This window comes from Romboutsia sp. 1001713B170131_170501_G6 (assembly GCF_015668195.1).
Lineage (GTDB): Bacteria > Bacillota > Clostridia > Peptostreptococcales > Peptostreptococcaceae > Romboutsia_C.
In genome coordinates this window covers 383,129-440,799 of sequence record NZ_JADPFC010000002.1, presented here as the reverse complement: position 1 = coordinate 440,799, position 57,671 = coordinate 383,129, and the positions used below count along the sequence as shown (strand labels likewise).

Here is a 57,671-nt window from a genome sequence, read left to right as displayed (position 1 = left end):
AATACTTTCTTGTATAGGTAAGTTTGGGGGATTCTTACAAAGTATACCTCAAGCAGTAATGGGTGGAATAAGTATATTATTATTCTCTATGATAACTTTTGTAGGATTTAAAACTATAAAAGATGGAGAGTGTACTAAAAATAAAAATAATATAATAATAATAGCAACAATAATGATAATAGGACTTGGAACTACTTATTTAGGAAATAAAGGTATAGTAATAGGTATACCTATTACTGAAACTGTATCTATAACGGGTCTTAGTTTATCAGCTATAGTTGGAGTTATATTAAATAGAATATTAAATAATAGTGAATTTAAAGTAAAAGAGGATACTAAAAATGTATCTCCACAAGCTACAATAGTATAATATATATAAGTAAAAAGCTATAAAGTTTGAAATTATCCAAACTTTATAGCTTTTATTTTTTTATAAGAATTTAAACTTTTTTATACTTAATAATAAGTACTAAAAAATGAATGATATACAAATAATGATTGTATGTATATGAAAAAACTATAAAAAATAGAAAATAAAAGCAAAAGTATAGACAAATTATAATCTGTATTGTAAAATAAAAACCTATTGTCGAACGAAAAACTAAAATTTAAGATTAAAGTTCAATAATTTTTAGGAGGAGTTTATGAAGTTTAAAAAGTTAATATCAATAACATCATCAGTAGTATTGTCAGCAACATTGCTAACTGGATGTTCATCAAAAAACGAAAAGACAAATTCGAATCTTTCAGTAGGGATAGTGTTAGGAGAAGGAAGTATAACTGATCAATCATTTAATCAGGCTACATGGGAAGGATTACAAAAAGCTAAAGAAGATTTTAACATAGATATAAAATACTTAGAATCACCACAAGAATCTGATTATATACAAAATATAGAAACATTGGTAGACCAAGACACTGATTTAATAATAGGTGTTGGATACCAATTAAAAGATGCGATAAAAGAATCAGCAGAAAGTTACCCAGAACAAAAATTTGCATTAATGGATGAAACATATGATAAAATTCTAGAAAATGTTGTGCCTGTAATATTTAAAGAAGAAGAAGCAGCATACTTAACAGGAATAATAGCTGCTAAGATGACTAAGACTAATAATGTAGGATTTATAGGAGGAATGCCAACTCCAGCTATAAGTAAATATCAATATGGATACAAGTATGGAGTAGAAACTACTAACAAAGAGGTAAAAGTAGCACAGCAATATGCAAACTCATTTAGTGATCAAGCAAAGGGTAAATCAATAGCTAAGCAAATGTATGCTTCAAATGTAGATACAATTTTATCAGCAGCAGGGGATACAGGAACAGGTGCTATAGAAGCAGCTAGAGAAAATAATAAATATGCTATAGGTGTTGATAGAGACCAAAGTTATTTAGCTCCAGATAATGTAATAACATCTGCACTAAAGAAATTAAACGTAGCATCTTATGATTTAGCTAAATCATTAGTTGAAGGAAACTACAAAGGTGGAGAAGCTCAAGTTTATGGATTAAAAGAAGGTGCAGTAGGTATACCAGAAAACACTAATAAGCTTGTACCTCAAGAAATAATAGATTATGTAAATAAACAAGCTAAAAAAGTTATAGATGGAGAAATAAGCGTTCCAAGAACAGAAAAAGAATATAATGATATGATGAAATAAATAAAAAAGCCTTATGTAAATTCATAAGGCTTTTAATATTTTTAATAAAAAGTTTAGGCGCAAAGATTTAAAACTTATTTTAATTTTCTTTTATTCTAAGCTTTGCAACAAGCTCATCTGTAGGAGTTACATACATTGTGTTATTAGTTTCATATATTACCATACCAGGTTTTGCTCCATTAGGTTTTTTGACATTTTTCTTTTTTGTATAATCAACAGGAACTTGTGCAGACAATTTTGATTTACTAAAGTATGCAGCAAGCATAGCACCTTCGTATAAAGTTGTTTCAGGTATATCTTTAGAATCAGATTTTATAATAACATGAGAACCAGGTATATTTTTAGTATGCATCCAGATATCATCATTACTTGCAATTTTTAAAGTAAGGTGGTCATTTTGTTTATTATTTTTACCTACTAATATTTTAAATCCATCACTACTTAAAAATTCATGAGGCTTAGTTGTAAGCTTAGTTTCTTTTTTATTTTTACTAGATGATTTTAGATAACCAACTCTACCTAGCTCTTCTCTTATATCAAGTAGCTCTGCAAGATTTTCACAGTTTTCTATACTAAGCATTATATTTTCTAAATACTCTATTTCATCTTTAGTTATATCTATTTGATGAGTTATTTCTATTTTAGCAGTTTTCATCTTAGTATATTTTTTAAAGTATTTCTGAGCATTCTCAGAAGGCGTTAGATTTTTATTAAGTTTTATTTTTATAGTTTTATATTCTGGGTCGTAGAAGTTTTGAACCTCAATACTTTCCATACCTTTTTCTATCATATAGATATATGAAGTTATAAGCTCTCCATAAATCTTGTATATATCAGCATTTTCAGATGCTATTAATTCTTCATTTTGTTTTTTTAGTTTATTGTAAAGTCTATCTAACTTTATAGAAATACTTTTTCTTAAATCAGAAGACCTTTGATGAATTCTGTCTTTTATATCTTTAGTTTTATAGTAATATTCGATTATATAAGACATACTATCATTTTTAATAAAAGATAAATCATTAAATATCGTTAAATCTACGCAACTAAAATCTATAATTTTATCGATATTTTCATCTACTACAACACATGGAGAGTAGATATTATTTTTCATATCTTTAAATAAACTTTTAAATTCCTTATATAAAGATGTTAAGTCATCAAAAGAATACTCAGATGTACTTAAATTTTCATTTATGTTTGCTCTATGACAAATTTCCTTGGAAATAACAGGGCTTATTCCTAAAAATCTAGAGTAAATAGACTTGTATAGGTTGCCATTAAAAGATTTTAATTCTTTTATAAATTCATCTTCAGATATATCATCTAAAGGATTTAATTTGTCCTGAGCGGGAGGTAGGTTGTAAGTCATACCTGGAAGTATTTGTCTAACTCTACTTATGCTAGGAGGTATTCTCTTTGCTGAGTCTATTATTTTATTATCACTTGAATGAGTAAGTATTATATTACTGTGTCTACCCATTATTTCTATATATATATCCTTTGTAGTTTTTTCCTTCAACTCATCAAGAGACTCTACACTTATTCTTATTATTCTTTCAAAACCTACCTGAGATATATTTACTATATTACCTCCTTGTATATGTTTTCTAAAAAGCATACAAAACATAGGGGCATTTATAGGATTTTCTTTTTTATAATCTTTAGCTAAATATACCCTTGGATTTGAGGCACTAGCACTTAATACTAACTTAAAGTTCTCCTTATTATTTCTTATATGTAAAATAACTTCATCGTTTTCAGGTTGGTATACTTTATCTATTTTACCTCCTAAAATCTTTGATTGTAACTCGTTTACTATAGAATGTATAACTAAACCATCTAAAGCCATAATAATCGCTCCTTTCTTAGATGAACAATATATAATAATTATTACATAATATAAGTATATTGTGAATATTTATCAAAATTAATTAAAGAAAGTATATAATTAATTATAAGAGGATAAAAACAAATTTTATATCTATATAATTTCCCTTTCTTATTAATATATTGTATAATATTAAGTTAGGGATTAAATTAGAGGGGGATAGTATGAAATTTTGGAAATTACATGGTATAGGGAATGATTTTATAGTTATAGACCAAAGGTTTAATCAATATGATGAATGTGAAAAAATAGCTAAAAAAGTATGTAATAGAAAGTTTTCAGTAGGTGCTGATGGGCTTTTAATTGTTAAGGAATCCAATATAGCAGATGTTAAGATGTTATATTATAATTCTGATGGATCAATAGCATCTATGTGTGGAAATGGGCTTAGATGTTTTGCTAAATATGTTTATGATAATGAGATAGTAGTAAAAGAAAATTTAAAAATAGAAACCCTTGATGGGATAAAAGAAGTAAATATAAACAAAGAGGATAATATAACAAGCTTAGTAAAGGTTAATATGGGAAGTGGAAGCTTCTTGTGTAAAAATATATCTATGATTCATACTATGGAAACTTTCTTAGAACAAAAGGTAAAAGTAAAAGATAAAGAATTTATAGTAAGTTCTATGTTAATGGGAGTTCCTCACACTGTTGTTTTTGTAGATGATATAGATCTAAATGATGTACATAAATATGGAAATGAAATAGAAAAAAATAAAATGTTTTTAAAAGGCACTAATGTAAACTTTGTAAAAATTGAAGATAATAATAATATAAAAGTAGCTACTTGGGAAAGAGGATGTGGTTATACTTTAGGATGTGGTACAGGAATGACAGCATCTGCAGTCATAGGAAATTTTTTAAGAAAATTAGATAAAAATGTATATGTAACATCACAAGGTGGATGTGTAAAAATAGATATAAATGAGGACTGTATATATATGACAGGACCTGCAGTTAAAATATGTGAAGGTATTTTGGAGGTATAATATGGCAATAAGTATGACTGGCTTTGGTAGAGGAGAATATAAAGATGATAACTATTATTTTTTAATAGAATGTAAGACTATAAACCATAAATATGCAGATATAAATATAAGATTACCAAGAAAGATATCATTTTTAGAAGAAAAGGCAAGAAACTTAATAAAAAATTATGTAAAAAGAGGTAGAGTTGATTTATATATAAAGCTTGACGTATTAGGTAGTGAAGATGTAAACTTAAAATTCGATGAAGTATTAGCTAGTCAATATGTAGGAATATTAAATCAAATAAAAAATAAGTTTGATTTAATAGATGATATAAGCGTTATGAATATAGCTAAATTTCCTGATATAATAAAAGCTGAAGAAAAAGAAGAAGATGAAGAGTTTTTATGGGAAATGCTTAAAAAATCTTTAGAAGAAGCTTTAAGTAATTTAAAAGAAATGAGAATAGAAGAAGGTAAAAAATTAGCAGAAGATGTTATAATGAGATGTGACCTTCTTAAAAATTATATTGAAGAAATTGAAAAGTATTCATATAATGTTGTTATTGATTATAAAGAAAAATTAAATACTAGAATATCTGAGATACTAGAAAATCCTAGCATAATAGATGAAAATAGATTAGCACAAGAAGTTGCAATATATGCAGATAAAAGTAGTATAACAGAAGAAATAGTAAGATTTAAAAGTCATATAGAACAATTAAAAAAGACTATAGTAAAAGACGAATCAATAGGAAGAAAGATAGATTTCTTAATCCAAGAAATGAATAGAGAAACAAATACAATAGGATCAAAATCATCAGACTTAAGTATAACTAATTTAGTAGTAGAAATTAAATCTGAATTAGAAAAAATAAGAGAGCAAATACAAAATATAGAATAAATAATAATAAAATGTATAATAATGAAACTTATATATCAGAAAGGAAGATAGTAATGCTTAAGAAAAAAGGGCTATTATTAGTTGTATCTGGTCCATCGGGAGCTGGGAAAGGTACAATATGCAAAGAGTTACTAAACAAAAATCACGATATAAAATTATCTGTATCGGCAACAACTAGAAAACCAAGAAATGGTGAAGTCGATGGAGTTAATTACTTCTTTTTAGAAAAAGAAAAATTCCAAATGATGATAGATAATGGTGAATTTTTAGAGTATGCTCAAATTTATGACAATTTTTATGGTACACCAAAGGCTGCTATAATAGAATCTTTAGAAAATGGACAAGATGTCATACTAGAGATAGAAATGCAAGGAGCTAAGCAAATAAAAGATGTATATCCAGAGGGTGTATTTATATTTGTATTACCGCCATCTCTTGAAGAATTAAAAAATAGAATAGTTGGAAGAGGAACAGAAACAGAAGAAGAAATACACAAAAGATTTAGTTGTGCTTTTGAAGAAATAAACAAAATATCTGATTACGACTATTTTGTAGTGAATAAAGATGTAAATACATCAGTAAAAGAAGTAGAAAGTATAATACTAGCGGAAAAAAATAAAGTTAATAGATATAAAAATCATATAATAGCAAAATTCAAGGAGGAATTATAAAATGTTAAAACCATCAATAAATGAAGTATTAAACAAAATAGACAACAGATATTATTTAGTTGGAACAGTAGCAAAAAGAGCTAGAGAAATAATAGACGGTGCTGAAACTATAACAACTACAAAAACTAGAGATAACAAGCCTGTAACTATAGCTACTCAAGAAGTTGCTGATGGGAAAATAAGCTATAGATTATTAACTCAAGAAGAAATAGACTTAAACGAAGCTGAAAAGCACTTAGAACAAAAAACTACAGAAGAGGAGTAATTCTTATGCTAAAAGGTAAAACTGTTGTACTAGGAGTAAGTGGAGGAATAGCTGTATACAAGTCATTAGATGTAGTAAGTAGACTTAGAAAATTAGGTGTAAATGTTCATGTTATAATGACTAAAGCGGCTACTGAATTTGTAACTCCATTATCATTTCAATCATTAAGCCAAAATTATGTAGTTTGTGATATGTTTGAAGAACCAAAAACTTGGGATGTAGAGCATGTATCACTAGCTAAAAAAGCAGATGTATTTTTAATAGCACCAGCAACTGCGAACTTCATAGGTAAAATGGCTAATGGCATAGCTGATGACATGCTTACAACAACAGTTATGGCTACTAAGGCAAAAGTATTAATAGCACCTGCTATGAATACTAATATGTATGAAAATCCTGTGCTTCAAAGAAATATAGATATATTAAAGGAACTAGGTTGTAATTTTGTAGACCCAGAAAGTGGAAGACTTGCTTGTGGAGATACTGGAAAAGGTAAGCTAGCGTCACCAGAGATAATAGTAAATGAAGTTGTTAACTTACTTACACAAAAGCAAGATTTAATTGGTAAAAATATAATAGTTACTGCTGGACCTACAGTAGAAAGCATAGATCCAATGAGATTTATAAGTAATAGATCTACAGGTAAGATGGGATATGCAATTGCAACTCAAGCAGCAAATAGAGGTGCTAATGTAACTTTAATATCAGGACAAACTAATCTAGAAGCTCCTAAAAATATAAAAAAGCTTATAAAAATAGAAAGTGCTGAGGATATGTATAATGCAGTTTTAGAAAACTTAGATGATAATCAAGTTGTAATAAAAAGTGCAGCAGTAGCAGACTATAAGCCTAAAAACTATTCTAATAAGAAAATAAAAAAATCTGATGATGATTTATCTATAGAATTAGAAAGAAACAAAGATATAGCTTATGAAATAGGCAAGATAAAGAAAGATAAAATACTAGTTGGATTTGCAGCAGAAACTAACGACCTTATAGAAAATGCTAAAGGTAAAATAAAGAAGAAAAATCTAGATTTTATTGTAGCTAATGATTTAACTAAAAAAGGTGCCGGATTTGGTGTAGATACTAATATAGTTAAGATTATAGATAAAGATGGAAATATTACAGAATATCCAAAAATGAAAAAAGAAGAAGTGGCAGATGTTATATTAGATAATGTCAATAAGTTACTACAAAGATAAGCATCTATTAATTTAGATGCTTTTATTTTTAGCAATAGAAATAACTGAGTAAATAGATATTAAAAAGGACATAATCTAATTAATACGAGTAGGAGATAGATGTTTTATAATGAAAAAGTATGCAAAATTAGTAGTAAGAAGCAATACTATACATACAGACAATTTATTTACATACAAGTTTTCAAATCTTTTAATAGATGATTTAAAAATAGGTCATAGAGTTTTAGTTCCTTTTGGTCGAGGAAATAAACCTACAGAAGCCTTTGTCTTTGAAATAAATAATGAAGTGGAAGATAACATAAGATTAAAAGAAATTATAGATGTATTAGATAAAGAGCCTATATTTTCAAAAGAAGATTTAGAATTAGTAAGGTGGATGAAAAATAGATATCTGTGCACATATATAGATTGTATAAACTTAATATATCCAAAAGGATATAAACTAAATAATTATAAAGTTGCAGTTTTAAATAGTGATATAAGAAATTTAGACCAATTACAAATAAAAGATGTAATTAATTCATTAAATGAAGATGAACAGATAGTAGTAAATTCAATACTAGATAATAAAGGGAAGATAAAAATAGATAAACTAAAGTCTATAAAAAATATAAATAATATACTTTACAGACTTAATAAAAAAAATATAATAGATATTTTATGGGAATATAAAGACCATAAAAATGAAAAGAAAATATGCTATGTATCACTAGCTATTGATAGTGATTATATAGATGAATATATAAAAAATAATAAGATAACCCTAGGAAGTAAGCAAAAAGAAGTTATAAACTTTTTAAAGTACAATGATGATAGTGAAATAAATGATATAATGGAATTGTTAAATGTATCTAAAAAAAGCATAACATCATTATATGATAAGAATTTAATTAATTTAGAAATAAGAGATTATTATAGAAAGCCTAAAGATATATATAGTACGGATTACAAAGATATAAATTTAAATAAAGAGCAATTATATGCTGTTAACAAAATAACATCAGAGATGTTTGAAGAGAATAAAAAACCTTACATGATTCATGGAGTAACAGGTAGTGGTAAGACAGAAGTATATATGGAAGTTATAGATTATGCACTAAATCAAGGTCTAGACAGTATATTTTTAGTACCGGAGATATCTCTAACTCCGCAAACTATAGATAGATTAAAAAATAGGTTTGGAGATATAGTAGGAGTATTTCACAGTCAATTATCAGAAGGTCAAAAACATGATGTGTATAAAGCTATAAAAGCAGGCAAAATAAGAATATTAATAGGTGCAAGATCTGCATTATTTGCTCCATTTAAAAACTTAGGTGTAGTAATAATAGATGAGTTTCATGAGTCTTCATACAAATCAGAGAAAAATCCTAAATTTAGTACTATAGAAGTTGCTAGGTATATGTCACACAAGGAAAACATATCATTGATATTAGGTTCTGCAACTCCATCTGTTGAAGAATATTATAAAGCTTGCAATAAAGAGTATGAATTAATAGAAATAAAATCTAGAGCTAATAAAAGACCACTTCCTAAAATTGAAGTTGTAGATATGAAGATAGAGCTAAATAATGGAAACAAGAGCATATTTAGCATGAGACTACAACAAGAAATAGAAACTGCTATTAAAAATAATAATCAGGTAATATTATTTTTAAATAGAAGAGGTTATGCAAGTTTTGTATCATGCAGAAACTGTAGTTATGTATTTCAATGTGAAAATTGTGATATATCATTAACATATCACAAAAGAAATAACATAGGAAGGTGTCATTATTGTGGATATGAAAAAGAAATACCTCATGAGTGTCCAGAGTGTGGTAGTAACTATGTAAAACCTTTTGGAATAGGAACTCAAAAAATAGAAGAAGAGTTAAAAAATATATTCAAAGATGCAAAAATTCTTAGAATGGATAAAGATACTACTTCTAAAAAGGGTTCATTAGAAGAAATTCTTAATAAATTTAAAAATAAAGAAGCAGACATATTAATTGGGACGCAAATGCTAAGTAAAGGGCTAGACTTTGACAATGTAACTTTAGTAGGTATATTATCAGCAGATATGATATTAAATTTTCCGGATTTTAAAAGTTTTGAAACTACATTTCAGCTAGTAACTCAAGTTTCAGGACGAGCAGGAAGATCTGACAAAGAAGGTAAGGTTATTCTTCAAACTTATGATACAGACCACTATGCTATAAGAAGGGCCATAAATTATGACTATGAAGGATTTTATGAAGATGAGATAAAAATCAGAAAAGCATTTGGATATGCTCCTTTTAATAATATGGTCAGTGTTGTAATAAGCGGAGAAAATGAACATATAGTAAAGCAAAATGCTAAAAATATGTATGATTCAATTATTTATCTTCTTAAATCTAGGGGTATAAATAATTTTGATTTTATATTAGGTCCAAACCCATGTTCAATATCAAAAATTAATCAAAATTATAGATGGCAGATATTATTTAAGGATGAGGATATTGAAATAAATCTATTAAAAGGTATAATAAAATATATATGTATAACAAAACGAGACGTAGTGTTTAATAAAGAGGTTAATGTATCCATAGATATTAATCCCAACAACATATTATAAAATTTAGGAGGAGACAAAAATGGCGTTAAGAGAAATAGTTCAAATAGGAGACCCTATTTTAAGAAAAAAAGCAAAAAAGGTAGAAAAAATAGATGATAGATTAATACAATTATTAGATGATATGGCAGAAACAATGTATAATGCTGAGGGAGTAGGTCTTGCTGCACCTCAAGTAGGAGTATTAAAGAGAGTTGCTGTTGTAGATATTGGAGATGGTATAATAGAACTTATAAATCCAGAAATAATAGAAACTTCTGGAGAGCAATTAGGAGATGAAGGATGCCTAAGTGTTATAGGTGAATGTGGAGCTGTAAATAGACCATATTATGTAACAGTAAGAGCATTTAATAGACAAGGACAATATGTTGAAATAAAGGCTGAAGAATTTTTAGCAAGAGCATTTTGCCATGAAATAGACCATTTAGATGGTGTATTATTTGTAGACAAAGTACAAAAGTAGTAGGAGATGATTAAATGAGGATAGTATTTATGGGTACACCTGAGATTGCTCTTGGGTGTTTACAAAAAATAATAGATGAAAAACATGAAGTAATAGGTGTGGTAACCCAACCAGACAAACCTCAAAACAGAGGTAAAAAGCTTGGAATGCCTCCAGTTAAAGAGCTTGCACTTAAATATGATATACCAGTATATCAACCATTAAAGGCAAGAGATGAAGAGTTTGTAAATGTATTAAAAGAATTAAATCCAGATGTAATAGTAGTTGTAGCTTATGGACAAATACTTCCTAAATCTATATTAGATATTCCTAAATTTGGTTGTATAAATGTCCATGTTTCTTTACTTCCAAAATATAGAGGAGCGGCACCTATAAACTGGGTAATAATAAATGGTGAAGAAAAAACAGGAGTCACTACTATGTATATGGACGAAGGTCTAGATACTGGAGATATGATACTACAAAAAGAGTTTGCATTAGATAATGAAATAACAGCAGGAGAGCTTCATGATAAGATGATGGTTGTTGGAGCAGAAACTCTAAAAGAAACTTTAGATTTAATTGAAAAAGGATGTGCACCAAGAACTAAGCAAAATCATGATGAGTTTAGTTATGCACCTATGATGGATAAGTCTTTAGGAAATATAGATTTTAATAAAAAAGCTAAAGATATACATAATCTTGTAAGAGGGGTTAATCCATGGCCAAGTGCATATACAACTTATGATGGAAAGACTATGAAAATATGGAAGACGAAAGTGTTAAATGAGGAAAGTCAAAAAGCACCTGGAACTATATTAAGCGTTGATAAAGACGGTATAAAAGTAAGTACTCTAGATAAAGTGATATTACTTGAAGAAATACAAATGCCAGGAAAGAAAAGAGTTTTAGTTTCTGAATATATAAAAGGAAACAGCATAGATACTTCAAAAAAATTAGGCTAGGTAAATAAAATGGTAGAATCAAAAAAGTATATGACGGCCATAGTTATATTATTAGTAATTCTTTTGACTGTAGGGATACTTATTAACTTTTTTATATCTACTTTAGCAGGTGTATTTGCTATAATAACAGATATACTAATATTATTAGCATCAATAGTAATAATATTTTCTATAGTAGTTACAAATAATATTATAAGAGATAAAGATGTAGACTCATCTTTAATGAAGGTTAACTTTAAAATCGTATCATTTTTATTTCCTATAATAACTATTATTGCAGAATTTGTTAATATATCAAAAAATGAAATAAGAAAGGTATATATAAAGTTAAACAATAAATATATATATAGTAATAGATATAACTTTAAGCCAGAAGAAATATTAATATTAATACCTCATTGTGTTCAAAGAAATAGCTGTAAGTTAAAAGTTACTAATAAAATAGAAAACTGTGCAACTTGTGGTTTGTGTAATATAGGAGATTTAGTAAAATTAAAAGAAAAAACAAATGTAAATATATTTGTAGCTACAGGGGGAACACTAGCCAGAAAAATAATAATGGATAACAGACCAAAAGCTGTTATAGCAGTAGCTTGTGAAAGGGACTTAACAGCTGGAGTACAAGATATGAGACATGTACCCGTTTTAGGTGTATTTAATAAAAGACCTAATGGACCTTGTGTAGATACTAATATAGATATAAATGAAGTTGAAGAAGCTATAAAGTTTTTTACAGAGGGAATATATAGCTTATCTTTATAAGAATCTATATTAAATTAAGATAGGAGTGTTTTATATGTTTTATCCATATGGATATGGGTATGGTTTAGACCCTACAATTATGATATTAATTCCAGCGATACTTTTTACTATTTATGCTCAATTTAAAGTAAGTAGTACTACTAGTAAGTATCTAAGAGTGAATTCAAGTAAAGGTTATACTGGAGAACAAGTAGCAAGAACAATATTAAATTCTAATGGATTAAATAACGTATCTATAGAAATGGTTACAGGGCATTTAACTGACCATTATGATCCAAGAAGTAATACTGTTAGATTATCACAAGATATATATTACGGAACATCTATAACATCTATATCAGTTGCGGCACATGAATGTGGCCATGCAATACAGCATGCTAAAGGATATGTACCACTTAATTTTAGAAGTGCTTTAGTTCCTATAGTTAATTTTTCATCTAATATATCTTGGTTATTAATTGCTTTAGGATTTATAATGAGGGGACCATTTTTAGAAATAGGAATAATACTATTTGCAGCATCAGTCTTATTCCAAATAGTAACATTACCAGTTGAATTTAATGCATCAAGTAGAGCTATAGTTCAGCTTAATAATCTAGGAATAGTAGACAAAAGAGAATCTAATCAAAGTAGAAAGGTTCTTACAGCAGCAGCATTAACTTATGTAGCTGCAGCATTAACTTCAGTTTTACAACTACTTAGATTATTAGCAATAGCAAGCAGAGATAATGATTAAAGGAGATTGTCCTAGGGTTTCTAGGACTTTTTCTGTTTAAATTAAGGAGAAATAGCATGAAGGCAAGAGAAATAGCATATAAGGTACTTTTAGATATTGAAGAAAATAATAATTATTCTAACACATCAATAAATAAACATTTTAAGAAAATAGAAATGACTAATCAAGATAGAGGTCTTGCTACAGAATTAATATATGGCGTAATAGAAAATCAATATTATTTAGATTATATAATAGATAAACTTTCTAAGATAAAGACACAAAAGATGTCAACTTGTGTTAAAATATTGCTAAGATTAGGTGTATATCAGATAGCGTTTTTAGATAGTATATCTGATTATGCAGCAGTTAATGAGACTGTAAATTTGGTCAAGAAATATGATAAAAAATCATCTGGGTTTGTAAATGCAATACTTAGAAATATAATAAGAAAAAAAGAAGAGATTTTAAAAGTAGATATAGATGATAACATAATGTATTTATCTACTAAATACTCTTATAGTCCATGGATGATAAAAAATTGGATTAAAAACTTCGGAGAAGAATTTACAAAAGATTTATTAGACGCCAATAATGAAAAGCCAAATTTATACTTAAGAGTTAATACTTTAAAAATTAAAAGAGATGAACTTATAGAAAAATTAAATAATATAGGTGTAAAAGCTTATAAAGTAAACCTTATAGAAGAAGCTATAAGAGTAGAAAACTTTAAAAATATAGAAAATAATGAATTGTTTAAAGAAGGATTATTTACAGTTCAAGATATAAGTTCAATGTTAGTTGGAAAAGTACTTAATCCTAAAAAAAATTCATTAGTACTTGATATGTGTAGTGCACCAGGCGGAAAAACTACTCATTTAGCAACTCTTATGAACAATACTGGAGAAGTTTTGGCAAGAGATATATTTGAACATAAATTAAAACTTATAACATCAACAGTAAATAGATTAGGTCTTAAAAATGTAGTTGTAGAAAACTTTGACTCATCTAAAGTAGATGAAAAAAGTATAAATAAATTTGACTATGTATTGGCAGATGTACCATGTTCAGGGCTTGGAATAATAAAAAGAAAACCAGAAATAAAATATAAAACGAAGGCAGAACTAAAAGATTTACCTTTAATACAAAAAACTATATTAGAAAATGCTTCTAAGTATGTTAAGAAAGATGGAATACTTGTATATAGTACTTGTACTATAGAAGATACTGAGAATATAAATATAATAAATGAGTTTATAAAGACTAACAATAATTTTGAATTAGTACCTATAGATGAAGTGAATGTAGACTTAGATAATCAAGATAAAGGATATTTAAAAATATATCCTAACATACATGGAATGGATGGTTTCTTTATAGCAAAATTAAGAAAAGTAAGGTAGTGATAAAATATGAATCAAGATAAAGTTGCATTAAAAAACTTTACAGAAGAAGAACTAAAAGAGTTTATGAAAACTATAGGAGAGAAAGCCTTTAGAGGAAGTCAAGTTTACTCTTGGATATACAAAGGTGCTAAGACTTTTGATGATATGAATAATATTCCCAAAAGTCTAAGAGAAAAATTAGCTAAAGTATCCTATATAGGAAATATAGAAATAGAATTAAAATTGGAATCAAAGATTGATAAAACCAAAAAGTATTTATTTTTATTAAATGATGGTAATATAATAGAAACTGTAATGATGGATTATGATGATAGAGTTACAGTTTGTATATCAAATCAAGTTGGATGTAGAATGGGATGTAAGTTTTGTGCATCTACTATAGATGGGCTTTTAAGAAATTTAGAGCCTTGGGAAATATTAGATCAAATATTAAAAATACAAGAAGATACAGGTAAAAGGGTATCAAACCTTGTTTTAATGGGAAGTGGTGAGCCACTAGATAACTTTGAAAATACTAAGAAATTTTTAGAAATAGTAAATGATAAAAATGGTTTAAATATAGGTTATAGACATATAACTTTATCAACTTGTGGTATAGCACCAAAAATGAGAGAACTTGCAGATTTAGAGATACCTATAAACCTTGCTTTATCACTTCATTCTCCATATGATGAAAAAAGAAAAGAAATTATGCCAATAGCAAATGCATATCCTATAAAAGAGATATTAGATGCTTGTAAGTATTATATCAAAAAGACAAATAGAAGAGTTACACTAGAGTACTCTCTTATAAAAGGTGTAAATGATTCGCCAAATGAAGCAAATGAACTAATAAAGTTACTAAAGGGCATGTTATGTCATGTTAACTTAATACCTATAAACAATGTAGAAGAAAGAGACTTTAAACGTCCAGATAAGTCTCATATATACAAGTTTAAAGATATATTAGAAAAAAATAATATACCAGCTACAGTTAGAATATCTATGGGCTCTGATATTGGTGGAGCTTGTGGACAATTAAGAAGAAAGCATAAGTAGCTTTAGGGGGGAAGTCTAATGATTTATAGTTGTGACTCAGACATAGGCCTAGTTAGGAAAAATAACGAAGATTATTGTATGGGTGAGATTATAAAAACGGATTCTGCTGATATAGGCATATTTGCTCTAGCAGATGGAATGGGTGGACATAAAAAAGGAGAAGTTGCAAGTAAGCTAGCAGTAGATAATATAATGTTTTTCTTAAAGGAAAACTTATTACAAAATAATAACATCAAAATAGACTATATAGATGATATAATAAAACAAGCTTATAATGAAGTGAACTCTATAATATATAAAAAGTCTATAAGTGGCGAAGAGTATTCAGGCATGGGAACTACCTTAACAACAGCTATATTATATAAAAATAAATTATATGTAGCTAATGTTGGAGATAGCAGATGTTATTTATTAAGTAAAGGCGAATTTAAAAAAGTTACAATGGATCATTCTGTAGTTGAAGAGTTAATAAAGGCAAACATCATAACAGAAGAAGAAGCTAAAAATCATCCTAGAAGAAATCATATAACAAGAGCTATGGGAAGTGAAGAAATAGTTATTGTAGATATATTCAAGCATGAAATAGATAGAGGAGATAAAATTCTTTTATGTAGTGATGGTTTAACAGGATTTGTTGATAATGAAAGTATTGAAGAAATTATGATGAAAGATATTGAAGTAAAAGAGATAAGTGATGAGTTGATAAATAAAGCAAACAACATGTCTGGAAGGGACAATATATCTGTTATAGTAATAGAGGATAAATAGGATGGTGATAAAGTGGGAGAGACTGTTTTAGGTAATAGATATGAAATTATTAGGAAAATCGGCGATGGAGGAATGGCTTTTGTATATGAAGCTAAAGATAGACTTTTAAATAGAACTGTAGCTGTAAAAGTTTTAAGACCTGAATTTGTTGATGATGAGGAGTTTTTAGGCAAATTTAAACGAGAAGCAGAAGCGGTAGCTAGTTTATCGCACCCTAATATAGTAAATGTATATGACGTAGGAGAAGATGGAAAAGTTCATTACATAGTAATGGAATTTATAGATGGACAAAACTTAAAAGAAATAATAAAAAATGAAGGTGTTTTAGACGAATATACTGCACTTGATATAACAAAACAAATAGCTATGGCACTTAGTGCAGCACATAGAAAAGGTATTATACATAGGGATATAAAACCTCATAATATACTTATATCAAATGAAGGTAGAATAGTTAAAGTAGCAGACTTTGGTATAGCTAAGGCTGTATCTAATTCTACTATGACAAATATTGGGAGTATAATAGGTTCTGTACATTATTTTTCACCAGAACAAGCTAAAGGTAAGTTTGTAACTAGCAATGCAGATCTTTACTCTTTAGGAATAGTATTATATGAAATGCTAATAGGTAAGGTACCATTTAGAGGAGATAGTCCTATATCAATAGCACTTCAGCATATCAATGATAATTTAGATTTCACTCAAGAGGAGAAAGTTAGAATTCCTCAAAGTGTAAGAACTATTATAAAAAAGCTAACAGAAAAATCTAGTGCTGATAGATATCAAAGTGCAGAAGAATTGATAGAAGATATCGAGTACATAGAAAAGAACATAGATTTAGATTTTATAAAAGAATATGATAACTATGCTACTCAAAAGATAGAAGATAGAGAATTAAGAAACTCTATGGTTAATGCCAATGATAATCAAGAAGAAGCATATGATGATGAATATGATGATTATGAAGATGAAGACGAGTATGAAGACCCTAAGCAAAAAAGAAATGAAAAAAAGAAATCTAAGGCTTCAAATAGAAGAAAAAAAGAAGTAAAAGAAGATAGTCCTTTAATGAAGAAAATACTTGTAGTAGCAGCAGTAATATTGATAATAATATTAGGTGCTCAAGTTTATCTAGCAGGTAAATATTTATTAGGATCTAGTAGCAATCAAACAGGAGTAGAAACAGTAGTTACCCCAGATGTTAAAAATATGAGCTTAGATGAAGCACAAAGAAAGTTAGATGATTTAGGCTTAAATGTAACAATAAAAGAAGAATATGATTCAAATGTAGAAGCTAATCATGTAATATCTCAAATGCCAGAAGCTGGAACGAATGTAAAAGAAGGAGATTCTATAACTATAGTTTTAAGTAAAGGTAAAAAACAAGCACAAGTTCCAAATGTAGTTGGACTTAGCTTAATAGATGCAGAGAGTGTACTAAGAGAAAATAATTTAGTTTTAGGTAATGTTAAGCAAGAGTATAGCGAAAGCTTTAAAGAAGGAAATATAATTAGACAAACTCCTCAATCAGGAACATCTATTTCAGGAAATGGAGAAGCAGTTGATGTAGTGGTAAGTAAGGGACCTAAGCCAGTAGCACCACCTGAAGAAAATAAAAAAGAGGAAAGTGATAATACACAAACTCCTCCAGTAGTTACCCCAGAAGAAAAGCCAGATACTAAACCAGAGACAGGTAATGGTTCAAATAATTCTGGAAATGGTCAAGGTAACTCAGGAGAATCAGGTAATACTACTCCAGAAAAACCAGGAGAAAATACTGGTGGTAATAATGGAGGAAACACAGGTGGAAATTCATCTAGTGGAGAGAATTCAAATACTGGAGGAAATCACCCTTCTCAAGGTGGAGGAAATAATACAGGTACTGAAGGAAGTGAAAGTACTATACAAGCACAAGAATAAAGTAAATTAAAAAAGTCCAACTTTATAAGTTGGGCTTTTTTAATTTTGATGTTATTTTAGATAATAAAAAATAAATATAGATTAATTGTTAGCTTATTATGATATTATATAAAAATAGGAAAGAATAATTATGTTAGAAAATTTAGAGGAGGAAATAGATGTTAGATGGAAAAATTGTAAAAGGAATAGGGGGATTTTATTACATAGACACTGAAAGTGGGATATATGAATGTAAGGCTAGAGGAATATTTAGAAAGCAAAAGATAACGCCTTTAGTTGGAGATAGAGTAAAAATAAATATAGTAGATGAAGAGAATAAAAAAGGTGTAATAGAAGAAATAGATAAAAGAGATACAGAACTTATAAGACCACCTATAGCAAATGTAGACAAAGCACTTATAGTATTTGCTATAAAAAATCCTAAGCCAAATTTATCATTATTAGATAGATTTATAGTACTAGCTGAAAAGGAGAACCTAGATATAGTCATAGTTTTAACTAAGGTAGATTTAGATGAAGATGGAGATTTAGTAAAAGATTTAAAAAACATATACGAAATAAGTGGATATAAAGTAATACCAGTTAGTAATAAAACTAAATTAAATATAGATAAAATAAAAGAAGAGTTAAATGGAAATGTAGTAGTATTTGCAGGGCCATCTGGGGTAGGCAAATCAAGTTTATTAAATGAAATAGATAAAAACTTTGAGTTACAAACTGGTGAAGTAAGTGATAAAATAAAAAGAGGTAAGCATACAACAAGACATGCAGAACTTTTAAAACTAGAGTGTGGGGGAATGGTAGCAGATACACCTGGATTTAGTTCTCTAACTCTTGATGATATAGAAGAAAGTGAACTTAAAGAATACTTTATAGAATTTGATGAGTTTGATGACTGTAGGTTTGGATTTAGATGTATACATGAAAATGAACCAAGTTGTGCAGTTAAAGAAGCTGTTAGTGAAGGAAAAATATCTAAAAAAAGATATGATAGCTATATACAATTATTAAATGAAATAAGACAAGGGAAGAGGAGATATTAAAATGATTAAATTAGCACCATCAATATTATCAGCAGATTTTGCAAGACTATTAGAAGATGTAAAAAAAGTAGAAAGTGCAGGATGTGAATACCTTCATATAGATGTTATGGATGGACATTTTGTTCCAAATATAACTTTAGGGTCAGGTCTTGTTAAATCTCTTAGAAAAGATGTAAATATGGTATTTGATGCACATCTAATGATAGAAAATCCAGATAATTATATAAAGGATTTTGTAGATGCAGGTTGTGATTTAATAGTTGTTCATCAAGAAGCATGTAAACACTTACACAGAACTATACAAAATATAAAATCTTATAATGTAAAAGCTGGAGTTGCATTAAATCCAGCCACACCAATAGAAACTATAAAACATGTAATAGAAGATGTAGATATGGTACTTATAATGACAGTAAATCCTGGATTTGGGGGTCAATCATTTATAGAAGGTATGATACCTAAAATAGAAGAATTAAAAAAACTGATACATGATAGAAACTTAAATGTAGACATACAAGTTGATGGTGGGATAAAGCCTAGCAATGTAGATAAAGTTGTTAAGGCTGGGGCTAATATAATAGTTGCAGGTTCTGCAATATTTAATAGTGATGATATAGAAAGTACAGTAAATTTATTTAGAAAAAATGCTAGTTTATAGGGACAAAAATTGAAAAAAGCTTGTATTATACTAAATGGAAAATCAGAAAACTATAATAATGTTAAAAAAATATTAGCCAAAAACAAGTATGACTATATAATATGTGCAGATGGAGGAGCAAACCATACATATAATATGGATATAGTTCCAGATTATATAATAGGAGATTTAGATTCTGTAGATAGTAGTATAGTTAACTATTATAAGAACCTAAATGTAAAATTCGAAAAGTTTCCTTCAAAAAAGAATGAAACAGATACAGAGTTGTGTATTTATCTAGCCAAAAATCTAAACGTAAAGGAAATTGATTTTTACTTTGCTTTAGGAGGAAGAATAGATCATACTATTGCAAATATAAATTTATTATACTTTGTAAAAAGTATAGGGATGATACCTACTGTAATAGGTGAAAATGAAATAATACAGATAGCTATAAATGAAGAAATAGAAGTTAAAGGAAACATAGGAGATACCGTGTCAGTAATACCTTTAAGTGGTGATGCAAAAGGAGTTACTCTTACTAATTTTGAATATCCTTTGGATAAATATGATATGAAGTTTTATCTACCATTAGGAATATCTAATGTAATGTTAGAAAATAAATGTAGAGTAAAAGTAAATGAAGGTAGTTTACTTATAATTATAAACATATAAAAAAGATGACTTTCGTCATCTTTTTTATATGTTTATAAATTAATATATTTTTATTACTTATTATATAAAAAATCTAATTCCTCTTTTGTCCAGTCAGTAGGACCCTCACTAGGGTTTATAAATTTATTCCAATAAGTTCCGGTATGAGAGTCAAAGATAATTATATTTGAATCATTAGGACTGAAGAATTGATATCTATTATGATTTTCTTTAAGTGATATAAATAAGCTTATTGCAACTATGCAAAATCCTAGAATTATTGAGCCTCCAATAACAAAAATTGATTTATTATTAATAAAACTCACCTCACTTTTAATTTAATTGTAGTCTGATAAATAATATAAATCCATTAAAATTAAAATATTTAAATTATATAAAAGGAATGTAAAACATATAAGTCAAATATAGTAATATTATAATTTTGGAGGGGTTTTATGGATAATAAAATAGCTGTTATATATAAGTCTAAGTATGGAAGCACTAAAAAGTATGCAGGATGGATAGCACTTAGATTATATGCAGATTTATATGAAGTTAGTGATATAAGGAATAAGGATTTAAAAGAATACGACACTATAATATATGGTGGTGGAATATATGCAAGTAAAATAAATGGAATAAGTTTCATAGAGAAAAACTTTCATAATATAAAAGATAAAAGAGTGATAATATTTACTGTAGGCATGGAGTCAATCTCTGAAGAATTAAGAAAAATGATAATAGATAAAAATTTTAGTGATGAAATGGTAAGCAATATAAGTTTAGTTAATTTTAGAGGTTCAATATTTTATAATGAACTAAGTATAAAAGATAAAATCCTTATGAAGGGATTAAAGGTATATATAGATAAAAAAGATTTTAGAGACCTTACAGAAGATGATAAATTGATTTTAGATAGTTTCAATAAACAAATAGATATGTGTGATAAAAAAAGTATAGATAAATTAATAGAACTTTTATAAAAGATGTATTTTGAAATACGTCTTTTTATTTTGAAAAAATTTATTAATAAAAAGTAGGACAGGTCTAAATATGGACTATTTTGCATAAATTTAATATATACATAAATCTAAATAGTAAAATAACTCAAGGAGGTGTTTTAATGAAAAATAGCTCTAAGGTGTTATTGGGAATGTTATGTTTGTCAACAGGAGGAGCAGTACTTTTATCTATGATGCTTCCAGGATGGATTTGGACATTACTTACAGCAGTTATTTTAATTGGATGTGGGGTTTTACTATTTTTTTATTGATACTTGAATATACTTTATAAGTAAGCCAAATAAATAATATTATTGGGGGAATGTTAAATGAAAATGGTAACAATAAAAATGCCTAAATGGATAGCTGGAATTATATTAAAGTTTATGAAGGGAAGTAAGAAAAAGTAATTAATGTAATTACTATAATCATTAGATGAAATTATAAAAATACATATGAAATAAAAAAGCCTACTAATTAGTAGGCTTTAAAGAACAATTAAGCTCTTTCTATTTTTCCAGAACGTAAACATCTAGTACAAACTTTAACTCTCTTAGGAGTTCCATCTATTATAGCTCTAACGCTTCTTAAGTTAGCTGACCATGTTCTTCTGTTATGTCTATTTGAGTGTGATACTTGGTTTCCAGAAACCTTTCCTTTACCACATACGCTACATACCTTTGCCATTTACGTACACCTCCTTAAAATGATAACTATTTAAAGACTAAAAACATATTTATATTAACATAAATATTAAAAACGTGCAATAGAAATATATATTTGCTTAACAAATATTGAACAATGTCTTGTTATCATATAAAATTATATATATAATTTTGTATAAAGTAAATATTTAAAATAAAATATTTACTATTACAAAATAATTACGTAGGTTTAAATTATATCATATTTATAGTATTATAGGATATATAAATTTTTATAATAATATAAATAAAATATTTATTCCAAATAAAAATATGAACCTAAGGGGGTAAATCATGAGCTTAAAAGTAAGTAATCAATATGGAAATATAGAAATAGATAAACATGTTATAGCACAAATTGCATACAGAGCTGCTATGGAAAGTTATGGATTAGTAGGTTTAGCATATAAAACTAAGGGTATAGTAGAGCTATTAAAAGGTGAGAACGTATTAAAGGGTGTTTTAGTACAAGAATTAGAAGATAACACTATAGCTATAGAATTATATGTTATACTACAATACGGAATTAATATATCTACTGTTGCAAATAACATAATAGATAGAGTAAAATATACAGTTGAGAACACAACGGGTATAAAAGTAAGTAAAATAGATATCAATGTGCAAGGAATTAGAGTTAAGTAATTAGGAGGAAGAAAATGATTCAATATATAGATGGTAAATTATTAAGAGATATGTTTGTGTCAGGTGCAAATAATCTTCAAAATAATAAAGATTTAGTTGATAAACTAAATGTGTTTCCAGTTCCAGATGGAGATACAGGAACAAACATGTCTCTTACTATATCTTATGCAATGAAAGAATTGTCTAAGGTAGAGGGGGATAATATAACTGAAATAGGTAAAGCTCTATCTAAAGGTTCTTTAATGGGAGCTAGAGGAAATTCAGGCGTTATACTATCTCAAATAATAAGAGGATTTGCAAAATCAATAGAAGGAAAAGAAAAGATATCTACATCAGATTTAGCAGATGCATTTAAGAATGGTTCAGATACAGCTTACAAGGCGGTTATAAAGCCTATAGAAGGTACTATACTTACAGTAGTAAGAGAAAGTGGAGAATATGCACTTTCAGCTTGTAAGAAAGAAAAAGATTTAGTAGCATTCTTAGAAATGGTTATAAAGGAAGCTAATAATTCATTAAATAGAACACCAGAATTACTAAAAGCACTAAAAGAAGCTGGAGTTGTAGACTCTGGAGGTAAAGGTCTAGTACTAATATATGAAGGTATGTTAGAAGCGCTAAAAGGAAACTCTATAGAAGCTTTAGAAAAATCATCTAACACTACGACACAATCATCAGCTCAGGCACAAATAAATACTGATGATATAAAATTTGCTTATTGTACAGAGTTTATTCTAGAAAGTGATAAAGTAAGCGACTTACAAATAAGAGATATGATGATGAAGTATGGAGATAGTTTAGCGGTAGTTGGAGATGACGGTGTAATAAAAGTGCACGTTCATACTAACGATCCAGGATTAGTATTACAAGATGCTTTAAAATATGGGCAATTAATAACTATAAAAATAGAAAACATGAAAGTACAACATGAAAATATATTACTTGATACAAAGGATGAAACAGCATCATCGGTAGAAGAAAAAGAATATGGATTTATAGCAACTTCTATGGGTGAAGGATTAGCTCAAATATTTAAAGATTTTGGTGTTGATTACATAATAGAGGGTGGACAAACAATGAACCCTAGCACTGAAGACTTTATGAAAGCAATAGAAGAAATACATGCTAAAAATATATTTATATTCCCAAATAACAGCAATATAATAATGGCTGCTAATCAAGCAAAAGAATTAAGCGAAAAAAATATAATAGTAATTCCTACTAAAAACACTCCTCAAGGATTTACGGCATTAGTAAACTTCAATGCAGATTTATCTGTAGAAGAAAATGAAGAAACTATGATGGAGTCTTTAGGACTAGTTAAATCAGGTCAAGTTACATTTGCAGTTAGAGATACTGTTATGAATGATATAGAAGTTAAAGAAGGTAATATAATAGGTATAGCAGAAGGAAAATTACAATCTGCTGGAGATGGTGTTGATGAAATAACAACTAAACTTATAGAAAATATAGTAGATGAAGATAGTGCTATAATAACTTTATTCTATGGTGAAGATGTAAAAGAAGAAGATGCAAACAAACTTCGTTACGAGTTAGAAGAAAAGTTTGAAGACATAGATGTAGAATTATATTACGGAGGTCAACCTCTTTATTACTACTTAATTTCAGTTGAATAATATTAAAAAAATCCTGTAAAATCCTACTTAGTAAGGATTGTACAGGATTTTTATCTAATAGGTGATAATATGGATTTAAATAAAGATATACAGTATGTAAAAGGAATCGGACCTAAAAGAGCTCAAAAGCTAAATAAATTGAATATATTTACGTTAAAAGACCTATTATATTATTTTCCTAGACAGTTTGAAGATAGAAATAATATAAAAAAGATTGCTCAACTAGAAAATGAAGATAGAGCTACTATAAAAGCTATTATAGTAGGAAGTCATACGTCATCTCCTAGAAAAGGTCTTAATATAACTAAGCTAGATGTAAGAGATGAAACAGGTTATGCAAAATTAGTATTTTTTAATCAAGAATATATAAAAAATGCATTTAAAGTTGGAGATACTATACTAGCATTTGGTAAAGTTAAAAAAGAATTTAAAAATGTAGAATTAACTTCTTGTGAAGTGGAGCACCTTAGCAACTCACCAAAATCTACCTGTAAAATAATACCTGTATATCCTTTAACTTATGGAGTTACTAATAAAGAAGTAAGTAGCATAATAAAAGGAGTGCTTAATGATAAGGAAATAAATATAAAAGAGTATCTTCCAATTAACATAGTAGAAAAATATAAGTTATGTAGCATAGATTACGCTGTTAGAAATATTCATAATCCAAGTAGTAAAGAAGCCTTAAAAATTGCTTTATATAGAATCGTATTTGAAGAATTTTTAATGCTACAGTTAGGATTATTTATGTTTAAAAATGGAGTAAGTGAAGTTGATGGTATAAAGTTTTTAAAAAATAAAAAGCTAGAAGAAATAAGAGAGTCATTGCCATTTAAATTAACGAAAGCTCAAGAAAGAGCACTAAATGAAATAATAGATGATATGAATTCAAATAGTGCTATGAATAGGCTCGTACAAGGTGATGTTGGATCAGGTAAAACAGTCGTAGCTCTCTTAGCATTATCACATTGTATTTTAAATGGATATCAAGGAGCATTAATGGCTCCTACTGAAATATTAGCTGAACAACATTATATTTCTCTTACAGAGACTCTAAAGCCTTTTGGAGTGAATGTAGAATTACTAGTTGGTAGTTTAACTAAGAAGAATAAAGAGAAAGTTTTAGAAAGAGTAAAAAATAAAGAAGTAGATATATTAATAGGAACTCATGCACTAATTGAAGATAAAGTAGAGTTTAATAATCTAGGGTTAGTAATAACAGATGAACAACATAGATTTGGAGTTAGACAAAGAAGCAAATTATCGGAAAAAGGAGAAAATCCAGATATATTAGTAATGACGGCAACTCCAATACCAAGAACGTTAGCTCTTATACTTTATGGAGATTTGGATATATCCATAATAGATGAGCTTCCTCCAGGAAGACAGCCAATTGAAACTATAGCAGTTGATAAAGGAAAAAGAGATAGAGCTTATAACTCATTAGTTAGAAAAGAAGTAGAAAAAGGAAGACAAGTTTATATAGTGTGTCCTTTAGTAGAAGAAAGTGAAGCTATAGAAGCTAAAGCTGCTACAGAACTAGTTGATGAGCTTAAGGCTGAATATTTTAGCGATCTTAGAGTAGGTCTTTTACATGGAAAGATGAAAGGTAGCGAAAAAGATTCTATAATGAAGAGTTTTAAAAATAAAGAAATAGATATATTAGTTTCAACAACAGTTATAGAGGTTGGAGTTAATGTTCCAAATGCAACACTTATGATAATAGAAAATGCAGAAAGATTTGGGTTAGCACAGCTTCATCAGTTAAGAGGTCGTGTAGGTAGAGGAAGTCATAAGTCTTATTGTATATTAATATACGCTTCTAAATCAGAAGTTTGTAGACAACGAATGTCTATAATGGAAGAAACCAATGATGGATTTAAAATATCAGAAAAAGATTTAGAAATAAGAGGACCAGGTGAGTTTTTTGGAACAAGGCAACATGGTTTACCAGAATTAAAGGTTGCAAATATATTTAAACACATGAAAATACTCAAACTTGCTCAACAAGAAGCTAGAATTATATTTTCTAAAGACTCTAAGTTAGATAATTATGAAAATAAAGGCTTAAAACGTGAAATTATGAATAAATTTGAGAATATAGTTAAAGAAATTTCGTTAAATTAATATAAAATTATGCTAAAATATACAATGAGGTGAAGGTACGTTGAGAGTAATATCAGGAAAAGTAAGAGGATTAAAGTTAAATACTCCTAAAAATGAAGATGTAAGACCAACAACAGATAGAGTTAAAGAGTCATTATTTAATATGATAAATCCATATATGATGGAAAGTAATATATTAGACTTATTTGCTGGAACTGGTTCTTTAGGAATAGAGTGTTTATCTAGAGGTGCTTCAAAATGTACCTTTGTGGATGTAAGTAGAGAGAGTATAGCTTTGGTAAAATCCAATATAAAGAAAGCTAGATTTGAAAATGAAAGTGAAGTTTTAAACTTAGATTTCAAGGATGCTATAAGTAAGCTTAAAATAAAAAATAATAAATTTGATGTTATATTTATGGATCCTCCATATTATAAAGACATGTTTATTGATGCTCTTGAAAAAATAGATAATGCAAATATACTTAAAGAAGATGGTATAATTATAGTCGAACATGATACTAAAGATAAATTCCCAGAAGAAATAGGCAGTTTAGAAAAAAGTAGAGATAAAAAGTATGGGAATACAACTTTAACATTTTATAAGTTAAAATAGAATATAAAAAATCCTAATATCAATGTTAAAATGGAGGACTAAGCAAAAATATGAATAAAAAAATAAGAAAAGCTATATTTGCAGGAAGCTTTGATCCAATAACTAATGGACACTTAGATATAATATGTAGAGCTTCTAAAATATTTGATGAGTTGCAAATAGGGGTGCTTCATAATCCTAACAAAAAGGGAATGTTCACTTTTGAAGAAAGAGTAGAACTTATAGAAAAATGTACTAATCATCTTGATAATATAAAAATAGTAAGCTTTAATGGACTTTTAGTAAACTATTGTGAAGAACATGGTATAGATACTTTAGTAAGAGGAATTAGAAATGGTACTGATGTTGAGTATGAACTACAAATGGCTCACATGAATAAAGAATTAAATCCTAATATTGAAACTGTAATATTAGCAACTAATCCAAAGTATTCATTTATAAGTTCCTCGTTAATAAAGGAAGTATTAAACTTTGATGCAGATATAAAAAACTTAGTTCCAGAAGTTGTATTAGAAGAACTTAAAAGAAAAACCAATAGGGGGAAGTAACTATGTATGTAGATTTAGAAATAATTGAATTGTTAGATGAATTAGAAAGTATGATAAATAATGCATCTTCAATACCTTTTTCTCAAAAGTCTGGTATAGATAAAAATGAAGTATTAGGTGTTATAGGTGAAATAAAATCATTAGTTCCAGAAGAAGTAAAGCAAGCAACATGGATTAATAAAGAAAGACACAAAATAATAAATGATGCAAAAATAGAAGCACAAGAATTAGTGGAACAAGCTAAAAAAGAAGCACAAAGAATACAAGATGAGTACAATGAAAAAGTAGAAGAGTTAAAGAAAAATTCTGATGAAATTTTAAATGCTTACTTAGAATCAAGTGAACCTATTCAAAAAGCAGAATTACAAGCTAAAGAAATGATAGCAAGAGCAGAAAGAATAGCAGGTGAAATAAGACTTGGATCTATAGAGTATGCTGACAATGTACTTTTAAGTTTAGAACATAATATAAAGGATTTACTAGAAGAAGTATCAAGAGATAGATTAGAGTTAAATCCAGAACAATAATATAAATGCTATAAAAAAAGAAAGTGTTAGCTTTCTTTTTTTATAGCGACCTTTTCTAGCCTTGAAAGAAGATTTAAAATATAAACTATAAATATTGTTAAAAGTACTGTACTGTAATTAGATAAATAAAAATTAGATACACTACCATGGTATATATAGTTATAAGTACTAGAGAAATTAGACACAAGTGAAATTGATTCTATTAAAGGGTATAGTAAAAATGTAAGAATCCCTGATATAATTCCATGAAAAAATTTACTTAATATGTATATAGGTACGTTAATATCTGTTTTTGATATAAAGGTACAACATTGGGCAAGTATAGAGATACCACTAAAACCTATTAAAAAACTAGCTAGAGACGCTTTTAAAGCCTCTGAAACATTAGAAACAGATGATATTTTATTACAACCTATAGTCATTTCAAACAAGCCACTTATAAGACCGTAACAAAGTTCTTTTGTAAATCCTAAAAGAGATAGAGGAATATATAGGACAAAAGCAATAACATCAACTATTTTAAATAATGTAAGTACCTTAAAAATTACTGAAAATACTATTACAAAACCACCAATCATAAGTAGTGTATTAACACCACTATTTACAGCATTTCCAAAGAGAACAAAAAAACCTTGACCATTAGAGTAACGAGTATTTATTGTATTTTTAATATTAGTTTTTAAGGAGATAGACGAACTAGAAATAATATCTTTACCGTAACCTCTAAAAAACAATCCTATAGATATAGAACCTAAGTAATGACAAATAATCATTAAATATCCAAGGTTAGGGTTTTTAAACATACCAGTCGCTACAGCACCTATTATAAATAGTGGACCAGATGTAGAGCAAAAAGAAATTAGCCTTTGGCCTTCATCCTTAGAAATTTGAGAATTAAGTCTAAGCTCTGAGGCAAGTTTTGCACCTACAGGATATCCAGAAACTGTTGATACAAGAAAGACTAAGGCACTTTTTCCAGAAACATTAAAGATAAACTTAGTAAAAGGGTTTATTATAAATCCAATTATATCGACGATTTTTAAATCAACAATCAAGTTTGCACCTATAATAAATGGAAGTAAAGAAGGTATTAGTATTGTGGTCCAAATTTCTATGCCTTCCTTAGCAGCTTCTAAGGAATCGTTAGGAAAAATAATTATTCCAAGTATAATTAATAAAACGATACATATAGGAACAAAAAAACATATAATTTTTCTTTTCTTCATAAGCATCACCTAATAAAATATATAGTATAAGACAAGTATATTTAAAGAAGTGGATATATATGAGAAAAAATACATAAATAATATAAATTTAAGGGGGATATCATGTTTGTTAATATTTCAAATAAGAAAGTTTATGAACTTGTAATAGAGCAAATACAAGATAAAATATTAAACGGGGAATTAAAAAAAGGAGATAAGCTACCATCAGAAAGAGAACTATCAGAGCAGATGAGTGTAAGTAGAACATCTATTAGAGAAGCGATAAGAGTATTAGAGACTATGGGGGTAGTTGAAAGTAAACAAGGTGATGGAAACTTTATATGTACTAATATAGAAAAGTCACTAATAGAACCTCTATCTATGGTATTTAAATTAAATGAAGGTACATGGCAAAATGTATTGGAATTAAGAGAGGTGTTAGAATTACAAACTGTAAAAATAGCAGCAATAAAAGCAACAAAAGAAGATTGTAAAGAGTTAAAAAACATAATAGATGCAATGAGGAAAGAAAATAGCGTTAAAAAATACAATAGTAAGAAAATAATCCAACTTGATCAAAGATTTCACAATAAAATAGCATCTATAAGCAAAAATTATCTTATAGAAAGTGTATTTATAACGTCGTCTAAATTATTTAAAAGGTTTATAGAGGATGCAAGAGAAAAAATTATAGAGAATTATAGAGATGAAGAGCTGTTATTTGAAAATCACAGAAGAATATATGAAGGAATAAGTAAAAATGATCCGATATTAGCTTATGAGGAGATGAAAAGACATATGGAAAATATAAGAGAAAGCTATATAAAAACTATTGGTTGAAAATTGTTAATTTTCAATCAATTATTGCGGTTTATAAATATATCTTATATTATATAAAATATAAGTGGTAATACCACTGACCATCATTCAAGTTACCGACATAAAATATAATATATAGGAGGTACTTGATGAACGAGTATGTATTATTTTTAATAGCTATAATACCGATAATATGGTTAATTGCATCTTTAGGGATAATGAAACTACCAGCACATAAAACCTGCTTTGCAACAGTTATATTAACATTTATTATAGCTATGGTATTTTGGAAAATGCCATTTGTAGATGCGGTTACGGCATCCATAGAAGGAGTATTAGTTGCATTATGGCCAATTCTTTTAGTTATAGTTGCAGCGCTATTTACTTATAATTTAGCAGTTGAAACTAAAACTATGGATACTATGAAACAAATGCTATCTAGTATTACAACAGATGACAGAATACAAGTACTTATATTAGCTTGGGGATTTGGTGGATTTTTAGAAGCTGTTGCAGGATATGGCACAGCAGTTGCAATACCAGCAAGTATATTAGCATCTTTAGGATTTAATCCCATATTTGCAGCTATAATATGTCTTATAGCTAATACAGTACCAACTGCTTTTGGAGCAATAGGTATACCTGTAAGTACATTAGCATCAGTGACGGGGCTAGACGTAATGAGATTAAGTTATTTAACAGCAATTCAATTAGCACCATTCATAATAGTAATACCTTTTGTATTAGTAATTTTAACTAAGAAAAGCCTTAAAGCATTAAAAGGAGTATTTTTAATAACCTTAGCATCAGGGTTAGCATTTGCATTACCTCAAATATTTATAGCAAAATATCTAGGAGCTGAATTACCTGCTCTTATAGGAAGTTTATGTAGTATGTTAATTACAATTCTTATGGCAAAAGCAATGAATAAAAGAAAAGATATATCAGAAGAAGAAAATAGCATAAAAGGAAGCGTAGCATCAAAAGTCAGTGTAAGTACAAAAGAGGGTATATTAGCTTGGCTTCCATACATATTACTATGTGTTTTAATTTTAGCAGCAAGTCCATTGTTCCCATCTATAAATGAATTTTTAGCTAGATTTACAAGTCAATTTAAAATATACACAGGAGAAGGAGCAGCAACAACTGAATTTATATGGATAAATACACCAGGTATTGTAATAATAGTTGCTACATTCATAGGTGGATTAATACAAAGAGTAAAAGTATCTACCATGATAAATGTATTTATAAGAACTGTAAAACAGTTATCTAAATCTTTTATAACTATAACATCTATAGTTGCTATATCAAAACTTATGTCTTACAGCACAATGACAGCATCAATATCTTTTGGGCTAAGTGCAATAACTGGATCATTTTATCCTGTAATATCACCACTTTTAGGCTCAATAGGTACATTTGTAACAGGTAGTGACACATCAGCAAATATATTGTTTGGGGGATTACAATCTCAATCAGCTACATCTCTAGGAATAGACCCATATTGGATAGCAGCAGCAAATACTGCAGGGGCAACAGCCGGAAAAATGATATCGCCTCAAAGTATAGCTATAGCAACATCTGCTACAGGGTTAATAGGAAAAGAAGGTAAAATATTAAACTCAACTCTTAAGTTTTGTTTAGTATATGTAGTAATATTAGGAGTATTAGTTTATTTTGGAAGTTATTTAAAGATATAAAAATATAAGGGGGAAAATATGCCTACTTTAAAAGTTCCGTATTCTAAAGAGGGAATGATTTTAAATATTCCAGATGAAAATTTCGTAATGACACTTCAATCTAAAGCACATACATATAAAGTCAATAACACTCAAGGAGAAATAGTAGAAAATTCATTAGATAATCCAATAGGCTCTAAGAAACTGGAGGAATTAGCAAGAGATAAAAAAAGTATAGTCATAATAACTAGTGATCACACAAGACCTGTACCAAGTAAAGTTACTATGCCAATAATTTTAAAAAGAATAAGAAAAGTAAATAAAGATGCAAGTATAAAAATATTAATTGCTACAGGGTTTCATAGAGAAAGTACAAAAGAAGAATTAATTTATAAAATGGGTGAGGAAATAGTAGAAAATGAAGAAATAATAATGCATATATCAACAGATGATTCACAGATGGAAAAAATGGGAGTATTGCCATCTGGTGGAGATTTATATCTAAATAAATTAGTTAAAGAAGCAGATTTATTAATAGCAGAAGGTTTTATAGAACCTCACTTTTTTGCAGGTTTTTCAGGAGGTAGAAAAAGTATATTACCAGGTATAGCATCAGCAAAAACTATAATGTATAACCACTGTAGTGATTTTATAGATAATAAAAATGCCAGAACTGGAACATTAAAAAATAATCCTATTCACGAGGATATGGTATATGCAGCTAAAGTATCAAAGCTTGCTTTCATACTAAATGTTGTAATAGATCAAGATAAAAATGTTATAGCATCTTTTGCTGGAGATGTAGAAAAAGCACATAAAAAAGGATGTGAATTTGTAACAGAGTTATCTAAAGTTAAATCTCATAAAGCTGATATAGTTGTTAGTACTAATGGAGGGTATCCGCTTGATCAAAACATATATCAGTCTGTAAAAGGAATGACTGCAGCAGAGGCTACATGTAATGAAGGTGGAGTAATAATTATGATATCTGCCTGCAATGATGGTCATGGAGGTCAATCTTTTTATGATAATATAGCAAATGCTAAATCACCAAAAGAAGTTTTAGAAAAGGTAAGAAAGGTAAGTAGAGGAGATACTGTACCAGATCAATGGGAGTTTCAAATATTAGCTAGAATACTTGAAAATTACACTGTAATAATGGTAACAGATATGTGTGATAAAGATATGATAGAGAATATGCATATGAAGCATGCATCAAACTTTGAAGAGGCTTTAAATATGGCATTTAATATAAAGGGAAGGGATTCAAAGGTTGTAGTTATTCCTGATGGAGTATCTGTAATAGTTAAATAGATAAGGGGGATAAAGTATGGAAATTTTAACATGTATTAAGCAAGTTCCAGGAACTTCTGAAGTTGAAGTAGATGAAAAAACAGGTGTGCTTAAAAGAGATGGTATAGATTCTAAAATGAATCCATATGATTTATATGCATTAGAAACAGCACTTAAAATAAAAGAAAAAAAGGGTGCAATTTTAAAGGTATTAACAATGGGACCACCACAAGCAAAACAAATTGTAGAAGAAAGTTTTATGATGGGAGTAGATGAGGGAGCTATACTTAGTGATAGAAAATTTGCAGGTGCTGATGTACTTGCAACTTCCTATACATTATCTCAAGGTATAAAAAAAGTAGGAAATCCAGATTTAATAATATGTGGAAAGCAAACTACTGATGGAGATACAGCTCAAGTTGGACCAGAAATAGCTGAATTTTTAAATATACCGCATATTACAAATGTAACTAAAATAATAGAAATTAAAGATAAAAGTATAGTAGTTGAGTGTGATATGCCAAATACATTAGAAGAATGTGAAATAAATTATCCATGCCTAATAACTGTTGAAAAGGGCATATATGAGCCAAGATTACCTTCTTTTAAATTAAAGTTAGACACTAAAGATAGAGAAATACCTATGTATAGCTTAAGTGATTTTGAGGATCAAGATGAAAACAATTATGGACTTAATGGTTCACCAACTCAAGTATTAAGAATATTCCCTCCAACTTCTAATAATAAAAAAGAAGTTTTAAGAGGAAGTAGTGAAGAAATAAGTGAAAAATTAGTAAATAAGCTTAAGGAGTTAAAGTTAATATAAGGGGGGATTTATATGGCTAAAATAGTAATAAATCAAGAGAAAATAGATAATACAGATGAAGTTTTAAAACTGTGTCCATTTAATGCCATAGAATTAATTGACCAAAAAATAGAAATAAATCCAGCTTGTAAAATGTGTAAGATTTGCGTTAAAAAGGGGCCAAAGGGAGCTTTTGAATTTGTAGAAAATTTAAAAAAAGAGATAAACAAGGATGAATGGAAAGGAATAGCTGTATATGTAGACCACCATGAAGGAGATATACATCCTGTAACCTATGAACTTATAGGTAAGGCTCGTGAAATGGCTAAGAAAGTAAATCATCCAGTATATTGTATATTTGTAGGTAAAGATATAAAAGATAAATGTGATAAACTAATATCTTATGGAGTAGATGAAGTATTTATCTATGATAGTCCAGAATTTGAACATTTTAGAATAGAACCATATTCTAGGGCAGTTGAAGATTTTATAAATAATATAAAACCTACGATAATGTTAGTAGGGGGAACTACACTTGGGAGGTCTTTAGCACCAAGGCTTGCGGCTAGGTTTAAAACTGGGCTTACAGCAGATTGTACAATACTTGATATTCAAGAAAATACAGACTTAGACCAAATAAGACCAGCATTTGGGGGAAATATAATGGCTCATATTCATACTCCAAATAATAGACCTCAGTTTGCGACAGTAAGATATAAAATATTCTCAGCACCAGAAGAAGTTGAAAGTCCAAAGGGAAAGATAACATTATGTAGTATTAGTAAGGAAAAATTAGTATCAAATATAAATGTATTAGATAGTAAGCCTAAAACTAAAGAGGTAGGTCTTGAAGAAGCAGAAGTTATAGTAGTTGCAAGTAGAGCTATTAAAAAGCAAGAAGATATGGATATGATATACAAATTAGCAGATAAACTAGGAGCACGAGTTGCAGGAACTAGACCATTAATAGAAGCTGGATGGATAGATGCTAGAAGACAAATAGGTCTTAGTGGAAGAACTGTAAAACCTAAACTTATAATTACTTGTGGGGTATCTGGGGCTGTTCAGTTTGTAGCAGGTATGCAAGGTTCTGATTACATAGTAGCAATAAATAAAGATGAAAAAGCGCCGATATTTGATGTTGCTCATTTAGCACTAGTAGGTGATATATATGAAATTGTTCCTAAATTAATAGATAAAATAGAACAAAAACAATCAGAAGTGGCATTATCCGTAGAAGAATAGGGGGGATAGCTATGTATAAAAAAATAGATAATGATGATATTAGGTTTTTAATAGATACTTGTGGAGAAGAAGAAGTCTTTGCAGGTGAAGATATAAGTGAAGATTTTTCACATGATGAATTAGGAGGAGTGGAAAAATATCCAGAGGTACTTGTTAATGTATATAATACAGAACAAGTATCTAAAATAATGAAATATGCCTATAAAAATAATATACCTGTAACACCAAGAGGACAAGGAACAGGGCTTGTTGGTGCTTCTGTAGCAATTCATGGTGGTATAATGATTAATTTAAGCAAAATGAACAAAATATTAGAATTAGATGAAGAAAATCTAACATTAACAGTAGAACCAGGAGTACTTTTAATGACTATAGGACAATATGTTCAAGAAAGAGATTTATTTTATCCACCAGATCCAGGTGAAAAAAGTGCCACAATAGGTGGAAACATAAATACTAATGCAGGGGGAATGAGAGCTGTTAAATATGGAGTTACAAGAGACTATGTAAGAGGACTTGAAGTTGTACTTCCTAATGGCGATATTGTTAATATAGGTGGAAAGGTAGTAAAAAATAGTTCTGGATATAGTATAAAAGATTTAATTGTAGGTTCAGAAGGAACATTAGGAATAGTAACAAAGGCAATACTTAAACTTTTACCTCTTCCTAAAAAAGATATAAGTTTACTAATTCCTTTTAAGGATTTACCAACAGCAATAGAAACAGTACCTAAAATAATAAAATCAAAATCTATACCAACAGCAATAGAGTTTATGGAAAGGGATGTAATACTTGCAGCAGAAGAATTTTTAGGGAAATCTTTCCCGGATAATACTTCAGATGCGTACCTACTATTAAAGTTTGATGGAAATAGTAAAGAAGATATAGAAAAAGAATATGAAAAGGTTGCACACTTATGCTTAGAAAATGGAGCATATGATGTATTTATATCTGATACACAAGAAAGAAATGAATCTATATGGTCAGCAAGAGGAGCATTTTTAGAAGCTATAAAAGCATCTACAACAGAGATGGACGAATGTGATGTTGTAGTACCTAGAGATAAAGTTGCTGATTTTATAAGATATACTCATGATTTACAAAAAGAATTAAATGTAAGAATAAAGAGCTTTGGGCATGCAGGAGACGGTAATCTTCATGTTTATACATTAAGAGATGATATGGATGATGAAACTTGGAAGTTAAAATTAAAAGAAAGCTTTGATTGTATGTATGAAAAATCAAGAGAGCTTAGAGGGCAAGTCTCAGGAGAACATGGAATAGGCTATGCTAAAAAAGAATATTTACATGAATCTCAAAGTGAACCTTATATGGATCTTATAAAAAGTATAAAAACTGCTTTTGATCATAAAAGTATATTAAATCCAAGTAAAATATATTAATTTAAACTAAATAAAAAAGCGCAGAATAAACTGTGCTTTTTTATTTGTAAATAGATTTTAATTATTATTATCTTTAATGTATATAGGAGATATATAATAATCCATAGGACCCTTTAATAAAGTAGGATTGTTTTTATAGTAAATTAAATTATATATATTACTAGACTTTATATCATAATCAAGTAAAGTTTTAAATAATTTATCATCCATAGAAAATGATGCTTTAGATAATTTATTAACTATATTTACTTCAGAATTTTTTTTAATAGCCTTTAATATTTCTCTACCTTTATCGTTAAAAGCTAGAACTCTTATATAAGGAACGGTACTTATATCTTTAATGTAATTCATAACTTCTTTAGTTATTCCAAGTAGTATATTATTAAGAGTTCTCTTTATTTTAGTTAATGTATATCTTTTGCTTTTTATAGATAAGTGAAGTTCATCAAGTGAATTAGATCTAAATATATTTTGGTATATTTTATTCTCTATTCCTTCGTTAACTTCAAAATATTTATCTAATATATTAATATCTCTAGCTACAATAGATTTTATAATATCAAAGTAAGCTTCATCAAACATAGGTAAAAAATTATTATTAATTTTTTCATTAAGTATATTATAAGTTTGGCTAGGAACTACATTATTTATAAGTGATAAATCATTGTTATCTTTTAAAGATTTTCTTATAGCAGTAGCAGAACAAATATCACTAGTTATATTTTTAGAGTTGTATGAAGCTTGAATCCTAGAAATTGTAAAAGGCTTTATATTACTATTTAATTTTAGTAGACATTTTATGTATTCTAGACCTAAAATATTATTAGAGGAATTTAATACATTTAAAAGTTTATCTTTTGAGATGTCTATTAAATTATGTTTAGATATATAGTCAAATAAAGACATACTACGTGCACTAGGATAAAGCATACCTTCATCTAAGTATTTTTTTAAATTTACTTTAAATTCATCCGGCTCATCAACTAGTATTTTAGCTATAGTATACAAAATATCAATACTTCCTTCTTCACTACCAAAACAAATTGAATCTATACAATTTAGTGAATTTAAAGTTGTTATTGCACCGTGGGCAAATATTTCAGCAGACTGACAAGCATATAAAGTAGGAAGCTCAAGAACTAAATCTACACCATTTTCAACTGCCATACGAGCTCTAGTATATTTATCAAATAAGGCTGGTTCACCTCTTTGTAAAAAGTTTCCGCTCATAATAGCAACTGTGTGAGTAGCTTTTGTTAATTGTTTAGATTTATTTAAATGGTGTAAATGTCCATTGTGAAATGGATTGTACTCAACTATTACTCCAAGTATATTCATAATGATTCTCCTTGTGTTAATATTATAATATAGTAATTACAATATATGTAGAAATCTAACTATATTGTAAAAAAATAATTTAAATAATATATTATAATATTATAACAAATAGAGAAAAATAATCTATGTTAAGCAAAAATATTTAAATAAAGTAAATATATAAAACATATAAATACAAAATATATTAAATACAGTCAATATACTATTTATATATAATAAAATTTATACTTTTAATTTATGAACTAAATTTAATAAATTTTCAAATAAATAGATAATGTACTGTACTTTTATAATAAAAAGTGATATATTAATTAGTGTTAAAGAATGTTTACTGTATACAAAAAGTAAATTTGTAAATGTTAGCCTAAAAGGCTTTTTACATATTATTCATAAAATTTTAAGGAGGTATACTAATGAAAGTATTAGTATTAAACTGTGGTAGTTCTTCATTAAAATATCAATTAATAGATATGTCAAATGAAGAAGTTTTATGTATAGGATTAGTTGAAAGAATAGGTATAGAAGGTTCTATACTTAAGCAAGAAAAAGATGGTGTTGAAGGTAAATTAATAATAGAACAACCAATGAAAAACCATCAAGATGCTATAAAGTTAGTATTAGACGGTGTTGTTGATGCTAAATTCGGTGGAGTTAAAGAAATAAGCGAAGTTGAAGCTGTAGGACACAGAGTAGTTCACGGTGGAGAAAAGTTCGCTTCTTCAGTTAAGATAACTGATGAAGTTATGGCTGCATTAGAAGAGTGTGTAGAATTAGCACCACTTCACAACCCAGCTAATATAATGGGTATAAAAGCTTGTGAAGAAATACTTCCAGGTGTACCAATGGTAGGAGTATTTGATACTGCTTTCCACCAAACTATGCCTAAAAAATCTTACTTATACGGATTACCTCATGAATTATACACTAAGTACGGTGTAAGAAGATACGGATTCCACGGAACTTCTCACAAGTATGTATCTCAAAGAGCTGCTGCAATGCTTGGAAAGAACATAGAAGACGTTAAGATAATAACTTGTCACTTAGGAAATGGAGCTTCTATAGCTGCTGTTGATGGTGGTAAGTGTGTTGATACATCTATGGGATTCACTCCACTTGAAGGATTAATAATGGGAACTAGATGTGGAGATATAGATGCTGCTATATTACCATTCTTAATGGAAAAAGAAGGATTAGATGCTAAAGGATTATCTGATTTAATGAACAAAAAGTCAGGAGTATACGGAATGACTGGTATATCTAGTGACTTTAGAGATATAGAAGGAGCTGCTTCAAACGGTGATGAAAAAGCTCAAGTTGCTTTAGATGCATACGTTCAAAGAGTTCAAAAATACATAGGAGCTTATGCTGCAGAAATGAACGGAGTTGACGCTGTTGTATTTACTGCTGGTGTTGGTGAAAATGGTATAGAAATAAGAGAATCAATAGCTTCTAACATGGAATTCTTAGGAATGAACTTAGATAAAGAAGCTAACAAAGTTAGAGGAAAAGAAAGAGTAATATCTACAGATGACTCTAGAGTTAAGATATTATTAATACCAACTAACGAAGAGTTAATGATAGCAAGAGATACTGTTGAATTAGTAAAATAATTGTAATGGGTTATAATATATTTAAGGTAGGTTAAAGCCTACCTTAAATTATGTCTTACAACATTTTCAAAATATCTATCAAGTAAAAATACTTGACAAACATCTACTAAATTTGTATAATAAATTGGTAGTGGATTGAGGTGAATACAATGCAAATCAGTCTAGATAAATTAATAAGAAGAGAAACTGACAAATTAGACTTGAATTTTTCTCAAAAAGTTGATACTATTAGTTATTGTGATAACAACTATAAGTTAGTTTCACCAATAAATTTAAATGGTAAAATATCATCTACTAAAAATGGATTATACCTAGATGTAGATGTAGATTTTACAATTCTTGACCAATGTTCAAGATGCTTAGAAGATGTCGAAGTACCAATAGAATACTCTATAAATGGTTTTTTAGTAAAAGAAGACTATGATGAAGATAGTTTTGAAGATGATGATGCATTCATCTATGATGGACAAGTTGTAGATATTATAGAACTTATACAACAAACATTAGACTTTAAAATACCACCAAGAGTTCTTTGTGATGAAGATTGTATGGGACTTTGTCAAGGATGCGGAGCAAATCTTAATAAAGAAAATTGTTCTTGCACTGAAACTGCGAACGACGAGGAGAATATTGATCCCCGTTTTGCTAAATTAAAAGATATATTTAAAAACGACTAAGGAGGTGGCGTAAATGGCAGTACCAAAGCGTAAAACATCTAAATCAAAAACTAAAATGAGAAGAGCAGCTAACTCTAAAATGGTAGCAACTGGATTTGTAAGTTGCCCACAATGTCATGAGCCAAAATTACCACATAGAGTATGTCCAGACTGTGGATATTATAAAGGTAAAGAAGTTGTATCTGAATAATAACTTCTAAAAACATGTAGATTACTCTACATGTTTTTTTTGTTTAAACAAAAAATAATAAAAAAGTATTGCTAATTTTATTGTGATACTATATACTACTATTAGTAGCTGGTACTAATTACAGCTATAAAAACTTGGAGGTAATATGAAAAAGAAAAGTAAAGCCCAAAGACAAAAGGAATTAGTAGAAATGTTACAGGCTGACCCTTTTTATACAGACGAAGAGTTAGCTAGTCTATTTGAAGTTAGTATTCAAACTATAAGGCTAGATAGAATGAGTCTGAATATACCTGAACTTAGGGAAAGAGTTAAGACTATTGCAGAAGCAGAAAGTTCAAAGGTAAAAACTCTTGGGATTAAGGAAATTACAGGAGAAATAATTGATTTATCAGTAGGTAAATTAGGGATATCTATGCTAGAAATTACAGAAGATATGCTTTATTCTAAAACTAATACTTTAAAGGATACATATATATTTTCTATGGCAGACTCATTAGCAATGGCTATAGTAGATGCACCAAAGGTAATAATGAGATTTGCAAATGTTAAATGTTTGAAATTAATAGAGCAAAAGGATAGACTTATAGCAAAGGCTGAAATCTATAAAAATGTAGGTACAAAGCATTATGTCAAAGTTGTTATTAATAATAAAGCGCAAGAGCAAATATTTAGAGGAAAATTTATATTTGAAGAATTAGATTAGGAGGAGAATATATGAAAATAGTAATTGATGGTATGGGTGGAGATAATGCACCACAATCTAATGTAGAAGGTGCAGTTAATGCAATAAAAGAATATGGAATAAATTTAGTAATAACTGGAGATAAAGATATATTAGAAAAAGAATTCTCAAAATATGATTTTGATAAAGAAAAACTTGAAATAATTCATACAACAGAAATTATAGAAAATGAAGATAAGCCAGTAAAAGCCATAAGATCTAAAAAAGATTCATCAATGGTTGTTGCACTTAGACTTGTAAAAGAAGGATATGCAGATGCAGTTATATCAGCGGGAAATACGGGAGCATTACTTGCTGGTGGACTATTTGTAGTAGGTAGAATTAAAGGTATAGATAGACCTTGTTTATGTCCAGCTATACCAAATGCTAAAAAAGGAATGACTCTTATAGCTGATGGTGGGGCTAATGCAGATTGTAAACCAAGAAACTTAGTAGAGTTTGCAGCTATGAGTAATATATATGCTAAAAAAGTTTTAGGTATTTCTAATCCTAGAGTAGCTTTAGCTAATGTAGGACTAGAAGAAGGAAAAGGAAATGATTTAGTAAAAAAAGCTTATGAAGAATTAAAAAATGTAGACTTAAACTTTATAGGAAATGTAGAAGCAAGAGATGTAATAAATGATTATACAGATATAATTGTTTGTGATGGGTTTACAGGTAATATACTTCTAAAATCAGCAGAGGGTGTTGCAATATCTGTAATGGGACTTTTAAAAGAAACATTCCTATCAAGTACAAAAGGTAAATTAGGAGCAATGCTTTTAAAGGATGATCTAAGAAAATTAAAATCATTTATGGATTATGCTGAATATGGAGGAGCACCTTTATTAGGAGTTAATGGAGGAGTTATAAAAGCACATGGCAGTTCAGATTCAAGAGCTATAAAAAATGCTATAAATCAAGGAATAAAATTTGCTAAAGGAAACGTGCTACAAGATATAAAGGATTTTGTAGTAGTTAACAAAGAAAGCGAAGAATAAAAAACTCGTATGGAGGGTTAATTTATATATGAACAAAAAAGCTGGTATATTAGGCGTAGGAAGTTACCTACCTAAAAAGGTAGTAAATAATTCTTACTTTGAAAAAATATTAGATACAAATGATGAATGGATAAAAACTAGAACAGGAATAAGTGAAAGAAAAATAGCTGATGCTAATGAATCAACATCAGATTTATCTGCAAAGGCAGCGCTTAAAGCTATGGAATGTGCAAATTTACAAGCAAGTGAAATTGATCTTATAATAGTAGCAACTGCTACACCAGATATGGCATTTCCATCAACTGCATGTTTAGTACAAGAAAAAATAGGTGCAGTTAATGCTTGTGCTTTTGATATATCAGCTGCATGTTCAGGTTTTGTATATGGATTAACTATCGCTAAACAATTTATAGAAACTAACTGCTATAAAAACATCTTGGTAATAGGAGCAGAAGTACTTTCAAGGGTATTAGACTACAGTGATAGAGGTACTTCTATCCTATTTGGAGATGGAGCGGGAGCAGTTGTTATAGGTAAAGTAAATGATGGTGGAATACTATCTACTTACCTTGGTGCAGATGGAAGAGGTAAAGACTTCTTAAATATACCAGCTGGAGGATCTAGGCTTCCAGCTAGTAAAAGCACTGTAGAGGATAATCTTCACACTATAAAAATGGCAGGAAATGACGTATACAAATTTGCAGTTAGGATAATGGGAGATGCATCCATAAAGGCTATAGAAATGGCAGGTTTGGACACTAATGATATAGATTATCTTATACCACATCAAGCAAATATAAGAATAATAGAGGCATCGGCAAAAAGACTTAAGTTAAGTATGGATAAAGTTTATGTAAATTTACACAAATGCGGAAATATGTCTGCAGCATCAATCCCTGTTGCTATGGATGAAGCATATAGAAGTTCTAAAATCAAAAAAGATGATAACGTAGTATTAGTAGGATTTGGTGGAGGACTTACTTGGGGAGCTTCAGTTATTAAATGGAGTATATAAGGAGGAAATGATGAATAAAATTTGTGAATTATTAAATATACAATATCCTATAATACAAGGCGGAATGGCATGGGTTGCTAATGCCAATTTAGCAAGTGCTGTTTCAAATGCAGGTGGATTAGGAATTATTGCAGGTGGTAATGCACCAAAGGAAATAATAAAAGAAGAAATAAGAAAATGCAAGGAGTTTACAGATAAGCCTTTTGGTGTAAATGTAATGCTATTATCTCCATTTGCAGATGAAATAATAGATTTGGTAATAGAAGAAAATATACCTGTGATAACAACAGGAGCAGGTAACCCAGCAAAGTATATGAAAAGACTTAAAAAGGCAAATGTAAAAGTTATACCAGTAGTTCCAACAATAGCATTAGCGCAGAGAATGGAAAAGCTAGGAGCAGATGCAGTTATAGTTGAAGGAACAGAAGCCGGAGGTCACATAGGAGAATTAACTACTATGGTGCTAACCCCGCAAGTTGTAGATGCAGTTAATATACCTGTTATAGCAGCAGGTGGTATAGCTGATGGAAGAGGCGTTGTTGCAGCACTTGTCCTAGGAGCTAAAGGAGTTCAAATAGGAACTAGATTTATATGTAGTGAAGAGTGTAGTGTACATGAAAACTATAAGAATATGATTATAAAATCTAAAGATAGAGACGCTATAGTAACAGGAAGAAGTACAGGCCATCCTGTTAGGACACTTAAAAATAAATTATCAAAAGAAGTTCTTAGTATGGAAAAGCAAGGATTAGATCCAAAAGAGATAGATAAAAAATGTGTGGGATCCTTAAGAATTGCTACTATAGATGGGGATATTGAAAATGGGTCGTTTATGGCTGGTCAAATAGCATCTATAGTAAAAGATATTAAGCCTTGTAAGGAAATTATAGATGATATAGTCAACCAAGCTAAAGAGATAATGCCAAGTATAAATTTATAGATTAGGAGGTGGCTTATGGGTAAAATAGCATTAGTATTTCCAGGACAAGGAAGTCAGTATGTAGGCATGGCAAAAGATATATATGAAAATGATAGTATAGCCAAAGACGTTATAGATAGAGCTTGTGAAGTTTTAGACATGGACCTAAAACATATAATGTTTGAAGGTGATAATGAAACTTTATCTAAAACAGAAAATACTCAGCCAGCGATAGTTACTCATAGTATAGCTCTTTTAAAATCGTTAAGCGAAAAAATAGACTTTAAATATGATGCATGTTTAGGATTATCATTAGGGGAATATAGTGCGTTAGTAGCTGCAGATGCTATTGAATTTGAGGAGGCCGTTTCTTTAGTTAAAAAAAGAGGAAGATTTATGCAAGAAGCTGTCCCAGTAGATAAAGGAGCTATGGCTGCTATACTAGGATTAGATAGGAATAAGCTAAAAAACATAATAGATAATATAGATGATGGAATAGTCGAGGTAGCAAACTATAATTCTCCAGGGCAAGTAGTTATATCAGGAGAAAATAAACATATAGATAAAGCTATAAAATTACTAAAAGAAAATGGAGCTAAAAGAGCTGTTAAGTTAAATGTTAGTGGTCCATTTCATTCATCAATGTTAAAAGAAGCAGGAATAAAATTATCTAAAGAATTAAATAAGGTTAACATAAGAAAACCTAAGGTAAGTGTAGTATCAAATGTTAATGCAAAATACTATGAAGATGAAGGCAAGGATTTACTTATATCACAAGTTAGTTCTTCTGTACTTTGGGAAGATTCAATAGAAAAGTTAATAAATGAAGGTTATGACACATTTATAGAAATAGGCCCAGGAAAAACCTTAAAAGGATTTATAAAGAAGATATCTTTAAATATAGATAAAAATGTAAATATTTATAATATAGAGAATATGGATTCTTTAGAAGAATTCGTAAAGAGCTATAAGAATGGAGAGATAGTATGTTAAATCTGAAAAATAAAATAGCAGTAATAACAGGTGGGTCTAGAGGTATAGGAAAAGAGATTGCTAAAAAACTTGCATATAATGGAGCTAATATAGTTATAAACTATACATCTAAAGAAGAAGAAGCATTAAAAACAAAAGAAGATATAGAAAATTTAGGTGCAAAATGTATAGTTATAAAATGTGATGTATCAAAATCTGAAGAAGTTAATGAAATGATAGATAAAACTATAAAAGAATTTGGTAGAGTTGATATATTAGTAAACAATGCAGGTATAACTAAAGATAACTTACTTATGAAAATGAAGGAAGAAGATTTTGATAAGGTAATAGATATAAATTTAAAAGGTGTATTCAATTGTACTAAGGCAGTTACTAGACCTATGATGAAAAATAAATATGGAAAAATAATAAATATATCATCTGTAGTAGGGATAATAGGAAATGCAGGTCAAGGAAATTACTGTGCATCTAAGGCAGGAGTTATAGGATTTACAAAATCAACAGCAAGAGAACTTGCATCAAGGAATATAAATATAAATGCAGTAGCACCAGGATTTATAGACACTGATATGACAAAAATATTAAGTGATGATATAAAAAATAGCATGTTAAGTACTATCCCTAAAAAAGAATTTGGAAAACCAGAAGATGTAGCTAATGCAGTAGTATTTTTAGCAAGTGATATGTCTAGTTATATAACTGGTCAGGTTATAAATGTAGATGGTGGAATGGTAATGCAATAATAAAGATTTTTAAAATTTATTGATAATTTAAAGACTTTATTATAAATCATTTAGAAATAGATGAAAATGAGTGAATACGAGCTATATCCTTGGTGATATTAGCAAAGTAAACTTTATGTATGTATAGTTATAAAATAAAAAGATTGAAAATTTTGAAAAATTAGGAGGAAATAAAAATGTTTGAAAAAGTTGTAGAAATAATAAGAGAGCAATTAAGTGTAGAAGATAAGGAAATAACAATGGAGACTTCATTAATGAAGGATTTAGAAGCTGATTCATTAGATGCAGTAGAAATAATAATGGCTTTAGAAGATGAATTTGGAGTGGAAATACCAGATACAGAAGCAGAAAACTTCAAATCTATAGGAGATATAGTTAAATTTATAGAAGCTAATAAATAGTGGAGGTATTTCTCTATGAAAAAGAGAGTTGTAATAACTGGTTTAGGATGTGTTACACCTATAGGAAATAATAAAGAAGACTTTTGGAAAAATATAAAAGCTGGTGTTTGTGGAATCGACACTGTAACTAGATTTGATGCTAGTACTTTCCAAACTCAAATAGCAGGAGAAGTAAAAGATTTTAATCCAGAAGAATATATAAATAAAAAAGAAATAAAAAGATTAGATAAATTTACTCAATATGCTATAGCTGCATCTAAAATGGCAGTAGAAGATGCAAAATTAAACTTAGATTCTATAAATAAAGATCGTATGGGTGTAATAATAGGAACAGGAATAGGTGGAGTTGAAACTATAGAACAACAACATAAAATTCTTTTAGACAAAGGAAACAAAAGAGTAAGTCCATTTTTAGTTCCTATGATGATAGGAAATATGGCATCAGGTCAAGTGTCTATATTTTTAGGAGCTAAAGGAGCGAATACAAATGTATGCACAGCTTGCGCATCAGGGACACATTCAATAGGAGATGCTTTTAAGATAGTACAAAGAGGAGATGCGGATATTATGGTAGCAGGAGGAAGTGAAGCTCCTATAACTCCACTTGCATTTGCAGGATTTTGTAATATGAAGGCTATGTCAACTAGAAATGATGATCCAAAAACTGCATCAAGACCATTTGATAAAGATAGAGATGGATTTATCATGGGAGAAGGTTCAGGAGTTTTAATACTAGAAGAATTGGAGCATGCTTTAAAAAGAAATGCTAATATATATGCTGAAATTGTAGGGTATGGATTAACAGCAGATGCATATCATATGACGACACCAGCTGAAAATGGTGAAGGAGCAGCTCGTTCTATGGAAATGGCCCTAAAAGATGGAGAGGTTCCTATAGAAGAAGTTGACTATATAAATGCACATGGAACATCTACTTACTACAATGATAAACTTGAAACACAAGCCATAAAAACAGTATTTAAAGAAAAAGCATATGACATATGTGTATCATCAACTAAGTCTATGACAGGACATTTATTAGGAGCAGCAGGTGGAGTAGAAGCAGTAGTTTGTGCCATGAGTATAAAAGATAACTTTATACCGCCTACAGTAAATGTTCAAAATGTAGATGAAGAACTTGATTTAGATTATGTATTAGATAAAGGAAGAAATAAAAAAGTTAGATATGCATTATCAAATTCACTAGGGTTTGGTGGGCATAACGCATCTATAGTATTAAAGAAATATTAGTAAAATAGACTTTCTACAAAAGTAGAAAGTCTATTTTAATTATAAGGATTATATACTTTATTTGTTTTTGGTAGGTTATAAAAGTAAGCACTAAAATCTTAATATATAATAAATTAAATTAGTATAGAAAATATTTTGTATATAAAGTTTTATATAAAAATATAAGGGTATAATTAAAGGAGCAAAAAATTTATGGAGATGACGGAATATGGAAAATTTTGTACCAAGATGTTATAAGAAAAATCTACTATTAATAGCTGGAATAGTATGGATTTTAGCTGGAGGGATGGTTTTAAAACTTGGGCTTGATGCATTTTTAAGTTTAAGAAGTAAAATAATAATATCAATAATAGTATCTATAGTAGTATTTTATATATTTTTCAATTTTATATTTAAAAAATTAGTTAACAAACATAGAGATAGAATAGCTGACAAAGATAAAGAAAAACTATGCATATTCTCATTCTTTGACACTAAAAGCTATATAATAATGGCTGTTATGATGACATTAGGTATAACTATTAGAGAAAGTTCATTTGTAAAACCAATATACTGGTCACCAGTATATATAGGTATAGGAAGTGCATTATTTTTAGCAGGTATTTTATTTATAGTACAATGGAAAAGATGGAAATAGAGAAGGAGTCTTATGACTTCTTTTTTTGTTGTCATAAATTTTATGTTTATTTAATAGAATTTATATATACAAAGGAGGAGGATAGTTATGTATGAACTTAGCAATGAAGTTATAAATTCACTAGCAATTAACGTAAGGGATAAAATTAAAAATATAATAAAAGATGGCATAAGTATAGAAGAGATAAGATTACGCTGTAATAAACCACTTATCATAAATTCAAATAATAAGGACTATTTTTATAATATAAACTTGAACAAGCTTGAAACTAGCTATGGTGATTCATACATAGTAACTAAGGATGATATAGAGCAAAGCTTCCAAATGATATGCAAATATTCAATACATTCTTTTATTGATGATATAAAAAAAGGATTTATAACATTAAGAGGAGGACATAGAGTAGGTATTGTTGGGAAGGCAATAGTTGAAGATGGACAAGTTAAAAATATAAAGCATGTATCATCTTTAAATATAAGAGTATCAAAGGAAGTTATAGGATGCTCTAATAAAATTTTAAATCATATCATAAAAGGAAGCAATTCAGTAAATAACACTTTAATAATATCTCCACCTCAGTGTGGCAAAACAACTCTAGTAAGAGATATAGTAAGAAATTTAAGTAATGGGAATAAAGATTATGGATTTAAAGGTATAAAGGTTGCTTTAATAGATGAACGTAATGAAATAGGAGGATCATATCTTGGAATACCTCAAATGGATGTAGGAATAAGAACTGACATAATAGAAACTTGTCCCAAAGATATAGGAATAATAATGTTACTTAGGTCTATGTCACCTAATTTAATAGTAACAGACGAAATAGGTAGTAAAGGTGAAATAGATGCCTTATATACGGCTTTAAATAGTGGTGTTAGCTTAATAACTACAGTACATGGTGATTCTATAGAAGATATAAAAAATAGAAAAGAATTAAATAGATTATTAGATAAAGAGCTATTTAAAAAAGTAATTATACTTTCTGCTAAAAATGGGCCAGGAACAATAGATAAAATATATGATTTAGAAGAAAAGAGATGGTATTTTGCAAATTAAAATTACAATAATAGGTATTTTAGTAGCTTGTAGCTACTTAATAGGTGAATATATAAGTAAAGCTTATACAAAAAGGCATAAACAAGTAAATGATCTCATAAAAATATTAGAGATAATGAGAATGGACTTGAACTTTGGTATGTATACCTTAGAAGAAATGTTTGAAAGACTTTCAAACAAAAAAGAATATTTTACACATAAGTTTTTTATGAAGTTAAAATATGGACTTACAAATAATACTGAAAAAATATTAGAAGATATTTTAAATGACAATATAAGTATTTTAAAAAAAGAAACCTATTTACAAGATAAGGAGGTTGATGAAGTTAAAAAACTTATATTAGCTTTAGGCAAAAGTGATATAGAATCTCAAACTAGAATGATCGATTTATGTATAGAAAATTTAAAGGGCATAACTAATGAAACTAAAGAAGATATAAATAAAAAAGGTGCAGTTTATAAAAAATTATCTACAATTATAGGATTAGCTATAGGAATAATTTTGATATAGGAGGATTAGTATGGATATTTCACTAATATTTAAGTTAGGTATAGGAGCACTTTTAATAACAATAATTAATACTATATTAGATGCTTCAGGCAGAAAAGACTGGCAAATATATGTCACTGTAGTAGGAGTAGTTATGGCATTTACAATTGTATTAAAAGAGGTAAGTGTTTTATTTGATACAATAAAGACGATGTTCATGCTTTACTAAGTAGGGGGTGACATTTTGGAAATTATAAAACTTATTGGAGTCGCTATACTGGCAATGACTATTTGTTTAATTATAAGACCTAAAAGACCAGAGATGGCAAATTTCATAGCAATACTTGCAGGGGTAACGATACTTTTATCTGTAATATTTAAGCTAAACTTTATAATTGAAAGTATACAAAGTTTAGCACAGAAGGCTAATATACCATCTGTATATATAACTTTAATAATAAAACTAATAGGTATAGCTTATCTTATGGAATTTGCAATACAACTTTGTAATGATTGTGGAGAAAAAAGTATAGCCTCCAAATTAGAATTTGGAGGAAAAGTAATAGTTATGACTATGTCTTTTCCAATACTCTTATCTATTGTAGAGATGATAATAAATATTATCCCTTAGGAGAATGATTACATATGAAAAAAAGTTTTTTAACATCTATACTTACTATATTTATGATTATAGTATCTTTTTCTATAAGTTTTTCAAACGAAAATGATAATGATGAAAACTATAATGAAACAAAGAAAAGTATAGATAATTATATAGATAGTCAATTAGAAAAAATAAACATAGGAGAAATAGAAAATTTTATACAAGATTCAATAGTAGTAGAAAAAGTCGATTTAAAAGTATTTATAAAGGAACTTATAAGTGGAGAAAAAACAATAACAGATTTGTTTAAAAAAGAATCTATAAAATATATGTTATTTGATGAATTCAAAGCAAGTCTAAAGGTAGCATCACTAATATTAGTACTAGCACTATTATCATCTTTACTTAAAAGTTTACAAAATTCTTTTTCATCGGGAGCAATAAGTCAAATAATTACTTATATAATATTTATAACAATAGTATCTCTTACGTTAGTCGGATTTAAAGATATATTATCAATATGTAATGATACTATAGATTCCACCGTAAATTTAATGAAAGTAATAATGCCTATACTTATAACATTATTGGTGCTTATAGGATTTCCTATTACATCAACAGTTTTAAATCCAATATTTATAGGTGGAGTTGCATTTATAAATATAATTTTTAAACAATTTTTATTCGTTTCAATTTCTGTAGCATTTGCAATTCTAGTCGTAAATAACTTATCTCAAAGTATAAAACTCAAAAAACTATCATCTTTTATAAGACAAATAAATTTAGTTTCTATAGGAGCAATGTTTACTATATATTTAGGACTTGTATCTATGCAAGGTTTATACGTAAAAAGCATAGATAATTTTACAGTTAAAACAGCTAAATTTGCCTTAGGAAACTTTATCCCAGTGGTAGGGAATTTTGTATCTGATTCAGTTGATATATTACTCTCATCATCACAGCTTATAAAAGGTGTATTTGGTGGAATAGGCCTTGTATTAATAGTTGGAATTTGCTTGTTTCCAGTTATAAAAATATTATCTGTAGTATTAGTTTATAAAATATCTGCTATAGTAGTAGAGCCTATAGGAGAAGAGAAAATATCAAGCTTTTTAAATGAAATAGCTAACTTAATGGTAGTAATGTTGGCTTGCATAATTGCAATTGCAATAATGTTTTTTGTAACAGTAGCAATAATAACTTCAATAAGTGTAGTAGCTCAAGGATAAGAGGTGGGTTATGTTAGAAGGTATAAAACAGTGGATTATAACTATACTAATAGGTGCTTTTATAGTAAATGTAGTTAATATGATTTTACCATCATCTAAAATAAAACCCTATATAAATTTAGTACTAAATTTCATATTTGTGTTTATAGTTTTAACTCCAATTATAAATATATTTTCATCTAATATCAGATTGGAGGACACTATTTTAAAGTCTATGGCTAAGTATAATAAAGAATATGTAGATAGTATAAATGGTTTGGCAAATGAAACAGGTAAAGATAGCTTAAGTAAAGGATATGAAGATGGACTTAAAGAAGTCTTAAAGCTAAAGTTAGATGAGTATGGATATGAATTAGAAGATGTAGATATAAATGGATCTGATATAGAAAATATAAAAGTTAAAGAAAAAAATAGTAATAAAAGTGAAAAAGAGGACATACAATCTAATGAAAAAGAAAAAATAAAACAAGCTTTTAATGAAAGTGATGAAAGTCAAAAAGGAATAGATGAAGATAAACTAAAAGAGGACTTAATAGAGATACTAGATGTATCTATAGAAACTATAGAAATTGATTAATAGGAGTTGTGGGGATGTTTAAAAACCTAAATGAAAAAGATAAAAAAAAGATATACACATTATTATCTTTAGTAGTAGTTTGTGCAATAGCTCTTATTGCAATGCCAAATTTATCACCAAAAGATGATAAGAAAAAAGAGGTAGTTACAAAGAATGAACCAAAAGCTACTCAGATTCCAAGTAAAGAAGATGCTTTAGAAAGTAAGCTAAAGGAAATATTATCAAAAATAGAAGGTGCTGGGGAAGTAGATGTGATGATAACATTTGAGTCTAGTGAAGAAATTCAACCTGCATATAATTCAAACTCAACTACAGAAAAAACAGAAGAAAAAGATACTAAGGGAGGAGAAAGAACTATAACAACATCAAGTGATAATAAAACTATAATAACATCAGGTTCAAATGAACCAATAGTACTAAAAACTAATGAGGCTAGTGTAAAAGGTGTAATAGTAGTATCAAGTGGGGCTAGTGACCCTGCTGTTAAAGAAACACTTTATGATGCTGTACAAACTGCTCTTCAAGTAGCAGGGCATCAAGTAGAGGTATATGCAAAGTAATAAATATTAAACTGGGGGGATAAAAATGAAGTTTGATTATAAAGGTAGAGGTTTTGTTGTAGTAAGTTTAGCAGCTATGTTAGTAGTAGTAGGAGTTGTAAATTATAAGTTAAGCGAAAAATCAGCTATAGAAACAGGTCAAGAGCTAAAAGCGTATGAAGAAGCGCAAATAGAGAAAAACTCAGAAAAAAAATCTGAAAATAAAAAAGATAAAGAAGATGAAGTAGAAGTCGTAGATAGTAAAAAAAGCGAAGTTAGTGAAAAAGTAACTGAAACGAGTAAGGAGATAAAAAGTCAATTAACATCAGAAAAAAATATGAAAAAGTCTACATATATACTAGATATGAAAATGACTAGAGAAAAACAAAGAAATGAATTAAGTGGACAATTAAATGAAATGATAAATAATCCATCTACTTCAGATAAAGCTAGGGAAGAGGCATCAAATATGAAGCTTAAATTAGTTAAAGACCAGGAAACTGAACTTAAAATAGAAAACTTATTAAGTACTAAAGGTTTTGAAAATGCATTAGTATATATAAGTGATGAAAGTGTAAATGTTGTAGTAAATGAGAAGAAATTTGAAAAGAAAGATGCAGCAAAAGTATTTGATTTAGTAGCAGAAGAAGCTAAAGTAGATTATGAAAATATAAAAATTATGAACAATGAAAATTAATACAAAACAAAAAATGTACATATTAATATAAAGAAAACAATAACCTTAGAATTTAACTAAGGTTATTTCCTTGCAAAGTTTAATGGTATTTGGTATTATTATAATTATAAAATAGTTCCTTATATAAGGGGGTAAGTTTATCATGGAAAATAATGATTTTGGACAAGTTAAAATATCTAATGATGTAATATCTACTATAGCAGGTCTTGCAGCATTAGAGATAGAAGGCGTTGAAACGAATACAACATTAACAGATAAATTATTTAAAAATAATGGTGTAAAAATACAAGTAGAAGAAGAGGAAGTTAGCTTAGATGTTATGGTTATGATAGAATATGGTGTATCTATACCAGACATAGCTTTTAAGATTCAGGAAAATGTTAAAAACACTGTTGAGACAATGACAGGATTAAATGTTTCTCAAGTTAATATACATGTTCAAGGAATCAGCTTTAAGAAAGAAAAAGCTGAGAAAGAAGAAGCTAAGCAAGCTAAGAAAAGTTAATCAAACCCTCTGAAAATCAGAGGGTTTTTTATTGTGTAATATGTACATAATATCAATTAGAGGAGGATTAAGACTAATGAAAAATGATAAGGCGAGAAAAGTAACTACAAGAGAGTATATGATGAAATTAATATATCAAACTCAAATAACTAAAGAAGATATGGGTGATGTATTAGATAAATTTTTAAATGATCAATTAGAATACATAACAAATAGATATGAAGAGCTTAGATTACAATATTCAAATAACCCAGAGTTAAAATTAGAAAATTTAAAAGCTGATGATGTTATAGATAGAGAATATATGGCTCAAATGTGTAAATTATTAAGTGAAAAATCGGACGAGATAGATGCAATGATAAATAAATATGCTAAAAATTGGTCAGTTAATAGAATGGCCAAAGTAGACTTAGCAATATTAAGACTAGCTATATGTGAAATATTATTTGTAGAAGAGATACCAAATAAAGTTTCAATCAATGAAGCTATAGAAATGGCTAAATTATACTGTGATGACAAAACTCCTAAATTCATAAATGGAATATTAGGAAGTGTTGTTAGTGAAACAGAATCAAAATAATATAATAATAGGAATAGATACTAGCTGCTATACAACTTCTATAGCAGCTATATCTTTAGATAAAAAAGTAATATTTAATGAAAAAATATTACTTAAAGTAAAAAAAGATAGTAAGGGATTAAGGCAAAGTGAAGCTGTTTTTCAGCATATAAATAATTTAGGAGAAATAGACAGTAAAATAAAATCGATTATAAATAAATATAATGTAGTTGGAATATGTGCATCTACAAAACCAAGGCCAATTAAAAAATCTTACATGCCAGTATTTACTGTAGGATATAATTTTTCTAAGTTGTGTTCAACGATGATAGGTTGTGATTTATATGAAACTACTCATCAAGAAAATCATATAGAAGCAAGTCTTTTAAATAATAAATTAAATGAGGAAAGGTTTTTATCTGTTCATATGTCAGGAGGAACAACAGAAATACTACTTTGTACTAAAAACAAAGAAAGCTATGATATAGAAATAGTGGGTGGAAGTAAGGATATAAGTTTTGGGCAACTTATCGATAGAATTGGAGTTAAGATGGGATATGACTTCCCTTGTGGTAAGTATATAGATGAAAATGCATTAAATTGTAAATCTATAATAAAACAAGGTTTAAAAACATCTGTAAAAGAGGGATATATGAACTTATCAGGTCTTGAAAATCAAATAAATAATATAATAGATGATTATGATAAAGAATATATAAGTAAATTAGTTTTAGATGCAGTAGTTAGAAATATGATAAAATCAATAGAACATATAAGTAAAGAATACAATATAAAAGATATAGTATTTGCTGGAGGAGTATCTGCTAGTAAGTATATATCGAAAGAGTTAACAAATAGATTAAGAAAATATAAGATAAATACATATTTTACTAAACCAGAGTACGCAACAGACAATGCTGTTGGTTGTGCTTTAATAGGAGTGAAAAAATTTGAAAATAAGAGCCTTAACTATAAGTGAAGCTAATTCATATATAAAAAGAATATTAAGTAATGATCCTATTCTATACAATTTAAAAGTAAAAGGAGAAATATCGAATTTTAAAATACATAGTAGTGGAAACGTATACTTATCTTTAAAAGATGAAAATTCAAAAATAAACTGTGTTATATTTAAAAATAATTATAATAAAGACTTAGCGTTAACTAATGGAACTAAGATTATAGCTAATGGATATATATCTGTATATGAAAGAGATGGTTCTTATCAGTTGTATATAAATTCTATAGAAACAGAAGGCATAGGAAATTTATATATAGAGTTTAATAAATTAAAAGAAAAGTTAGAAAAAGAAGGATTATTTGACAATAAATATAAAAAGCCTATTCCTAAAATACCAAATTCCATAGGCGTAGTAACATCACAAACAGGTGCAGTTATAAGAGATATAGTAAACGTAGTAAAACGAAGATACCCAAAAGTTAGTATAAAACTATACTCTGTCAATGTCCAAGGTGAAAATTCAAAGTATGATATATGTGATGGGATAGAATTTTTTAATAGGATGGACAATGTAGATACCATTATAGTTGGTAGAGGTGGAGGATCTATAGAAGAGTTATGGTCATTTAATGAAGAAATTGTAGCTAGGGCAGTCTTTGAATCTAAAATACCTATAATATCTGCAGTAGGACATGAAACAGATTTTACTATATGCGATTTTGTAAGTGATATGAGGGCACCTACACCATCGGCAGCAGCAGAAATAGCAACACCATCACTAGAGGAACTAAACTATAAACTACATAACATATTAAATAGAATGAATAAATCATTAACTAGTAATATAAATATAAATGAGCATAGGCTAAATCATACTATAGATAATATAAATAGTTATGTTAAGTCCTATATAATAAGAGATAAAATTATACAATTAGATAGGATATATGATAAAATAACACTTGAAGCAGAAAAGAAATTAAACACAGAAAAAGATCGACTTTCAAAAACTGGAGCAATACTTCATAATATGAGCCCATTATCAACCTTAGATAGAGGGTATAGTATATTATCAAAACATGGAGTTACAGTAAACAGTATAAAAGAGATAAATTTTAAAGATAACTTGGATATAGTTTTAAAAGATGGAAGTATTGAGTGTACTGTTGAAAAAATAAAATCAAAAGAGGTATAGACATGAATCTAACGTATGAACAAGCCTATAAAAAATTAGAAGAAATTCTAGAAAAATTAGAATCTAAAAATGCTAGTTTAGATGAGTCATTAAGTTTGTATGAAGAAGGTATAAGTCTTTATAAATATTGTAATAAGCTTTTAGATGATGCGACATTTAAAATAAGTAAATTTAATAAATTAGGTGTAGAAGAAGAATTTGATATTAGGGAGGAATAAATGTGGAATTTAAAGCAGTGCTAAAAGAAAAAGCAAGTTATATAGAAAAATTATTAAAAGAGTATATGCCAAAAGAAGAAGGATACCAAAAAACTATAATGGAGGCTATGAATTATAGTTTAAGTGCAGGTGGAAAAAGATTAAGACCAATACTTACATTAGAAGCATGTAAATCGGTAGGTGGAGACTATAAGGATGCTATACCATTTGCTATGGCAATAGAAATGATACATACATATTCTTTAATACATGATGATCTACCAGCACTTGATAATGATGATTTAAGAAGAGGTAGAAAAACAAATCATATAGTATTTGGTGAAGATATGGCTATACTTGCAGGAGATGGCCTTTTAAATTATGCTTTTGAAGTTATGCTTTTAGGTTCTATGAACAAAGAAAATCCAAATAAATATCTAAATGCTATGTATGAAATAGCATCAGCTGCAGGAATAAATGGTATGATAGGTGGACAAGTAGTAGATATTCAAAGTGAAAATAAAAAAATATCTAAGGAAAAACTAGATTATATACATAATAATAAGACTGCAGCTATAATGATAGGATGTATGAGAGCAGGAGCTATAATAGGAAATGCAAATGATAATGAATTAAAAAATATAACTAAATACGCTAAAAACATAGGATTAGCCTTCCAAATAGTGGATGACATACTAGATATAGTTGGAGATGAGTCTAAGTTAGGAAAGAAAGTAGGTAGTGACATAGATAATAACAAATCTACTTACCCATCCTTAATAGGTCTAGAAGAGTCAAAAGAGGAAGCTAATAGGT

Annotated in this window: 63 protein-coding genes (2 of these 63 running past the window's edge); 59 read left to right on the top strand and 4 right to left on the bottom strand. The window is 28.4% G+C overall.

The window, feature by feature from the left end; translation table 11 throughout:
- Window positions 1-370, top strand: partial view of a uracil-xanthine permease family protein gene (locus tag I4U89_RS07900; protein WP_195939839.1) — the end only. The gene continues 875 nt to the left of window position 1, outside the view; only the last 370 of its 1,245 coding nucleotides appear in the window; its start codon lies beyond the left edge, outside the window; its stop codon occupies window positions 368-370.
- Window positions 371-644: 274 nt separating this feature from the next.
- A complete protein-coding gene (locus tag I4U89_RS07895; protein ID WP_195939838.1) occupies window positions 645-1,664 on the top strand; it encodes a BMP family lipoprotein in 1,020 nt (339 codons plus the stop codon).
- Window positions 1,665-1,743: 79 nt separating this feature from the next.
- Here the strand turns inward: I4U89_RS07895 and I4U89_RS07890 are convergent, their stop codons facing one another.
- Window positions 1,744-3,516 (bottom strand): Rqc2 family fibronectin-binding protein, encoded by a 1,773-nt coding sequence (locus I4U89_RS07890; protein WP_195939837.1) that lies wholly within the window; start codon window positions 3,514-3,516, stop codon window positions 1,744-1,746.
- Window positions 3,517-3,719: 203 nt separating this feature from the next.
- On the opposite strand from I4U89_RS07890, the gene dapF reads away from it, so the two are divergent.
- The 19 genes from dapF to I4U89_RS07795 all read left to right on the top strand — a co-directional run bounded on the left by dapF (window position 3,720) and on the right by I4U89_RS07795 (window position 21,790).
- Complete coding sequence (dapF, locus tag I4U89_RS07885) at window positions 3,720-4,547, top strand: diaminopimelate epimerase (protein WP_195939836.1); 828 nt, start codon at window positions 3,720-3,722, stop codon at window positions 4,545-4,547.
- A gap of 1 nt (window position 4,548) precedes the next feature.
- Entirely contained in the window at window positions 4,549-5,430 is an 882-nt protein-coding gene (locus I4U89_RS07880; protein ID WP_195939835.1) for a YicC/YloC family endoribonuclease, read from the top strand.
- A 53-nt stretch (window positions 5,431-5,483) separates the two neighbouring features.
- On the top strand, window positions 5,484-6,101 hold the full coding sequence (gene gmk / locus I4U89_RS07875) for a guanylate kinase (RefSeq protein WP_195939834.1): 618 nt from the start codon (window positions 5,484-5,486) through the stop codon (window positions 6,099-6,101).
- A 1-nt stretch (window position 6,102) separates the two neighbouring features.
- Window positions 6,103-6,366, top strand: a complete 264-nt coding sequence (gene rpoZ, locus I4U89_RS07870) for a DNA-directed RNA polymerase subunit omega (protein WP_195939833.1) — start codon at window positions 6,103-6,105, stop codon at window positions 6,364-6,366.
- Window positions 6,367-6,371: 5 nt separating this feature from the next.
- Window positions 6,372-7,571 (top strand): bifunctional phosphopantothenoylcysteine decarboxylase/phosphopantothenate--cysteine ligase CoaBC, encoded by a 1,200-nt coding sequence (gene coaBC / locus I4U89_RS07865; protein WP_195939832.1) that lies wholly within the window; start codon window positions 6,372-6,374, stop codon window positions 7,569-7,571.
- 109 nt (window positions 7,572-7,680) lie between these two features.
- Window positions 7,681-10,170 carry a primosomal protein N' gene (gene priA / locus I4U89_RS07860; protein WP_195939831.1) on the top strand — a complete coding sequence of 830 codons (2,490 nt, stop codon included), beginning with the start codon at window positions 7,681-7,683 and terminating at the stop codon, window positions 10,168-10,170.
- 19 nt (window positions 10,171-10,189) lie between these two features.
- A complete protein-coding gene (gene def, locus I4U89_RS07855; RefSeq protein ID WP_195939830.1) occupies window positions 10,190-10,630 on the top strand; it encodes a peptide deformylase in 441 nt (146 codons plus the stop codon).
- A 14-nt stretch (window positions 10,631-10,644) separates the two neighbouring features.
- Window positions 10,645-11,574, top strand: coding sequence for a methionyl-tRNA formyltransferase (fmt, locus tag I4U89_RS07850; RefSeq protein WP_195939829.1), 930 nt, complete (start codon window positions 10,645-10,647; stop codon window positions 11,572-11,574).
- 9 nt (window positions 11,575-11,583) lie between these two features.
- A complete protein-coding gene (locus tag I4U89_RS07845; RefSeq protein ID WP_195939828.1) occupies window positions 11,584-12,336 on the top strand; it encodes a DUF116 domain-containing protein in 753 nt (250 codons plus the stop codon).
- 34 nt (window positions 12,337-12,370) lie between these two features.
- Window positions 12,371-13,072, top strand: a complete 702-nt coding sequence (locus tag I4U89_RS07840; RefSeq protein WP_195939827.1) for a zinc metallopeptidase — start codon at window positions 12,371-12,373, stop codon at window positions 13,070-13,072.
- Between the two features lie 56 nt (window positions 13,073-13,128).
- Complete coding sequence (rsmB, locus tag I4U89_RS07835; RefSeq protein ID WP_195939826.1) at window positions 13,129-14,454, top strand: 16S rRNA (cytosine(967)-C(5))-methyltransferase RsmB; 1,326 nt, start codon at window positions 13,129-13,131, stop codon at window positions 14,452-14,454.
- A gap of 9 nt (window positions 14,455-14,463) precedes the next feature.
- On the top strand, window positions 14,464-15,495 hold the full coding sequence (gene rlmN, locus I4U89_RS07830; protein WP_195939825.1) for a 23S rRNA (adenine(2503)-C(2))-methyltransferase RlmN: 1,032 nt from the start codon (window positions 14,464-14,466) through the stop codon (window positions 15,493-15,495).
- Window positions 15,496-15,513: 18 nt separating this feature from the next.
- Window positions 15,514-16,263, top strand: a complete 750-nt coding sequence (locus I4U89_RS07825; protein ID WP_195939824.1) for a Stp1/IreP family PP2C-type Ser/Thr phosphatase — start codon at window positions 15,514-15,516, stop codon at window positions 16,261-16,263.
- Between the two features lie 12 nt (window positions 16,264-16,275).
- Window positions 16,276-18,183 (top strand): Stk1 family PASTA domain-containing Ser/Thr kinase, encoded by a 1,908-nt coding sequence (gene pknB, locus I4U89_RS07820; protein WP_195939823.1) that lies wholly within the window; start codon window positions 16,276-16,278, stop codon window positions 18,181-18,183.
- Window positions 18,184-18,341: 158 nt separating this feature from the next.
- Entirely contained in the window at window positions 18,342-19,226 is an 885-nt protein-coding gene (rsgA, locus tag I4U89_RS07815; RefSeq protein WP_195939822.1) for a ribosome small subunit-dependent GTPase A, read from the top strand.
- Window position 19,227: 1 nt separating this feature from the next.
- Window positions 19,228-19,884: a ribulose-phosphate 3-epimerase gene (rpe, locus tag I4U89_RS07810; RefSeq protein ID WP_195939821.1), complete on the top strand. Its 657-nt coding sequence runs from the start codon at window positions 19,228-19,230 to the stop codon at window positions 19,882-19,884.
- Window positions 19,885-19,893: 9 nt separating this feature from the next.
- Complete coding sequence (locus I4U89_RS07805; protein WP_195939820.1) at window positions 19,894-20,538, top strand: thiamine diphosphokinase; 645 nt, start codon at window positions 19,894-19,896, stop codon at window positions 20,536-20,538.
- A gap of 434 nt (window positions 20,539-20,972) precedes the next feature.
- Window positions 20,973-21,500 carry a flavodoxin domain-containing protein gene (locus I4U89_RS07800; RefSeq protein WP_195939819.1) on the top strand — a complete coding sequence of 176 codons (528 nt, stop codon included), beginning with the start codon at window positions 20,973-20,975 and terminating at the stop codon, window positions 21,498-21,500.
- A 140-nt stretch (window positions 21,501-21,640) separates the two neighbouring features.
- Window positions 21,641-21,790 (top strand): 2-oxoglutarate translocator, encoded by a 150-nt coding sequence (locus I4U89_RS07795; protein ID WP_092924358.1) that lies wholly within the window; start codon window positions 21,641-21,643, stop codon window positions 21,788-21,790.
- Window positions 21,791-22,016: 226 nt separating this feature from the next.
- On the opposite strand, the gene rpmB is transcribed toward I4U89_RS07795, so the two are convergent.
- Window positions 22,017-22,205 carry a 50S ribosomal protein L28 gene (gene rpmB / locus I4U89_RS07790; RefSeq protein WP_092924361.1) on the bottom strand — a complete coding sequence of 63 codons (189 nt, stop codon included), beginning with the start codon at window positions 22,203-22,205 and terminating at the stop codon, window positions 22,017-22,019.
- Between the two features lie 311 nt (window positions 22,206-22,516).
- Between rpmB and I4U89_RS07785 the strand changes: the two genes are divergently transcribed.
- The 6 genes from I4U89_RS07785 to I4U89_RS07760 all read left to right on the top strand — a co-directional run bounded on the left by I4U89_RS07785 (window position 22,517) and on the right by I4U89_RS07760 (window position 28,298).
- Entirely contained in the window at window positions 22,517-22,867 is a 351-nt protein-coding gene (locus tag I4U89_RS07785) for an Asp23/Gls24 family envelope stress response protein (RefSeq protein ID WP_195939818.1), read from the top strand.
- A gap of 14 nt (window positions 22,868-22,881) precedes the next feature.
- Complete coding sequence (locus I4U89_RS07780) at window positions 22,882-24,504, top strand: DAK2 domain-containing protein (RefSeq protein WP_195939817.1); 1,623 nt, start codon at window positions 22,882-22,884, stop codon at window positions 24,502-24,504.
- Between the two features lie 69 nt (window positions 24,505-24,573).
- On the top strand, window positions 24,574-26,631 hold the full coding sequence (recG, locus tag I4U89_RS07775) for an ATP-dependent DNA helicase RecG (RefSeq protein ID WP_195939816.1): 2,058 nt from the start codon (window positions 24,574-24,576) through the stop codon (window positions 26,629-26,631).
- Window positions 26,632-26,671: 40 nt separating this feature from the next.
- A complete protein-coding gene (rsmD, locus tag I4U89_RS07770; RefSeq protein ID WP_195939815.1) occupies window positions 26,672-27,223 on the top strand; it encodes a 16S rRNA (guanine(966)-N(2))-methyltransferase RsmD in 552 nt (183 codons plus the stop codon).
- A gap of 50 nt (window positions 27,224-27,273) precedes the next feature.
- On the top strand, window positions 27,274-27,771 hold the full coding sequence (gene coaD / locus I4U89_RS07765; protein WP_166505864.1) for a pantetheine-phosphate adenylyltransferase: 498 nt from the start codon (window positions 27,274-27,276) through the stop codon (window positions 27,769-27,771).
- A 2-nt stretch (window positions 27,772-27,773) separates the two neighbouring features.
- Window positions 27,774-28,298 carry a hypothetical protein gene (locus I4U89_RS07760; RefSeq protein WP_195939814.1) on the top strand — a complete coding sequence of 175 codons (525 nt, stop codon included), beginning with the start codon at window positions 27,774-27,776 and terminating at the stop codon, window positions 28,296-28,298.
- Between the two features lie 26 nt (window positions 28,299-28,324).
- Here I4U89_RS07760 and I4U89_RS07755 read toward each other — a convergent pair whose 3' ends face one another.
- On the bottom strand, window positions 28,325-29,524 hold the full coding sequence (locus I4U89_RS07755) for a nucleoside recognition domain-containing protein (RefSeq protein WP_195939813.1): 1,200 nt from the start codon (window positions 29,522-29,524) through the stop codon (window positions 28,325-28,327).
- 102 nt (window positions 29,525-29,626) lie between these two features.
- Between I4U89_RS07755 and I4U89_RS07750 the strand changes: the two genes are divergently transcribed.
- The 6 genes from I4U89_RS07750 (at window position 29,627) to I4U89_RS07725 (ending at window position 36,750) form a co-directional block, all read left to right on the top strand.
- On the top strand, window positions 29,627-30,343 hold the full coding sequence (locus tag I4U89_RS07750; RefSeq protein ID WP_195939812.1) for a FadR/GntR family transcriptional regulator: 717 nt from the start codon (window positions 29,627-29,629) through the stop codon (window positions 30,341-30,343).
- A gap of 128 nt (window positions 30,344-30,471) precedes the next feature.
- Window positions 30,472-32,025: an L-lactate permease gene (locus tag I4U89_RS07745; protein ID WP_195939811.1), complete on the top strand. Its 1,554-nt coding sequence runs from the start codon at window positions 30,472-30,474 to the stop codon at window positions 32,023-32,025.
- A gap of 18 nt (window positions 32,026-32,043) precedes the next feature.
- Window positions 32,044-33,318 carry a nickel-dependent lactate racemase gene (gene larA, locus I4U89_RS07740; RefSeq protein WP_195939810.1) on the top strand — a complete coding sequence of 425 codons (1,275 nt, stop codon included), beginning with the start codon at window positions 32,044-32,046 and terminating at the stop codon, window positions 33,316-33,318.
- Between the two features lie 16 nt (window positions 33,319-33,334).
- Window positions 33,335-34,123, top strand: coding sequence for an electron transfer flavoprotein subunit beta/FixA family protein (locus I4U89_RS07735; protein WP_195939809.1), 789 nt, complete (start codon window positions 33,335-33,337; stop codon window positions 34,121-34,123).
- A 12-nt stretch (window positions 34,124-34,135) separates the two neighbouring features.
- Complete coding sequence (locus tag I4U89_RS07730; protein ID WP_195939808.1) at window positions 34,136-35,347, top strand: electron transfer flavoprotein subunit alpha/FixB family protein; 1,212 nt, start codon at window positions 34,136-34,138, stop codon at window positions 35,345-35,347.
- A gap of 11 nt (window positions 35,348-35,358) precedes the next feature.
- Window positions 35,359-36,750 carry an FAD-binding oxidoreductase gene (locus I4U89_RS07725; protein ID WP_195939807.1) on the top strand — a complete coding sequence of 464 codons (1,392 nt, stop codon included), beginning with the start codon at window positions 35,359-35,361 and terminating at the stop codon, window positions 36,748-36,750.
- Window positions 36,751-36,807: 57 nt separating this feature from the next.
- On the opposite strand, the gene I4U89_RS07720 is transcribed toward I4U89_RS07725, so the two are convergent.
- Window positions 36,808-38,088 carry a nucleotidyltransferase gene (locus I4U89_RS07720; protein ID WP_195939806.1) on the bottom strand — a complete coding sequence of 427 codons (1,281 nt, stop codon included), beginning with the start codon at window positions 38,086-38,088 and terminating at the stop codon, window positions 36,808-36,810.
- 413 nt (window positions 38,089-38,501) lie between these two features.
- Here I4U89_RS07720 and I4U89_RS07715 point away from each other — a divergent pair, with 413 nt between their 5' ends.
- The 26 genes from I4U89_RS07715 to I4U89_RS07590 all read left to right on the top strand — a co-directional run.
- Window positions 38,502-39,698 (top strand): acetate/propionate family kinase, encoded by a 1,197-nt coding sequence (locus tag I4U89_RS07715; RefSeq protein ID WP_195939805.1) that lies wholly within the window; start codon window positions 38,502-38,504, stop codon window positions 39,696-39,698.
- A gap of 149 nt (window positions 39,699-39,847) precedes the next feature.
- Window positions 39,848-40,375 carry a YceD family protein gene (locus I4U89_RS07710; RefSeq protein ID WP_092924402.1) on the top strand — a complete coding sequence of 176 codons (528 nt, stop codon included), beginning with the start codon at window positions 39,848-39,850 and terminating at the stop codon, window positions 40,373-40,375.
- A gap of 13 nt (window positions 40,376-40,388) precedes the next feature.
- Window positions 40,389-40,565 carry a 50S ribosomal protein L32 gene (gene rpmF / locus I4U89_RS07705; protein WP_071119670.1) on the top strand — a complete coding sequence of 59 codons (177 nt, stop codon included), beginning with the start codon at window positions 40,389-40,391 and terminating at the stop codon, window positions 40,563-40,565.
- Between the two features lie 145 nt (window positions 40,566-40,710).
- On the top strand, window positions 40,711-41,268 hold the full coding sequence (gene fapR, locus I4U89_RS07700; RefSeq protein ID WP_195939804.1) for a transcription factor FapR: 558 nt from the start codon (window positions 40,711-40,713) through the stop codon (window positions 41,266-41,268).
- Between the two features lie 11 nt (window positions 41,269-41,279).
- A complete protein-coding gene (gene plsX / locus I4U89_RS07695) occupies window positions 41,280-42,287 on the top strand; it encodes a phosphate acyltransferase PlsX (protein ID WP_195939803.1) in 1,008 nt (335 codons plus the stop codon).
- A 28-nt stretch (window positions 42,288-42,315) separates the two neighbouring features.
- The gene (locus tag I4U89_RS07690; RefSeq protein ID WP_195939802.1) at window positions 42,316-43,302 is read left to right on the top strand and encodes a beta-ketoacyl-ACP synthase III; all 987 of its coding nucleotides are present in this window, start codon (window positions 42,316-42,318) and stop codon (window positions 43,300-43,302) included.
- Between the two features lie 10 nt (window positions 43,303-43,312).
- Window positions 43,313-44,242: an enoyl-[acyl-carrier-protein] reductase FabK gene (gene fabK, locus I4U89_RS07685; RefSeq protein WP_195939801.1), complete on the top strand. Its 930-nt coding sequence runs from the start codon at window positions 43,313-43,315 to the stop codon at window positions 44,240-44,242.
- Window positions 44,243-44,257: 15 nt separating this feature from the next.
- Window positions 44,258-45,214, top strand: a complete 957-nt coding sequence (gene fabD / locus I4U89_RS07680; RefSeq protein WP_195939800.1) for an ACP S-malonyltransferase — start codon at window positions 44,258-44,260, stop codon at window positions 45,212-45,214.
- On the top strand, window positions 45,208-45,957 hold the full coding sequence (gene fabG, locus I4U89_RS07675; protein WP_195939799.1) for a 3-oxoacyl-[acyl-carrier-protein] reductase: 750 nt from the start codon (window positions 45,208-45,210) through the stop codon (window positions 45,955-45,957). The genes fabD and fabG overlap by 7 nt, the downstream gene beginning before the upstream one ends.
- Window positions 45,958-46,133: 176 nt before the next feature.
- A complete protein-coding gene (gene acpP, locus I4U89_RS07670) occupies window positions 46,134-46,358 on the top strand; it encodes an acyl carrier protein (protein WP_092924416.1) in 225 nt (74 codons plus the stop codon).
- A 15-nt stretch (window positions 46,359-46,373) separates the two neighbouring features.
- Window positions 46,374-47,609, top strand: a complete 1,236-nt coding sequence (gene fabF, locus I4U89_RS07665) for a beta-ketoacyl-ACP synthase II (protein WP_195939798.1) — start codon at window positions 46,374-46,376, stop codon at window positions 47,607-47,609.
- Window positions 47,610-47,817: 208 nt separating this feature from the next.
- On the top strand, window positions 47,818-48,246 hold the full coding sequence (locus I4U89_RS07660; RefSeq protein WP_195939797.1) for a hypothetical protein: 429 nt from the start codon (window positions 47,818-47,820) through the stop codon (window positions 48,244-48,246).
- A gap of 87 nt (window positions 48,247-48,333) precedes the next feature.
- On the top strand, window positions 48,334-49,302 hold the full coding sequence (spoIIIAA, locus tag I4U89_RS07655; RefSeq protein WP_195939796.1) for a stage III sporulation protein AA: 969 nt from the start codon (window positions 48,334-48,336) through the stop codon (window positions 49,300-49,302).
- Window positions 49,292-49,813 (top strand): stage III sporulation protein AB, encoded by a 522-nt coding sequence (locus I4U89_RS07650; RefSeq protein WP_195939795.1) that lies wholly within the window; start codon window positions 49,292-49,294, stop codon window positions 49,811-49,813. The genes spoIIIAA and I4U89_RS07650 overlap by 11 nt, the downstream gene beginning before the upstream one ends.
- A gap of 10 nt (window positions 49,814-49,823) precedes the next feature.
- On the top strand, window positions 49,824-50,021 hold the full coding sequence (locus I4U89_RS07645) for a SpoIIIAC/SpoIIIAD family protein (RefSeq protein ID WP_092924426.1): 198 nt from the start codon (window positions 49,824-49,826) through the stop codon (window positions 50,019-50,021).
- Between the two features lie 15 nt (window positions 50,022-50,036).
- Window positions 50,037-50,423 (top strand): stage III sporulation protein AD, encoded by a 387-nt coding sequence (spoIIIAD, locus tag I4U89_RS07640; protein ID WP_195939794.1) that lies wholly within the window; start codon window positions 50,037-50,039, stop codon window positions 50,421-50,423.
- Window positions 50,424-50,437: 14 nt separating this feature from the next.
- Window positions 50,438-51,625 (top strand): stage III sporulation protein AE, encoded by a 1,188-nt coding sequence (gene spoIIIAE / locus I4U89_RS07635; RefSeq protein WP_195939793.1) that lies wholly within the window; start codon window positions 50,438-50,440, stop codon window positions 51,623-51,625.
- Between the two features lie 10 nt (window positions 51,626-51,635).
- Window positions 51,636-52,202 carry a stage III sporulation protein AF gene (locus tag I4U89_RS07630; RefSeq protein WP_195939792.1) on the top strand — a complete coding sequence of 189 codons (567 nt, stop codon included), beginning with the start codon at window positions 51,636-51,638 and terminating at the stop codon, window positions 52,200-52,202.
- Window positions 52,203-52,216: 14 nt separating this feature from the next.
- Complete coding sequence (locus tag I4U89_RS07625) at window positions 52,217-52,762, top strand: stage III sporulation protein AG (protein WP_195939791.1); 546 nt, start codon at window positions 52,217-52,219, stop codon at window positions 52,760-52,762.
- Between the two features lie 25 nt (window positions 52,763-52,787).
- Window positions 52,788-53,438 (top strand): SpoIIIAH-like family protein, encoded by a 651-nt coding sequence (locus I4U89_RS07620; RefSeq protein ID WP_195939790.1) that lies wholly within the window; start codon window positions 52,788-52,790, stop codon window positions 53,436-53,438.
- 142 nt (window positions 53,439-53,580) lie between these two features.
- Window positions 53,581-53,943, top strand: a complete 363-nt coding sequence (locus I4U89_RS07615; RefSeq protein ID WP_195939789.1) for an Asp23/Gls24 family envelope stress response protein — start codon at window positions 53,581-53,583, stop codon at window positions 53,941-53,943.
- A gap of 76 nt (window positions 53,944-54,019) precedes the next feature.
- On the top strand, window positions 54,020-54,523 hold the full coding sequence (gene nusB, locus I4U89_RS07610; protein ID WP_092924440.1) for a transcription antitermination factor NusB: 504 nt from the start codon (window positions 54,020-54,022) through the stop codon (window positions 54,521-54,523).
- Window positions 54,504-55,481, top strand: a complete 978-nt coding sequence (locus I4U89_RS07605; protein WP_195939788.1) for a Kae1-like domain-containing protein — start codon at window positions 54,504-54,506, stop codon at window positions 55,479-55,481. The genes nusB and I4U89_RS07605 overlap by 20 nt, the downstream gene beginning before the upstream one ends.
- A complete protein-coding gene (gene xseA, locus I4U89_RS07600) occupies window positions 55,453-56,658 on the top strand; it encodes an exodeoxyribonuclease VII large subunit (RefSeq protein WP_195939787.1) in 1,206 nt (401 codons plus the stop codon). The genes I4U89_RS07605 and xseA overlap by 29 nt, the downstream gene beginning before the upstream one ends.
- Before the next feature lie 2 nt (window positions 56,659-56,660).
- A complete protein-coding gene (xseB, locus tag I4U89_RS07595; RefSeq protein WP_092924446.1) occupies window positions 56,661-56,876 on the top strand; it encodes an exodeoxyribonuclease VII small subunit in 216 nt (71 codons plus the stop codon).
- 2 nt (window positions 56,877-56,878) lie between these two features.
- Window positions 56,879-57,671 carry the 5' portion of a polyprenyl synthetase family protein gene (locus I4U89_RS07590; protein WP_195939786.1) on the top strand. The gene runs 95 nt beyond the window's last position, so the window shows 793 of its 888 coding nt (coding positions 1-793); its start codon is at window positions 56,879-56,881; the stop codon falls past the right edge of the window.

Bases quoted from the DNA above. Each gene is read 5' to 3' on its own strand.
- I4U89_RS07895 (WP_195939838.1), top strand. From the start codon at position 645: ATGAAGTTTAAAAAGTTAATATCAATAACATCATCAGTAGTATTGTCA.
- I4U89_RS07890 (WP_195939837.1), bottom strand. From the start codon at position 3,516: ATGGCTTTAGATGGTTTAGTTATACATTCTATAGTAAACGAGTTACAA.
- dapF (WP_195939836.1), top strand. From the start codon at position 3,720: ATGAAATTTTGGAAATTACATGGTATAGGGAATGATTTTATAGTTATA.
- I4U89_RS07880 (WP_195939835.1), top strand. From the start codon at position 4,549: ATGGCAATAAGTATGACTGGCTTTGGTAGAGGAGAATATAAAGATGAT.
- gmk (WP_195939834.1), top strand. From the start codon at position 5,484: ATGCTTAAGAAAAAAGGGCTATTATTAGTTGTATCTGGTCCATCGGGA.
- rpoZ (WP_195939833.1), top strand. From the start codon at position 6,103: ATGTTAAAACCATCAATAAATGAAGTATTAAACAAAATAGACAACAGA.
- coaBC (WP_195939832.1), top strand. From the start codon at position 6,372: ATGCTAAAAGGTAAAACTGTTGTACTAGGAGTAAGTGGAGGAATAGCT.
- priA (WP_195939831.1), top strand. From the start codon at position 7,681: ATGAAAAAGTATGCAAAATTAGTAGTAAGAAGCAATACTATACATACA.
- def (WP_195939830.1), top strand. From the start codon at position 10,190: ATGGCGTTAAGAGAAATAGTTCAAATAGGAGACCCTATTTTAAGAAAA.
- fmt (WP_195939829.1), top strand. From the start codon at position 10,645: ATGAGGATAGTATTTATGGGTACACCTGAGATTGCTCTTGGGTGTTTA.
- I4U89_RS07845 (WP_195939828.1), top strand. From the start codon at position 11,584: ATGGTAGAATCAAAAAAGTATATGACGGCCATAGTTATATTATTAGTA.
- I4U89_RS07840 (WP_195939827.1), top strand. From the start codon at position 12,371: ATGTTTTATCCATATGGATATGGGTATGGTTTAGACCCTACAATTATG.
- rsmB (WP_195939826.1), top strand. From the start codon at position 13,129: ATGAAGGCAAGAGAAATAGCATATAAGGTACTTTTAGATATTGAAGAA.
- rlmN (WP_195939825.1), top strand. From the start codon at position 14,464: ATGAATCAAGATAAAGTTGCATTAAAAAACTTTACAGAAGAAGAACTA.
- I4U89_RS07825 (WP_195939824.1), top strand. From the start codon at position 15,514: ATGATTTATAGTTGTGACTCAGACATAGGCCTAGTTAGGAAAAATAAC.
- rsgA (WP_195939822.1), top strand. From the start codon at position 18,342: ATGTTAGATGGAAAAATTGTAAAAGGAATAGGGGGATTTTATTACATA.
- rpe (WP_195939821.1), top strand. From the start codon at position 19,228: ATGATTAAATTAGCACCATCAATATTATCAGCAGATTTTGCAAGACTA.
- I4U89_RS07800 (WP_195939819.1), top strand. From the start codon at position 20,973: ATGGATAATAAAATAGCTGTTATATATAAGTCTAAGTATGGAAGCACT.
- I4U89_RS07795 (WP_092924358.1), top strand. From the start codon at position 21,641: ATGAAAAATAGCTCTAAGGTGTTATTGGGAATGTTATGTTTGTCAACA.
- rpmB (WP_092924361.1), bottom strand. From the start codon at position 22,205: ATGGCAAAGGTATGTAGCGTATGTGGTAAAGGAAAGGTTTCTGGAAAC.
- I4U89_RS07785 (WP_195939818.1), top strand. From the start codon at position 22,517: ATGAGCTTAAAAGTAAGTAATCAATATGGAAATATAGAAATAGATAAA.
- I4U89_RS07780 (WP_195939817.1), top strand. From the start codon at position 22,882: ATGATTCAATATATAGATGGTAAATTATTAAGAGATATGTTTGTGTCA.
- recG (WP_195939816.1), top strand. From the start codon at position 24,574: ATGGATTTAAATAAAGATATACAGTATGTAAAAGGAATCGGACCTAAA.
- coaD (WP_166505864.1), top strand. From the start codon at position 27,274: ATGAATAAAAAAATAAGAAAAGCTATATTTGCAGGAAGCTTTGATCCA.
- I4U89_RS07760 (WP_195939814.1), top strand. From the start codon at position 27,774: ATGTATGTAGATTTAGAAATAATTGAATTGTTAGATGAATTAGAAAGT.
- I4U89_RS07755 (WP_195939813.1), bottom strand. From the start codon at position 29,524: ATGAAGAAAAGAAAAATTATATGTTTTTTTGTTCCTATATGTATCGTT.
- I4U89_RS07750 (WP_195939812.1), top strand. From the start codon at position 29,627: ATGTTTGTTAATATTTCAAATAAGAAAGTTTATGAACTTGTAATAGAG.
- I4U89_RS07745 (WP_195939811.1), top strand. From the start codon at position 30,472: ATGAACGAGTATGTATTATTTTTAATAGCTATAATACCGATAATATGG.
- larA (WP_195939810.1), top strand. From the start codon at position 32,044: ATGCCTACTTTAAAAGTTCCGTATTCTAAAGAGGGAATGATTTTAAAT.
- I4U89_RS07735 (WP_195939809.1), top strand. From the start codon at position 33,335: ATGGAAATTTTAACATGTATTAAGCAAGTTCCAGGAACTTCTGAAGTT.
- I4U89_RS07730 (WP_195939808.1), top strand. From the start codon at position 34,136: ATGGCTAAAATAGTAATAAATCAAGAGAAAATAGATAATACAGATGAA.
- I4U89_RS07725 (WP_195939807.1), top strand. From the start codon at position 35,359: ATGTATAAAAAAATAGATAATGATGATATTAGGTTTTTAATAGATACT.
- I4U89_RS07720 (WP_195939806.1), bottom strand. From the start codon at position 38,088: ATGAATATACTTGGAGTAATAGTTGAGTACAATCCATTTCACAATGGA.
- I4U89_RS07715 (WP_195939805.1), top strand. From the start codon at position 38,502: ATGAAAGTATTAGTATTAAACTGTGGTAGTTCTTCATTAAAATATCAA.
- I4U89_RS07710 (WP_092924402.1), top strand. From the start codon at position 39,848: ATGCAAATCAGTCTAGATAAATTAATAAGAAGAGAAACTGACAAATTA.
- rpmF (WP_071119670.1), top strand. From the start codon at position 40,389: ATGGCAGTACCAAAGCGTAAAACATCTAAATCAAAAACTAAAATGAGA.
- fapR (WP_195939804.1), top strand. From the start codon at position 40,711: ATGAAAAAGAAAAGTAAAGCCCAAAGACAAAAGGAATTAGTAGAAATG.
- plsX (WP_195939803.1), top strand. From the start codon at position 41,280: ATGAAAATAGTAATTGATGGTATGGGTGGAGATAATGCACCACAATCT.
- I4U89_RS07690 (WP_195939802.1), top strand. From the start codon at position 42,316: ATGAACAAAAAAGCTGGTATATTAGGCGTAGGAAGTTACCTACCTAAA.
- fabK (WP_195939801.1), top strand. From the start codon at position 43,313: ATGAATAAAATTTGTGAATTATTAAATATACAATATCCTATAATACAA.
- fabD (WP_195939800.1), top strand. From the start codon at position 44,258: ATGGGTAAAATAGCATTAGTATTTCCAGGACAAGGAAGTCAGTATGTA.
- fabG (WP_195939799.1), top strand. From the start codon at position 45,208: ATGTTAAATCTGAAAAATAAAATAGCAGTAATAACAGGTGGGTCTAGA.
- acpP (WP_092924416.1), top strand. From the start codon at position 46,134: ATGTTTGAAAAAGTTGTAGAAATAATAAGAGAGCAATTAAGTGTAGAA.
- fabF (WP_195939798.1), top strand. From the start codon at position 46,374: ATGAAAAAGAGAGTTGTAATAACTGGTTTAGGATGTGTTACACCTATA.
- I4U89_RS07660 (WP_195939797.1), top strand. From the start codon at position 47,818: ATGGAAAATTTTGTACCAAGATGTTATAAGAAAAATCTACTATTAATA.
- spoIIIAA (WP_195939796.1), top strand. From the start codon at position 48,334: ATGTATGAACTTAGCAATGAAGTTATAAATTCACTAGCAATTAACGTA.
- I4U89_RS07645 (WP_092924426.1), top strand. From the start codon at position 49,824: ATGGATATTTCACTAATATTTAAGTTAGGTATAGGAGCACTTTTAATA.
- spoIIIAE (WP_195939793.1), top strand. From the start codon at position 50,438: ATGAAAAAAAGTTTTTTAACATCTATACTTACTATATTTATGATTATA.
- I4U89_RS07630 (WP_195939792.1), top strand. From the start codon at position 51,636: ATGTTAGAAGGTATAAAACAGTGGATTATAACTATACTAATAGGTGCT.
- I4U89_RS07625 (WP_195939791.1), top strand. From the start codon at position 52,217: ATGTTTAAAAACCTAAATGAAAAAGATAAAAAAAAGATATACACATTA.
- I4U89_RS07620 (WP_195939790.1), top strand. From the start codon at position 52,788: ATGAAGTTTGATTATAAAGGTAGAGGTTTTGTTGTAGTAAGTTTAGCA.
- I4U89_RS07615 (WP_195939789.1), top strand. From the start codon at position 53,581: ATGGAAAATAATGATTTTGGACAAGTTAAAATATCTAATGATGTAATA.
- nusB (WP_092924440.1), top strand. From the start codon at position 54,020: ATGAAAAATGATAAGGCGAGAAAAGTAACTACAAGAGAGTATATGATG.
- xseB (WP_092924446.1), top strand. From the start codon at position 56,661: ATGAATCTAACGTATGAACAAGCCTATAAAAAATTAGAAGAAATTCTA.